Below are 55,387 nucleotides of genomic sequence, written 5' to 3'. Positions count from 1 at the left end.
AGGTAGAGGCCCCGCACCGCGATGGCCATCAGCCCACCGATCGCCCCGGTCCAGGCATGCGGATTGCCCATCGCCCAGAGGATGCCCATGCCCGCCGCCATGGCGATGGCCGCCAGCCAGGCATGTTCACGCCAATAGGTGCCCCGGTCGCCCTGGAACGAGGCGATCACGCGTTCACCGTCCTCCAACTCGGTGGTGGGGGTGAAATGCGTCCGGGTCGAGATCGGGTCCATCAGCCAAGCGCCCCGATCAGCAAGACCAGGCCTGCCAGCACCAGCGCCGTCAGCAGAAAGACGATGGCCCAACGCCGCGTCTTTTCCGGGCCGAGGTCCTCGGCTTGCGGGGTGGGCGCAGCCGAGGTCAGGTCGGCCTTGGGCAGGGATGCCTCGTGATCCGGCACGGCGATCTCCATCACGGCGATCTCGGTCAATTCGCTGCCAGGGTCCGGCTCTTCCTCCAGCGCGCGGCCCGGCAAGATCAGGACCGACCCGGACAAGGCATCGAGCCGCAGGGCCGTTTCCGCTCTAATCGCCTCGGCTGGGTCAAAGGCGCTCCGGATGTAATCGGACAGGCGCATGTCCCCGAGGTCTTCGATCGGGAACAGTTCAATCTCGCGATGATCGAGCACCTCGACGCCCAGCCAGTCGGTCAGCGGCGGCATCTCCGAGATCTCGCCGCGGGCCCGCGTCAGGTTCGTGTGGCGCGCCTTGCTGTCCACGTTCAGCGCGTAGATCCGGAGCTGCTCGCTCATACCATCACTCCCTCTTCTTTTCGCAGCGCGCGCAGGTTGCGCGCCAGAAGGTCCATCGCCGCCATGCGGACAGCGACGCCCATCTCGACTTGTTCCTGGATGACGGACCGGTTGATGTCGTCGGCCAGAAGGCCGTCGATTTCGACGCCGCGGTTCATCGGGCCCGGGTGCATCACGATGGCGTCGTCCTTGGCATAGGCCAGTTTCTCGGCGTCCAGTCCGAAGCGGTGGTAGTATTCCCGCTCCGACGGAATGAAAGCGCCGTCCATCCGCTCGCGCTGAAGACGCAGCATCATCACCACGTCGCAACCCTCCAGCCCCTCGCGCATGTCGTCATAGACCTCGACGCCCCACTCGCGCGCGGCCGAGGGCATCAGGGTCGCCGGGCCGACAAGGCGGATGCGGTTTTCCATCTTGCCGAGCAGGTGAATGTTCGAGCGCGCCACGCGCGAATGCGCAATGTCGCCGCAAATCGCGATGTTCAGCCGATGCAGGCGCCCCTTCTTGCGCCGGATGGTCAGCGCGTCGAGCAGGGCCTGTGTCGGGTGTTCGTGCCGTCCGTCGCCCGCGTTCAGGACCGCGCCGGTGACCTTCTGCGCCAACAGGCCGACCGCGCCGGAATGGGGGTGGCGCACCACCAGCAGGTCGGGATGCATCGCGTTCAGCGTCATGGCCGTGTCGATCAGGGTTTCCCCCTTTTTGATCGAACTGGCCTGCATCGCCATGTTCATTACGTCCGCGCCCAGACGCTTGCCCGCGATCTCGAAGCTGGCCTGCGTTCGCGTCGAGGCCTCGAAGAACATGTTGATCTGGGTCAGCCCTTCCAGCGCGCGGCCATGGGCACGGTCGGCCCGTTCGGCCTCGGCATAGCTGTCGGCCAGGTCAAGGATCGTCCGGATCTCGTCCGGGTGCAGGGGGGCGATCCCCAGAAGATGCTGCTGACGAAAACTCATGGGCCACCCCGTCTTGGCTAGGCCGCTTATATTCAGCCGTCCTGCCCGCGGGCAAGGACGGATACCCGTGCGCGGCCCGTGTTCAGATGCGGCGCACCCGCGCGGTGATCTCGGCGCCCTGCCTGTTGCGATGCCGCGTGCGGTACAGGATCCGCGCGACCCAGGTCATGAAGCCGGTGGCCCAGCTGCAATCGATCTCCAGCCGGTCTGTCCAGAGGCAACCGCCCCCCTTCAGCGGATCAACCGTCAGCGTGTGGTCCCATTTCCGGATCATCCAGCCTTCCTCGCGGCTTTGAACGCGGCGCTCTGCATGGTTCACCGTCTCGACATGGACCGTGTAATGCGGGTTGTGCATCACGCGCCAAACCAGCACGTCGATAACGTAGGTTTCGCCTTGAGCCATGTCGCCTTCGGGCATGTTGCGATAGATCGCGACGCCCCGGGTCGCTTCGGCCATTTCCGCAAAGCTCAAGGCGCGCGCAAACACCTGGTCGGCGTCGTGCGGATAACGGGCGGTCACGGTCAATTCACGCGGCATGGCGCAGTGGTGACAGGCCTTTCCACCGGCGTCCAGCCGCCTTAGCTTCGGCACATGGACGAGATGGGCTATCACGAGTCGCTGGCCCTGCTGGACTGGCAGGTTGAACTGGGCGCCGACGAGGCGATCCAGGATACGCCCGTCAACCGTTTCGAGATCCCGGCAGAGGCGCCGAAACCTGCCAAGCCGCAGCCCAGCCCCCTGCACAGTTCGCCCGCGCCGGCCCGTCCGATCGCGCCGGCCGAACCGGACCAGGCCGAGACGACGCGCATGGCGGTGGACCTGTCAAAGCAACTGGCCGCGCAGGCGCAGGACCTGACGGCGCTGCATGCCGCGCTTGCGGGGTTCGAGCTGTGCGAACTGAAACGCGGGGCGCGAAACCTTGTCTTCTGTGATGGTCGTCCGGAGGCCCGCGTCATGATCGTGGGCGAAGCGCCGGGGCGGGAGGAGGACCGGCAGGGCAAGCCTTTCGTCGGGCGCGCCGGGCAGCTTCTTGATCGCATGTTCGCGGCCATCGGCCTGTCCCGGCAAAGCGAGGAGGCGGCGACCGCGCTCTATATCACCAACATGCTGCCCTGGCGTCCGCCCCAGAACCGTGATCCTAAGCCCGACGAACTGGCCATGCTGCTGCCCTTCGTGCGGCGTCATATCGAACTGGCCGATCCCGAGATCGTCGTGCTGATGGGCAACTGGGCCTGCCAGGGCCTTTTGGGGCGGCGTGGCATCAAGCGGATGCGCGGACAGTGGGACGAGGTGCTTGGCCGTCCGGCCCTGCCGATGTTCCATCCCGCCTACCTGTTGCGGCAACCCTCTGAAAAGGCGTTGGCGTGGTCCGATCTTCTGTCTCTCCAGTCGCGTCTGAAAGGCACCTGATGTCCCGCATCGACGAAACCAAGGAATTCATCCCCCTGCGGATCGCCGTCCTGGCCGTGTCGGACACACGCACGCTGGCCGAGGACAAATCCGGCGATGTGCTGGTGCAGCGGCTGACCGATGCGGGCCACCTCCTGGCCGCGCGCATGATCCTCAAGGATGAGCGCGCGGCGATCGCCGACCAGTTGCGCGCCTGGTGCAACGACCCCGAGATCGACGTGATCCTGTCCACGGGCGGCACCGGCCTGACGGGGCGCGATGTCACGGTCGAGGCGCATCGCGATGTCTACGAAAAAGAGGTCGAGGCCTTCGCGACCGTCTTCACCATGGTCTCGATGCAGAAGATCGGCACGTCGGCCGTGCAGTCGCGCGCAACGGGGGGCGTGGCCAAGGGCACCTACCTTTTCGCGCTGCCGGGATCATCGGGCGCTTGCAAGGACGCTTGGGATGAAATCCTGCGGTTTCAGCTCGATTACCGGCACCGCCCCTGCAACTTCGTCGAGATTCTGCCCCGTCTCGACGAACACATGCGACGGAAATGACGCGCTGCATCGTGATAGGGTGGTGACTATGTCACTTGGACCGCATGCGGGGCAGGGCTATCTCCTGCTTCAACCAAAACGTGAAGGCTGTTCCAATGCGTTTCTTCCGCCGCGCTCTCGTGGGTCTGTTCCTGATGGCCGTGACAGTCGCGATCCTGGCCCTGGCCGGAAACTCCGTCTGGACGGCCATGCAGGATCGCATGGCGCAGGAAACCCGCACGCCGCCGGTTCGTGAACGCGTCTTTTCCGCCGAGGTGACGACCATCGCATTGGGCCGCGAAACGCCCGTGCTGACCGCCTTTGGCGAGGTTCGGTCGCGCCGGACCCTGGAACTGCGCGCGCCCGCCGAAGGCACCGTGATCGAACTGGCCGAGAATTTCGAGGATGGCGGCGCGGTCGAGGCCGGTCAGCTTTTGCTGCGGATCGACCCGGCCGAGGCGCAATCGGCGCGCGACACTGCCGCTGCCGATTTGCGAGATGCCGAAAACGAGTTGGCCGAGGCCACCCGCGCCCTCGACCTTGCGCGCGAAGATGTCGCCGCTGCGCAGCGGCAGGCCGAGTTGCGCGCCCGTGCTTTCGAACGTCAGCAGGATCTTCTGAGCCGCGGTGTCGGCTCTGCCGTTGCGGTTGAAGAGGCGGAACTGGCCGCCGCCACCGCCGATCAAGCTGTCCTGTCCCGTCGTCAGGCGCTTGCCACCGCCGAGGCGCGTGTCGCCAATGCCGAAACCGCCTTGGAGCGTCGTCGCATCGCTTTGGCCGATGCCGAACGCGTCCTGGCCCAGACCGAGTTGCGCGCAGAGTTTTCCGGGGTGCTGTCGGATGTGGCCGTCGTCGCGGGCCGCCTCGTCAGCCGCAACGAACAACTGGCCAGCCTGATCGACCCGGACGCGTTGGAAGTGTCCTTCCGTATTTCGACCGCGCAATACGCCAATCTCATCAGCGAGACCGGGGACCTGCCCAATGTGCCCGTGCGCGTGATCCTCGACGTGTTCGGCCTCGACCTGTCCGCCGAGGCGCGGCTGACGCGCGAATCCGGTGCGGTGGAAGAGGGGCAATCCGGCCGTCTTCTCTTTGCCCGGATCGAGGAGCCGCGCGGCCTGCGCGTGGGCGATTTCGTCCGTGTCGAGGTTGCCGAGCCGCCATTGGCCCAGGTGGCCCGCCTGCCCGCCACGGCGTACGGGTCGGATGGGCAGATCCTTGTGCTGGATGACGAGAATCGCCTCGAGGCGGTCGAGGTACGCCTGTTGCGCCGTCAGGGGGATGACGTGCTTGTCTCGCTGCCCCCAGCCTACGAAGGCCGGCAGGTCGTGGCCGCCCGCACGCCGGTTTTGGGCGAAGGCATCCGCATCAACCCCGTGGCGCCCGCCGGGGACGAGGCCGATGCCGCTGCCCCCGAGCCCGAGACCATCGCCCTCGACCCCGAACGCCGCGCGCGCCTGATCGCCTTTGTCGAAGCCAACAGCTTCATTCCCGCCGATGTGCGCGAGCGGATGCTGAACCAGTTGAACCAGGACGAGGTGCCCGCGCGCATGGTCGCACGCCTCGAAGAACGGATGGGAAGCTGACCGATGCGCCAACTTCCCCCCAGGGCCTCGGGCATTCTCAGTTATTTCACGCGCCATCGGACGGCGGCGAACCTTCTTCTTGTTCTCTTGCTGGTCGCAGGCCTTGCCGCCATCCCGCAGATGCGCGCGCAATTCTTTCCGGACATTGTCTCGGACGAAATCGACATCGTCGTGATCTGGGATGGTGCCGGTGCCGAGGACGTGGACGCGGGGATCGTCGCGGTTCTGGAACCCGTTCTGCTTGCCGTGCCCGGCGTCGTCGGATCGGAGTCGCGGTCGTCGGAAGGGCGTGCCTCGATGGCGTTGGAGTTCGAACCCGGCTGGGACATGTCCCGCGCCGCCGACGAGCTTCAGGCCGCCCTCGACGGGATCACCGATCTGCCGGACGATGCGGACGAGCCGGACCTGCGCCGTGGGCAGTGGTGGGACCGTGTGACCGATGTCGTCATCACCGGCCCCGTCGCGCCCGAGCAGTTGGGCCGCTTTGCCGATGAATTCGTGGTCCGCCTGTTCGACGTTGGCGTGACGGCCACGACCATCCGGGGCGTCGCCGCGCCCGAGACGGTGGTCGAGGTGCCGTCCTCCTCCCTCATCCAGTACGACATTTCGATGTCCGAGATTGCGACCGTGATCGCCGCCGCCGCCGACACCTCGCCCGCGGGCGATGTGGATGCGGCCAACGCGCGTATTCGCACCGGCACGGCCTCTCGCACGGCTGAGCAGATCGCCAACCTGACCTTGCGGATCAACGACGATGGGTCGTCTTTGACCATTGGGGATGTGACCCGGATCGAGGTGGGCGGTGTGAACCGCGAACGGGCCTATTTCGTCGGGGACAACCCGGCAATTTCAATTCGCGTGGACCGCTCCGAGGACGGCGATGCGATTGCCATCCAGCACCTTGTCGAAGAGGTCGCGGCAGAGCTTGAGGCGACGCTGCCCGCGGGCACCGAGATCGACCTGATCCGCACACGGGCCGAGGCGATCTCGGGTCGCCTCAACACGCTTCTCGACAATGCGGGCACCGGCCTTGCGCTGGTCGTGGGGCTTTTGTTCCTGTTTCTGAATACCCGGACCGCCCTGTGGGTGGCCGCCGGTATCCCGGTGGCCCTGACGGCGGCGATCGCCCTGATGTGGGTGGCGGGCCTGACGATCAACATGATCTCGCTTTTCGCGCTGATCATCACCCTGGGCATCGTCGTGGATGACGCCATCGTCGTGGGCGAGCACGCCGATTACCGCAGGCGAACGCTTGGCGAAGACCCGGTCACCGCGGCTGAAAACGCGGCGCGGCGCATGGCTGCGCCGGTCTTTTCCGCGACCGTGACCACCGTTCTGGCCTTTGCGGCGCTCACCGCCATTGGTGGCCGTTTCGGCGACATGATCGCGGATATTCCCTTCACGGTGATCGTTGTCCTGATCGCCAGTTTGGTCGAATGCTTCCTGATCCTGCCGAACCATATGTCCCACGCCCTCAAGGAACGGCAGGTCACCGGATTTTCGCGGTTCCGCGTGGGCATGGCAGCTTTGGCGCTGACCCTGACGAGCATGGTACTGACCGGATTCGTCCTGTTGGTCGGCACGATGGTGCTGGCCCGGTTCGGCGTGCTGGAGACCGCCGCATCCGGCCTGCCTGCCGGGATTGGCGCAGGGTTCTTCGGGCTTGCTGCCGCGCTTGGGTTCATCCTGCTGTGGGGGGGCTTCGCGCTCTTGCCCAAGGCCCGCAAGCAGCGCGCGATCATTGCCATGTCGCAAAATGGCATCGACAGCGTCAGCCGGATGATCAACACGGGGTTCGAGTGGCTGCGCGAAACGCTTTTCCGCCCGCTGATGCGTTTCGTCGTCTGGGCGCGTTACCCGATTCTGGCGGCGACCTTCCTCGTCCTTGCGACGCAGGTGGGGCACTTTCTGCGCGGTGACGTGACCTGGCGGTTCTTCAACGCGCCGGAACTGTCGTCCGTTTCCGGCAATTTCGCCATGCTCGATGGTGCGACGCGCGAAGACAGCATGGCCATGATGCGCGAGATGCAGCGCGCGACCGAGGCCGTGGCCGCCCGCTACGAAGAAGAATACGGGCGCAACCCGCTGCTTTACGTCCTGTCCGAGGTGGGCGGGAATACCGGCGGTGGCCTTTCGGGGGTCGAGAACAAGGATACCGATCTTCTCGGCTCCATCGCGATCGAGTTGATCGATGCCGATTTCCGCCCTTACTCCGCCTTCCAGTTTGTCGCCGACCTGCAGGACGAGGTGCGCCAACTGCCCCAGACCGAAACCGTCAGTTTCCGGGGTTGGCGCGGCGGTCCGGGGGGCGATGCCATCGACGTGCAGATCTTTGGGGCCGACACCGCCACGCTGAAACAGGCGGCCGAGGCGGTGCAGGCACGGCTGGTGATCTATCCCGAGGTCTCGGCACTGGAGGACTCGATGGCCTATGACCGCGAGGAACTGAGCCTCGAACTGACCCCGCAGGGTGAGGCGCTTGGCTTCGAGATCGGCGAATTGGGTCGCGTCATGCGCAATCGCCTCGGCGGGATCGAGGCGGCGACCTATCCCGATGGGCCGCGCACCGCCGCGATCCGCGTGGAATTGCCCGAGGGCGAGTTGACGGCCGATTTCCTCGACCGCGTCCTGTTGCGCGCTGCGTCGGGGCAATACGTGCCACTGGCCGATATCGTGACGGTTACCGCGCGGCAGGGCTTTTCGACCATCCAGCGGGAAAACGGCATCCGCCTGATCTCGGTCACCGGCGATCTGTCCGAGGATGACCCGGCGCGCGCCGAAGAAATCATGGACGAGTTGGAAAATGTCATCATTCCCGAGGTCGAGGAAAATTACGGCGTGTCCACGCAACTGTCCGGCCTGGCCGAGCAGGAACGTGATTTCCTTGGCGATGCTCTGACGGGCTTCATCCTGTGTCTCGTGGGGATTTACCTTGTCTTGGCCTGGATCTTTGCAAGCTGGACGCGACCGCTTGTCGTCATGGCGATCATTCCCTTCGGCCTTGTCGGGACGATCTATGGCCATCTGGACTGGGATGTGCCGCTGAGCATGTTCACCGTGGTGGGCCTGATTGGCATGACGGGGATCATCATCAACGACTCGATCGTGCTGGTGACGACGGTCGACGAATACGCTCAGGAGCGGGGCCTGATCCCGGCGATCATCGACGGTGCCTGCGACCGTTTGCGGCCCGTGATGCTGACCACCCTGACCACCGTTCTGGGCTTGGCGCCGCTGCTTTACGAAACGTCGCGGGACGCGCAGTTCCTCAAGCCCACGGTCATCACGCTGGTCTATGGCCTCAGCTTCGGGATGGTGATCGTGCTGCTGGTCGTGCCTGCCATCCTTGCCATGCAGCAGGACGTGGGCAAACAGGTCACCGCCCTGCGCCGGGCCTTGGGGGCGGGGTCGCGCCGACCTGTGCTGGCCCTGTCCACGGCGGCGCTGGCTGCGACGATGCTGGGCTGGTTTGCGGCGACGATGGGGGCGGCACTGGTCACAGGCAGCATGGCTGGACCGCTGGCCGGTCTGGCCGCCGAGGGGGCTTTGATGATGCCGTTGGCGGTCTTCCTTGGCGGTGTGGCGCTGCTTTGCCTTCTGGCGTGGATCGGCGCGGCGATTGCGCACAGGCTCGCCACGCGCAAACCGGTATCTGCCTGAAGGGGCTTAGCCGGTGCAGCCGCCCAGATCGACCGCCATGCGGCTGCCGATCACCGTGATCCTCAGGTCCGAGCGGTTCAGCGCGAAGGGTCCGTGATCGGGGGGCACGATGTCCGCCACGCCCGTGACGGTCCCGCCGTCGCGTTGCGTGGCGGCCTCGGACACCCAGATGGACCTGTCCGCGTGTTCCACGACGATCGTCTCGTCATTGCCGGTGGCTTGCAGCGGGGCGGTCACCGTCACGCGCAGCCCGTCCGAGATCGGCACCACATCACAGCGCACCGCGCCCGCGCCAGCCTCGCCAGCGGTGAGCGGACGGTCGGACAGGGCCGCGCCGATCATCGGGTCGCGCGCGGTGTCGGCATCGAACTGGCCCGCGATCTCCAAGGACACGGGCATGCACACGTCGAGGCAGACCCCGAAGTCCAGCCGCCCTTCGATCCGGTGCGGCCCGTCACCCGTGATCGCGAATTCGACTGGCAAGACGACGTCATCGCGATAGCCGATCGACCGGATGCCGTTGGAAAAAAACACCTCGGGGCGCGGCCAGTGAATCGCCATGCCGGTGATCCCGTTCGCCTCGGTCAGGCGCAATTCGGTCGGCACGCCGCCTTCGCCCGGTGCGCGCCAGTAGGTCTTCCATCCGGGCGCGAGGTCGATGCGAATGCCGGCCATGTGACGACCGCCGTCCATCCGCCACCCCTCCAGCAGCGTGACCTGCACCACGTCATCCGCGGATCGGCCAAGAAATTCGGCGCCGGCAGGCCGGGGCGCAAGCGTGGCACCGGCCAGAACGGCGACCAAGGCAAGAAGGGGGGCGACGCATCTTTTCATGACACCTGAGCTAGGGAGTTGCGCCTGGAATGGAAAGTCACGTTTTGGCGAAGGCCTCGGCGCTTGAATGGAATCTGCAACACCCCCATCCTCTGCTCATGGAACCTTTGAACACGCCCGCCCTCGTTCCCGAGGATCTGACCGGCAAGGTCCTGATCGCCATGCCCGGCATGGGTGACCCGCGGTTCGCGGGCAGCGTCGTCTTCATGTGCAGCCATTCCCCAGAGGGGGCGATGGGCCTGATCGTCAACAAGCGCATGGCCGAGGTGACCTTTGCCGAGATGCTCGAACAGCTCGAGATCGTTCCGCCGGGCGGGGCGCCCGATATGCCGGTCTGTTTCGGTGGCCCGGTCGAGATGCGGCGCGGGTTCGTCCTGCACACCTCCGATTATCATTCGGCCAAGAACGAAAGCCTGGTCGTGGATCACCGCTTCGCCATGACGGCGACGCTCGATATCCTCGAAGACATCGCGCATCGGCGCGGCCCGCTCAAGGCGCTCATGGCCTTGGGATATTCCGGCTGGGGGCCGGGCCAATTGGAAGCCGAGATCGGCGATAACGGCTGGTTGACGGCCGAGGCGACGCCCGAGCTGATATTCTCCACGGCAATCGACCGCAAATGGGAGGCCGCGTTGCAAAGCCTCGGGGTCCATCCGCTGATGCTGTCCTCCGAGGCCGGTCACGCCTGACCTGTCGTGCTAGTCCCGTGGCGCTGCCGCGCGGCGCAGACGGTCATTGATCGCACGCCCCAGCCCTTCGTCCGGCACATCGGCGACACGGATCGCCCCGGCCCCGCGCGCCGCAGCAAGCGCATCCGCCTCGTGCAGGATGTCGAAAAGCCGCGCCGCCGCTTCGACGAGGTCGCCCGTTTCCGACAGGTTCAGATCGGCCGTGCCGGGGCCGAAGCCGATGCCGACCTCTTCGGCCTCGGCGTTGCCCCCCAACCTGACCGGAACGCCCGGCGCGTAATGGCTCGACAACTGGCCCGGGGCCTCGACCTTGCCGGGCGTGACATCCTCGGTCACCGGTCCCGCGACGGCCTCCACGTTCTCGCGGGTCAAGCCGCCTTCGCGCAGCAGGCGCAGGCCGGTCTCGCCGGGGGCGAGGATGGTCGATTCCACCCCGACGGCGCAGGGTCCGGCATCCAGCACCGCGTCGACCCGGTGGCCCAGCCCCGCGATCACATGCTCGGCCCGGGTTGCGCTGATCCGCCCCGAGGGATTGGCCGAGGGCGCGGCCACCGGCCCGCCAAAGGCCTCAAGAACCGCACGCATCGCTGGATGCGCGGGCAGGCGCAGCGCCACTGTGGGCAATCCCGCCGTCACAAGGGGGGACAGGCCCGCCCCTTCCCGCAGCGGCAGGACCAGCGTCATCGGCCCCGGCCAGAACGCGGCCGCAAGGTCCCGCGCGGCGCCCGGCAACTCGGCGATCTCTTCGACGGCCGCCAAATCCGGCAGATGCACGATCAGCGGGTTGAAACTGGGCCGGCCCTTCGCCTCGTAGATCCGCGCCACCGCACGGTCGTTCCGTGCATCTGCGGCGAGGCCATAGACCGTCTCGGTCGGCAAGGCGACCAGCCCGCCCTCGCCCAAAAGGCGCGCGGCCTCGGCGATGCCAGGCTCGTCAGGCTCCAATCTTGTGGGGGTCTTGGCGCTCATCCGTGACGTAACGTATTGGTTGAAAGGGTGGTCTTGCGCCCCCTACCTCGAGCCAAGGGACGGGGGCAGATAGCGCGAAACAGACGCCTCTGCAAAGGCTGCCCGCGTCCGAATGACCGATGACTTCGTGAGGGAGGATCACGAACCATGCCTTATCGCGCCCCTGTGCCCGAAATCACATTCTGCCTCGATCACGTGGTCGGCTATTCCCGCGTGACCGAGACCGAGCGCTTTGCCGATGCCACGCCCGAGACCGTCTCGGCCCTGCTGACCGAGGCCGGCCGCATCTGCGAAGAGGTTCTTGCGCCCCTCAACCGCGCCGGCGATCTGCACCCCGCCAAGCTGGAAAACGGCGTCGTGCGCACGTCGCCCGGTTTTGCCGACGGCTACCGCGCCATTGCCGAGGCAGGGTTTGCCGCGATCACCGCTGACCCGGCCTATGGCGGCCTTGGCCTGCCGCAGACGGTGGCGACAGCGGTGAACGAGATGATGGGCTCGGCCTGCCTGTCGCTGGAACTGAACCCCCTCATGACCCAAGGCCAGATCGAGGCGCTGGAACATCACGCCAGCGACGAGATCAAGGCGCTCTACCTGCCCAAGCTGACCTCGGGCGAATGGTGCGGCACCATGAACCTGACCGAGCCGCAGGCCGGGTCCGACGTGGGGGCGCTCAAGACCAAGGCGGAGCCTAACGGCGACGGCACCTACGCGATCACCGGGCAGAAGATCTACATCTCCTGGGGTGACAACGATTTCACCGAGAATGTCTGCCACCTCGTCCTTGCACGCCTGCCCGATGGCAAGCCGGGCACAAAGGGCATCAGCCTGTTCCTTGTGCCCAAGCGCATCCCCGAGGCCGATGGCACCCCCGGCGTGGCCAATTCGCTGAAGGTGGTCGGCCTCGAACACAAGCTGGGCCTGCATGGCAGCCCGACCTGCGTCATGCAGTATGACGGCGCGACCGGCTGGCTGGTCGGTGAGCCGCATGGCGGGATCGCGGCCATGTTCACCATGATGAACAACGCGCGGCTTGGTGTGGGGGTCCACGGCCTCTCGATTGCCGAAGCCGCGACCCAGCACGCGCTGGCCTATGCTGCCGACCGCGTGCAGGGGCGTTCGCCCATCGAGAACGGCACCGGCACCATCCTCGACCACGCCGATGTGCGGCGGATGCTGACGGGGATGAAGGCCGAGACCTTCGCCGTGCGCGCCCTGGCGCTTGACCTTGCGGTTTCCATCGACCTTGCAAATGCCACCGGCGACACGGCCATGGCCGCCCGCGCCGCGTTCCTGACGCCGATCTGCAAGGCCTATGGCACCGACACGGGCATTTCCGTTGCCGATACCGGCATCCAGGTGCATGGCGGCATGGGCTTCATCGAGGAGACGGGCGCGGCGCAATTCTACCGCGACGGACGCGTGGCCGCGATCTACGAGGGGACCAACGGCATCCAGGCCATGGACCTGACGGGCCGCAAGATGATGGATGGCGGGGCTGCTGCCTTTGCCGTGATCGACGAAATCGAGGCCGAGGCGAAAGCCGCCGGCGCGCGCGGAGAGCTCCTCGCCGCCACCGCCGCTGAGCTCCTCGCCGCGACGGAGCGCATGGTTGCGCTCGACCTCAACGACAGGTTCGCGGGTGCCGTGGCCTATCAGCATGCCTTCGCCCTGACCCTGGGCGGCCTTTACCACCTGCGCGCGGCGCTGGCCGAGGGGGAGGGGCCCCGCACGCGGCTGGCCCAAAGCTTCATGGCGCGCCAGATGGCCGCCGTTCCGGGCCTTTTGGCCGAGGCAGGGCTGGGGGCCGCAGACCTTTATGCCCTGTCGGCAGAAGATCTCGTCGCGTGATCCGGTACCCGCAGGACACCCCGCCCGAACCGGGCGAGGCGATCGAACTGGCCGAGGGGGTTCTCTGGCTGCGCATTCCGCTGCCGATGGCCCTCGACCACGTCAACGTCTTCGCCTTCCGCGAGGACGGGGGCTGGGCCATCGTCGATACCGGGTTGAACACGCGGAAAACCCGCGACGGGTGGCAGGCGGCGCTGTCCGGCCCGCTCAGGGGCGCGCCGATCACCCGTGTCCTCGTGACCCATCACCACCCCGACCACGTGGGCCTTGCCGGCTGGTTCCAGGAGCAAGGGGCGGAGCTTTTGACCACGCGCACCGCGTGGCTGTTTGCCCGGATGCTGACGCTTGACGAACAGGACCGCGCGACGCCGGAACAGATCGCGTTCTGGCAAGGTGCCGGGATGGATGCACAGATCCTGGAACAGCGGCGCAATGAACGCCCCTTCAATTTCGCCGATGTGGTCTACCCGATGCCGCTCGGCTTCACTCAATTGCGCGAGGGGGACACCCTCGCCTTCGGCGGGCGTGACTGGATCATCCGCTTCGGTCAGGGCCATGCGCCCGATCACGCCACGCTCTGGTCTACCGATGGGACGCTGGTGATCGGCGGCGATCAGCTTTTGCCGTCCATCTCGCCCAATCTCGGCGTCTACGCGACAGAGCCCGAGGCCGACCCGGTGGGCGACTGGATGGCCGCGTGCCAGGCACTGGCCCCCCACGCGACCGACGATCAACTGGTGTTGCCGGGCCACAAGCTGCCCTTCACCGGCCTTCCCGACCGGATGCGGCAGTTGATCGACAATCACCACGGGGCGCTGTCCCGCCTGCGCGACCATCTGGCCGAGGCACCGCGCACGGCGGCCGAGTGTTTCCCGCCGCTTTTCAAACGCAAGATCGACGCGGGCACCTACGGCCTCGCGCTGGTCGAGGCTGTGGGCCATCTCAATCACCTTTATGCGCAGGGCGAGCTGCGCCGCGAGCGCCGCGCAGACGGGGCGTGGCTTTGGCACCTCACATCCTGATGCAAGGCACCCCACCACGGGCGCATCAGGGCTGACAGGCCTGCTCGAATCCGGTAATCCGAACCACAAGCGCAACAGGATCCCGCCCTTGGGAGGAGAAAGATATGGCTGACAACGACTACAAGCGCGGTGAGATGGACATCACCGAAAAGGAAAAGACTTTCGCCGGTTTCATGAAAATGTCGGTGAACATCGCTATCGTGGCGATACTCATCGTCCTGTTTCTGGCGATTTTCGCCCGCTGATCCGAGAGAAGACCATGCGCCGTTTATCCATTTTCATTCTTGCTTCGGCCTTGGTCGCATCTCTTGCCGGGTGCGAGGCGCCCGCGAACGAGGGTGCCTACGCATCCGAGGAATTCGTCAGCCAGTCGCGTTACGTGCCGCCGGGCAACCCGTCGGTCACGCTGCTGACGATGGTGTATAACGACACCGGTCGCAGTGGACACACCGCCTTGCTGATCGACGGCCCCAGCGAGCGCGTGCTCTTCGACCCGGCGGGGACGTGGTATCACCCCGTCGTGCCCGAGCGGAATGATGTCCTCTATGGAATGACGCCGCAGCTTTACGATTTCTACATGGACTATCACGCCCGCGAGACGGTCGATGTCTATGTGCAGGAAATCGACGTGTCGCCCGAGATAGCCGCATACCTGATCGACGCGGTCGAGGCTTACGGTCAGGTCGGCTCGGCCCGCTGCGCCTATGCGACCTCCGAGATCCTGTCTCAGACACCGGGGTTCGAATCGATCAGCCGCCGCTGGTATCCGACCCGCCTGATGGCCGATTTCGCGGAACTTCCGGGCGTGCGCGAGTCGATCGTCGTGGATGACGATTCCGACGACAACCTGGAGCTGTTGCAGGCACAGGCCGCGCAAGCCGCCCGGTTGGAACTGGCGCGCGAGATGGCGGAAGGCTCCGAGTAAGCGTCGCACCGCGCTTCATAGCTTGAAAAATGAAAAACCCCCGGGGCCTTGCCGCGGGGGTTATCCTTTGTCCTGACGGGACGAAACCCGTCACAGGCTCGCTTGTCGATCGCCTCAGAGGAGACCTTCGCGCTGGGCCTTTTTACGCGCCAGCTTGCGGGCACGGCGGATGGCCTCGGCCTTCTCGCGTGCTTTCTTCTCCGACGGCTTTTCGTAATGCTGCTTGAGCTTCATTTCACGAAAAACGCCCTCGCGCTGAAGTTTCTTCTTCAGGGCGCGGAGTGCCTGATCGACATTGTTGTCGCGAACACTGACCTGCATCGTGGTGTCACCACCTTTCTAAGTTGGAGTTGAATGTTGAAGCAGGAGGTGGCCCTATAGCAAAGCCCTCCTATCTTGTCTAGCAAACGTATGTCCCAGCGCAGAGGTTCCCGTCATGCCCGCCACGAATAGTGAAACCGTCGACCGAATTCTCGATGCCGCGCTGATGCACGTGCCATTCGACGGCTGGTCCGAGGCCAGTTTCCGCGCCGCCGTGTCCGATGCCGGTGTGGACAAGGCCGAGGCCGAGGCGCTGTTTCCGCGCGGCGCGGTGGATCTTGCCCTGGCCTTCCATCGGCGTGGCGACGCCGCGATGGTCAAGGCGCTGAAAGCGGCTGACCTGTCGGCCATGCGCTTTCGCGACCGCGTCGCCTATGCCATCCGTCTGCGCCTTGAACTGGTCGAGGCCGACAAGGAAACCGTGCGCCGGGGCATGACGCTCTTTGCCTTGCCGATGAACGCCGGCGACGGGGCCAAGGCGCTTTGGGAAACCGCCGATGCGATCTGGACTGCGCTTGGCGATTCCTCGGATGATCTGAACTGGTATACCAAGCGCGCCACGCTCTCGGGGGTTTACTCCGCGACGGTTCTCTACTGGCTGGGCGACCAATCGGTCGATCATTCCGCCACCTGGTCCTTCATCGACCGCCGCATCGACGAAGTCATGCAGATCGAGACGATGAAAAAGAAGGTGCGTGAGAACAAGCTGCTCAAGCCGTTCCTCGCCGGGCCCGAATGGCTTGCGTCGCAGATCAAGGCGCCCAGCCGCATGGCGCCCCGCGACATGCCCGGAAGCTGGACCGCCCCCGACGCGCGGGAAAGCTGACCCAACCCACCCGTCGTTGCATTCAGGCGCCCGGTCAGGTCTTGGCCGGGCGGTCTCATGTCATGGCGCGTCGGTTGACCTCGCCCGGCCGGGATTGCATGCGCGCCCGCCACCGTCCATCAAAGGGGGAACGGATAACGGCGAGGGGCCAGACATGACCGACATGATGCGTGCGATCGAAATCACCGAAGCCGGCGGACCCGAGGTGCTGAAGCCCTGCACGCGGCCCATCCCGGTGCCGCAGGCCGGCGAGATCCTGATCGAGGTGGACCATGCCGGTGTGAACCGCCCCGACGCTTTGCAACGCGCGGGCCAATATGCCCCGCCGCCGGGGGCGTCCGATTTGCCGGGGCTGGAGGCATCCGGCCGCATCGCCGCCGTCGGCCCCGACGTGACCCGCTGGAAGGTCGGCGATGCCGTCTGCGCCCTGCTGCCGGGGGGCGGCTATGCCGAATACGTCGTCACGCATCAGGATCACGCCCTGCCGGTGCCCGATGGCATGGGCATGGCCGAGGCGGCGGCGCTGTGCGAGACCTTTTTCACCGTCTGGTCCAACGTCTTCATGCGCGGCGGCCTCAAGGCGGGCGAACGGTTCCTTGTCCATGGTGGCTCCTCCGGCATCGGGACGACGGCGATCCAACTGGCCAGTCATTTCGGCGCACGCGTCTTCGCGACCGCTGGCTCGGACGAGAAATGCGCCGCCTGCACCAAGCTGGGGGCCGAACGCGCGATCAACTACCGCGACGAGGATTTCGTCGAGGTGTTGAAGGCTGAGGGCGGCGCGAACCTGATCCTCGACATGGTGGGTGGCGACTACCTGCCGCGCAACGTCAAGACACTGGCCGAGGATGGACGCCTTGTGCAGATCGCGTTCCTGCAAGGGCCGAAGGTCGCGCTGAATTTCGCCCTCGTCATGGTCAAGCGCCTGACGATCACCGGCTCGACCCTGCGCCCGCAATCGGACGCCGCCAAGGCCGAGATCGCCGCGCAACTGGCCGAACATGTCTGGCCGCTGCTGGACGCGGGCCGCATCGCGCCGGTGATGGACTCGACCTTTGCACTGGACGAGGCCGCCAAGGCCCATGCCCGCATGGAAAGCTCGGGCCATATCGGCAAGATCGTTCTGAAGGTGAAGTGAGCCGCCTTACGCGATGAAGGGCAGGGCGGTCAGGGTGATCGCCCGCGGCCCGCCGTCCAAAGCAATACTCAACCCATCGGTTCCATCGCCAAGATCGCTGCGCACCAGCCCGATACCGATATTCTTTGCCAGGCGCGGGGAATAGGCGATCTCGCTGATATGGCCGACGGGCTGCGCGTTTCGCATCAGGGGCAGGGGATGCTGGTTGCCGGTGACGCGATCGCCGCCGATGACCACACCTGTCAGGCGGCGCGTGATGCCCTCGGCCTTGATCCGCTCCAGCGCCGCGCGTCCGATGAAGTCGTGGCCTGCATCGAGGTTCACCATCGTGCCAAACCCCATCTCGAACGGGTTGGCGGGCAGGCTCTGCCACCGCATGTCAGCGCCGTAGGAGACCAGGCCGCTTTCCAGCCGTTCGATATCGTTCGGTGCCCCCGGCCCGATGCCCCAGGGCGCGCCGGCCTCTTTCACCATCTGCCAAAGCTGCGTGCCCTGCGCGCTGTCGCGCAGGTACAACTCGACCCCGCCCTGTTTCGACCAGCCAGAGCGCGCGACGACCAGCGGGATACCGTCGAGATCCGTCTCGCGGAACTGGAAATACCGCAGGGAGCGTACCCAATCCCCGAAAAGCGCCTCGGCCACATCCATCGCCTTGGGGCCCTGGATGGCCAGCGGTGCAACGTCAGGCTCGCTCACCTCCACGTTCAGCCCACGCTCGCGCGCGATGGCCTTGGCCCACAGCGCGACGTCGCTGTCGGCGATCGAGAGCCACACGCGATCCTCGGCCAAGGGCAGCAGCACCGGGTCGTTGATCAGCCAGCCGTCATGGTCGCAGAGCGGGACATAGCGCCCTTGCCCGATCTTCGTTTTCGACAGGTCGCGCGGGGTTAGCAGTTGCGCCAGCTTTCCCGCGTCCGGCCCCAGCAATTCCACCTGCCTTTGCGCTGCCACGTCCCACATCGCCACGCCGTTGATCAGCCGGTCATACTCGCCCGCCGGATCGCCGAAATGGCCGGGGATGAACATGTGGTTGTAGACCGAGAAGGACTGCACCCCGTCGGCAACGGTCGCCTCGAAATAGGGGGATTTGCGGATGTTCGGGCCGATATGGATGGAATAGCTCATGCGTCGTCCTGCGGGTCACTGGAGAACAGCCGATAGCCCATCAGCCAGCGGGTGCCCATGGTCACGAAACAGGCCGCCGCGAAAAGATAGGCAAGGGTCGGGAAGGCCGTGGGAAACAGGCAAAACGCGACAAGGACCGCGATGGTCTCGAACCCTTCGGTCAAGCCGCCGAGGTAGTAGATCCCCTTGGACGGATAATCCGCAGCGGTCAGCCCGCGCCGTTCCGCGATGACCGAAAAGGCGAGAAAGGAGGATCCCGTGCCCACGAAGCTGGCGATGAGGATCGCGGCAGGCAGCGCGTTTTGCGCCGGGTCCGCCAGGGCGAATCCCAGCGGGAACAGGGCGTAGAACACGAAATCGAGCGCAATATCGAGAAACGCGCCGCGATCCGTCGCCGTGCCGGCGCGCGCTATGGCCCCGTCCAACCCGTCCGCCAGCCGGTTCAGCAAAAGCCCCAGCAAGGCCAGCAAGAACAGGCCCGTGGCCGCCGCCGCGACGGCCAGCAGCCCGACCGCGAACCCGGCCAGCGTGATCTGGTCTGCCCGAACCCCTCGCGCGGCCAGCCAACGCGCGGGCGGGTCCATCAGCCGCCGTTGCAGCGGCAGGAGGCGGGCGTCGATCATCGCCTCAGCCTTGCGTTTCGATCTCGCGCACGAGGTCCACCACGGCGCCCAGATCGGAGCGTTCGGCGTAGCGCGGGTGATCCTCGGGGGCGCTGGCGTGCTCCAACTCCCATGTCAGGCCGTGGGGCACGAACACGCCCCAGGCCCCGACCTCCAACGCAGGCAGAACGTCGGATTTCATCGAATTGCCGATCATCATGGCGCGCTCTGCCCCGTCGCCATGGCGCGCGAAGATGGCGTGATAGGTGGTGGCGCGCTTGTCCGACACGATCTCGACCGCGTCGAACATTTCACCCAGCCCCGATTGCGCCAGCTTCCGCTCCTGGTCCAGCAGGTCGCCCTTGGTGATCAGCACGAGGCGGTGCGACTCGGACAGGGCGCGCACGGCGTCCTCGGCATGGGGCAGCAGGTGGATCGGGTGGCTCAGCATCTCCTGACCGGCGGCGAGAATTTCGGCGATCACGCTGGCGGGCACCCGTTTTTCGGTCACCTCGATGGCCGTTTCGACCATCGACAGCATGAACCCCTTGATGCCGAAGCCATAATGGCCGAGGTTGCGGCGCTCGGCCTCGAGCAGGCGTGCGTGCAGGTGTTCCGGCGCGACATACTCCGCCAGCAGGTCGGCAAAGCGCGCCTGCGTCATGCGAAAGAACTGCTCGTTCTGCCAAAGCGTGTCGTCGGCGTCGAACCCGATGGTGGTCAGCGGGGATGCCATGTTCGGCCCCTCTTTTCTGAATCGCTCACCGGCTTATATATTGCGGCCAAGCGACAGGCCATGAACCGACCGAGGCGTGAAGCATATGCAACCCTTGCAGATGATGACGGACAAGCCCGAGAACGACGGCGAGACCACAATCATCACCAAGACAAAGCCAAAGACGCAGCGCCCACCGATGTACAAGGTGCTGCTTTTGAACGATGATTACACGCCGATGGAATTCGTCGTGCACGTTCTCGAGCGGTTTTTCGGCATTGGTCACAGCCAGGCCGTCGAGATCATGCTGACCGTTCACAAGAAGGGGGTGGCGGTCGTCGGCGTCTTTTCTTACGAGATCGCGGAAACCAAGGTGGCGCAGGTGATGGATTTCGCCCGGCGCAACCAGCACCCGCTGCAATGCACGATGGAGAAAGAGGACTGACCCCGGTCCTTCCCGCCCCATGACAGACCCCCGTTGGACCCTCGCGATCGAGGCAGGCGATGTGATTCTGCCCGATGGCCCCGTTCTGGTCATGCGCGCCCGTGGCGATGCTGACTACACCGCCTTGGGCGACGTCGTGTGCGTCCAGGGATTCGCCCCCGACCACGACCGTCTCGCCGCGCGCGGCCTGCAGGTTGCGGTCGATCTGCCCGAGGATGGCCAGTTCGCCGCCGCGCTGGTGCAGATCGTCAAGGCCCGGGCCGCCACGCTGGGGGCCATTGCCGAGGCGCTGATCGCCCTGCCGCCCGGCGGTGTTCTGATGGTCGATGGTCAGAAGGACGAAGGCATCGAGGCAACCTTGAAACAGCTTCGTACGGTGTTCGAGATCGACGGCGTCCTGTCGAAATCGCATGGCAAGCTGGTCTGGCTGACCCGGCCCGAAACCCTGCCCGACGCCGTGATGGACTGGATCGCAGAACCCACCGGAACCGAACAAGGCTACCTTACGGTGCCGGGCGGATTCTCGGCGGACGGACCGGATCGCGGCTCGGAGATTTTGGTGGCGCTGGTGCCGCCGCTCAAGGGGCGCGTGGCCGATCTCGGTGCCGGATGGGGCTATCTCTCGGGCGAGGTGCTGGCCGAACAGGCGGGGATCGAACGCCTCGATCTGATCGAGGCCGACCATGCCATGCTCGAGGCGGCCGAGGTCAATGTCGACGACGACCGCGCGCGCTTTTTCTGGGCCGATGCCACGCGGTTCCAGCCCGATGAGCCCTATGACGCGATCCTGTGCAACCCGCCCTTCCATGTCGGGCGAAAGGCCGATCCGGGCCTTGGGCGTGCCTTCATTGCCGCGGCTGCACGGATGCTCAAGCCCTCGGGCCGATTCTTCATGGTGGCCAACCGTCACCTGCCTTATGAAGATACGCTGAAAGCCAGCTTCGGCACGGGCCGGATGCTGGGCGAGTTGGAAGGCTACAAGATCTACGAGGCCGCCAAGCCAAGGCGCGCGGGCCGCTAGCGGAGAGCACCCCATGACCCTTTCGATCCAAGGCAAGACCGCGGTCATCACCGGCGCGGCGAACGGTGTCGGGCTGGCCATTGCCCGGCATTTCATCGACCGCGGTGCGAACGTGATGTTTGCCGACCGTGACGAGGCGCGGCTGGCCGATGAATGCGGCGCGGTGGAAGATGACAAGGGGCAGGTGCGCTACTTCGCCGGTGACCTGCGCGAGAAACTGACCGTGGCGAACCTGCTCTCTGCGACCATCGACGCCTTCGACAGGATCGACATCCTGGTCAATGCCAGCCGGCAGGTTCTGACGACCGACCCGCTGGACCCGACCGACAGTTCGGTCGGCGCGCTTCTGGAACAGAACATGTTCACCGCGCTGCGCCTCAGCCAGGCAGTGGCCAAGCGCATGATCCAGCAGGCCGAAGACGATGGCGTCGAGGAAGGGCCGATCGGCTCCATCATCAACATCTCCTCCATCGCCGCGCGCCGCACCCATCCCGACCTGATGGGGTATTCGATTTCCTGCGCGGCGCTGGACCAGGCCACCCGCAGCCTCGCTGTCGCGCTGGCGCCGCACCGCATCCGGGTGAACGGTGTGGCGTTCGGCTCGCTCATGTCGGCCAGCCTGAAAGAAAGCCTGAACGAAACCGACGGTCTGCGCGAAGAGATCAAGCAATGCACGCCGATGGGCCGCATCGGCAGCGCGCGCGAAGTCGCGGCCGCCGTGCAGTTCCTTGCCTCGGACGGGGCGGGTTTCGTCACGGGCGAGGTGCTGACCGTGGATGGCGGTCGCACCCTGCTCGATAACGTCACGATTGCCGCGCACTAGGCGTCGTCGCCGCGCGCCGGACCCAAAAAGAAACCCCCGGCACGGCACCGTGTCGGGGGTTTTTCGTTCTTCGAGGGACGAGGCGATCAGCGCTGATCGTCGTCCTCGTCCTCGTCGTCGTCACTGCTGTTGGGCAGGTTGAAGAGGCTGTCGGCATCCACCATCGCGCTTTTGCGATCCGCCTCGTCCTCTTCATCGTCCGCCGTGTTGTCGCTGAGCGAGAAGGTTTCCAGCCCCGAGATCGCACTGGGGATCTTGGGCTCGTCGGGATCGGCGGCAAGGCTCTGCTCGGTCGAAACCAGGCGGCGGCGCTCGTCATCGGTCATGACCTCGCCGTCCTTGGCGCGCTTGGCGTTGGCCTTCTGCACGGCGGCATCCAGTTCGGACTGCTTGCACAGGCCAAGCGCGACCGGGTCGATCGGCTGGATGTTCTGGATGTTCCAGTGCGTCCGCTCGCGAATCGCCTGGATCGTCGGCTTGGTCGTGCCCACCAGCTTGGAGATCTGGCCATCGCTCAGTTCCGGGTGGAACTTGACCAGCCACAGGATCGAGGCCGGGCGGTCCTGCCGCTTGGACAGTGGCGTGTAGCGCGGGCCGCGGCGCTTTTCCTCGCCCACGGCGGCGGCGTTGAACTTCAGCTTCAGCTTGTAGGTCGGGTCGGCCTCGCCCTTGTCGATCTCTTCCTGGGTCAGCTGGTTGTTCACCAGCGGATCGAAGCCCTTCACGCCGGTGGCCACGTCACCATCCGCGATGCCCTGCACCTCCAACTCGTGCAGGCCGCAGAAATCGCCGATCTGCTTGAAGCTGAGGGTGGTGTTGTCGACGAGCCAGACGGCGGTGGCCTTGGCCATGATGGGTTTGTTCATCGGATCGTCTCCTTGAGACAGAATACACGAGGAACGGGCCGTTGAAGCGGCTGCGGAGGGGCCTCCGCAATTCCTCGATTTCAGGGAAATCGCAGCGTATATAGGCCCAGACCGGGCCAGAGAAAAGAGGGAATGCGCGTGCGTGGGGTTTTGTTGGCGGCGCTTCTTGCCGCGCTTCCGGTTGCCGCCGGGGCCGAAGGGGAACCGGCCGGAGAGTTCGATTACTACGTTCTGTCGCTCAGTTGGACCCCGTCCTGGTGCGCTATCGAGGGCGATGATCGCGGCAGCCCGCAATGCGACGCGGGGCAGGGCTACGGGTTCACGCTGCACGGGCTCTGGCCGCAATACGAGGCGGGGTGGCCCAGCTATTGCCCCACGGTCGAACCGATGCCCACCCGCCGCATGACCGGCGAGATGGTCGATATCATGGGGTCTTCGGGGCTGGCGTGGCACCAGTGGCGCAAGCATGGCGTCTGCACCGGGCTGGATGCCGAGGACTATTACCGCCTGTCGCGGCTGGCTTATGACAGCGTCACCCGGCCCGACCTGCTGCGCCGGCTGGATCGGGAAGTGCGCCTGCCCGCCCGCGTGATCGAAGAGGCGTTCCTGGAAGTGAACCCGGATCTCAGCGCCGACATGCTGACCGTGACCTGCCGCGCGGGCCGGGTGCAGGAGGTGCGCATCTGCCTGACGCGCGGGCTTGAGCCGCGCGTCTGCGGCGACGACGTGATCCGCGATTGCACGCTGGAGCAGGCGATCTTCAGCCCCATGCGCTGAAGTCCTGGCCGCAGGGAACGCCGCCGCCCTTTGCTCAGGCGCGGAACACGAAATAGACCATCGGGGCGACCGGGGCGGTTTCGTGCAGCGCGCCGAACGTCGCGTCCAGCGCCTCGAAGACCGGGGCGTACCGCTCCAACGCGCCTTTCTCGTGGCCAAGCAGCCCTTCCAGCGTGTTCTTCAGACGGCGCAGCGGCGTGACCTCGTCCTGTGGCTGGTCGATCGGGAAACACTCGGCAAAGCCCGCCTCGTATCCCACCCCGCAGAGCGTCGAGATGTCGAACACGCGATCCTCGCCGCGCCCGATCCCCTGTGCGCCTTGCAAGACCTGCCGCGTGCCGCCTTCAAGCCGCATCATCGCCAAGGGGCTGAGCCCCTTCTTCGCGGCCGGTTTCCGCCCGAGGAAGCCCCCGCTGGCGGGCGCCTCGTCATTCGGGCCGCCCGCCTCTTCGAAGCGGCGGATCAGGTCCATGGCGAAGGCCGCCCAGATCTTTCCCTGCAAGCAGGGTTCGAGGAAGATCGCCGCGCCGCCGGGTTTCAGCCAGCCGCGGATGCGGGTCAGCATCGCGTTGGGATCGCCCAATTGGCACAGCGTCGCGCGCCCCACGACCATGTCCAGCGACTCGGGCGCGAAATCGAGCGTTTCCGCGCCGGATTGCAGGATGATGGTCCCCGGCGCGGCGGCAATCGACACGAGGTGGTTCAGCGCGGCGGCGGAGGTTTCCGTCGTATAGAGTTTGCGCACCCGATCCGACGCCGACAGGCCCGCCGTCCAGGCGCCACCTGTCGCGCCGATCTCCAGCACGTCCGACAGGTGCCGGCGCCCCATAACCTGTTCGATGATCATCTGCAGGTCACGGAAATGGCTGCGCCGGGCCGCTTCGGTCGGGAAAAAGGCCCGCGCCACGTCGCCGGCCTGCGTGTCGGCCGGTGGCGCGCTGCCAAGGGCGAGGGCATGAACACCGCCTTCGGCGCGCACCTCGTGCCCGCACTGGCGGCAATTCATCAACCCGTCCCTGATCCAGAGCTGCCCGCCGCCACAAGCGGGGCATATCAGCGCGACGTAACCGGAAGGTGCGTCCATGTCAGAGTGTCTTTCTTGCCTTGAGCGCGGCGGAAATCGTGCCGTCGTCCAGATAATCCAGCTCGCCGCCTATGGGCACCCCTTGTGCCAGAGACGTGACGGAAACGCCCAGGCCCTCGATCTCGCCAGCGATGTAATGGGCGGTCGTCTGCCCATCGACGGTGGCGTTCAGCGCGAGGATCACCTCGGTCGCGCCTTCGCCCCGCACACGGTCGATCAGCTTGGGAATGCGCAGGTCGTCGGGGCCGATATCGTCCAGCGCGGAAAGCGTGCCGCCCAGCACATGATAGCGCCCCTGAAACGCCCCGCCCCGTTCCATCGCCCACAGGTCCGCCACATCCTCGACCACGCAAATCTGCCCGTTTGCACGGCGGTCATCGGAACAGATCGGGCAGAGGTCGGCCGTGCCGATATTGCCGCAGTTCAGGCATTCGCGGGCGGTGTCGGCCACCCGTGTCATGGCCTCGGCCAAGGGGCGCATCAACTGCCCGCGCCTCTTGATCAGGTGCAGCACCGCGCGCCGGGCGGAACGCGGGCCCAGGCCGGGCAGCCGCGCCATTACCTCGATCAGCGATTCGATGTCCTTGGGGGCGTCGGTCAAGCGCGCCTCAGAACGGCATCTTCATGTCCGCCGGCAGGCCGAGCCCCTCGGTCAGCTTGGACATTTCTTCCTGGCTCTTTTCCTGCGCCTTGGATTGCGCGTCCTTGATCGCGGCAAGGATCAGATCCTCGACCACTTCCTTGTCGTCCTCGTTGAAGATCGACGGGTCGATATCGAGCGCGGTCAACTCGCCCTTGCAGGTCGAGGTCGCCTTCACAAGGCCCGCGCCGGATTCACCGGTGACGGTCATGGTGGCGAGTTGCTCCTGCATCTCGGCCATCTTGCCCTGCACTTCCTGCGCCTGTTTCATCAGCTTGGCCATATCGCCCAGCTGGCCCAATCCCTTCAGCATGTCGGACACTCCATATTGCGGTTCGGTTTCAGATACGCCCTTGCCGGTGCCGCCTCAAGGCGTCACGCGGATCGGGCGCTGCGTTCATTCGTCCTCGAACGGGTCCCAGTCATCGGGGGTTTCATCCTCGTCCGGCAACTCGGGCAGGGCCTCGGTCGCGGCGGCCTGCGCGATCTCTGCATGGGTGCGGATCTGGGTGATCTTCGCGGTGGGGAATTTCGACAGAACGGCCTGCATCAGCGGGTGGTCGGTGACCTCGGCCTCCATGGCGCGCTGCGCGGCCTCGGCCTCTTCGGCGATGGTCGGCCCGCCGCCTTCGCTGGCGACCGAGATCCCCCAGCGTGCGCCCGTCGCGGTCTGCAACATCCGGCCCAGGCGCGGGATCAGGTCGCGCGGCGCGTTCTCGGTGGGTTGCAGCTCGATCCGCCCGGGCGCGTAGGAGACGAGGCGCAGACAGGTTTTCACTTCGATCAGCAATTTCAGATCGCGCGCCTGTTCCAGCAGGGCCACGACGCTTGCCCAGGTCGGGTAGAGCGACAGGTCCGGGCCGGGCGCCCGGTTCAGCGCCGCCTGCACACCGCCCCCCTGCGGCGCGGCGGAGCGGTACGCCCGAGGCGCGGCACCATTGGTCGGCCCGGCCCCCGGCATTCCGCCGCCACCACCGGGCGCGGGGGGCGGCGTATCCGACAGTTTCTTGACCAGATCGCCGGGCGTGGGCAGGTCGGCCACATGCGTCATGCGGATGATCGCCATCTCGGCGGCCATCATGGCGTTGGGCGCAAGGCGGACCTCGTCCAGCGCCTTCAGGAGCATCTGCCACATCCGCGTCAGCACCCGCATCGGCAGCTTGTCGGCCAGGCCACGGCCGCGGCTGCGTTCTTCGGGTGAGAGGGTCGGGTCCTCGGCGGCCTCGGACGTGATCTTGATGACGCTCAGCCAATGCGTGATTTCTGCAAGGTCCCGCAGCACGGCCAGCGGGTCGGCCCCGGCGGCATATTGCGCGCCTAACTCGTTCAGCGCGCCGGGCGCGTCGCCGCCCATGATCGCCTCGAACAGGTCCAGCACGCGGGCGCGGTCGGCCAGGCCAAGCATCGCGCGCACCTGGTCGGCGGTGGTTTCACCCGCACCATGGGCAATCGCCTGGTCCAGCAGGCTCATCGCGTCGCGCACCGAGCCTTCGGCGGCCCGCGTGATCAGTGCGAGCGCATCCTCGGCGATCTCGGCGTTTTCCTTGGCCGCGATGGATTTCAGATGCGCGATCATCACCTCGGGCTCGATCCGCCGCAGGTCGAACCGCTGGCAGCGGGACAGGACCGTGACCGGAACCTTGCGGATCTCGGTCGTCGCGAACAGGAATTTCACGTGGGCGGGCGGTTCCTCCAACGTCTTGAGCAGCGCGTTGAACGCGCTGGTCGAGAGCATGTGAACCTCGTCGATGATGAAGATCTTGTAGCGCGCGGTCGCGGCGCGGTAGCTGACCGTCTCGATGATCGCGTCGCGGATATTCTGCACGCCCGTGTGGCTGGCCGCGTCCATCTCCATCACGTCGACATGGCGGCCCTCGGCGATGGCCTTGCAGTTCTCGCACACACCGCACGGGTCGGTCGTTGGTCCGCCAATGCCGTCGGGCCCGATGCAGTTCAGCCCCTTGGCGATGATCCGCGCCGTCGTCGTCTTGCCGGTGCCCCGGATGCCCGTCAGCATGAAGGCCTGCGCGATGCGGTCGGCCTCGAACGCGTTTTTCAGCGTGCGCACCATCGCGTCCTGACCGATCAGATCTGCAAAGGTCGCGGGGCGGTATTTCCGCGCGAGAACCTGGTAACCGGTGTCGGCTGTGTCGCTCATGCTGGCCCTTGGGGTTGGTGTCGTCCGAACCTAAGGCGTCCGCCCGTCCGCGTCCATGGGGAACGCCATCCGGGGCAGGTGGACGACCACGGCATCGCCTGAGCGCGCCCCGGCTGATACGATCATGCACGGGAGGTCACATGCGATGGACCGTGACCGCATCATCATTGCCGCCCTGTTGGCGGTGTGGCTTGTCTGCGCAGGCCTGTCGGTGTCGGCCCTGATGGCTGAGGCGACGGGTGACGGCTTTGTGCGGGGTTTGAACCGGGTAACCGGTTTTCTCGGCTGGCAACTGGCCGCAGCGCTCGTGGCGCTGCCGCTCTGGCTGACATCGCGCCGCTTGCCGAAAGGCACCGCGCTGCGCTGGATCGCGCGGGTTCCCGGCTGGTGGGCGGCGCTCTTGTTGACATTGATCGTGACGTGGATCGCCGCCGGGGTGATCTCATCCTACGTGGGATCGCCGCCGGATGATCAGGCACCGGGTCCGGTGACTGCACCGATGGATTAAAGGGGGGCAGGTGGCACGCGCGGGGTCGTTTTCCTGAAACGACCCTGTCGGGCGATGCGCACCGCTTGCGCGATGCGCTGAGGTGAGAGGCTGGACAGCGACCCAAGCGGGGCTCGTTGTGGCTGCTTCCTTCCGGACCTGACCAGGTTGGCGAGGCGCTTGCCCGCGCCAACCTCTCAAAGCGTCAGATAGGGAAAACGACGCAGAGTCGCAAGGGGCCGCTGGCCCGCCGCTGTCACCCTGCCGGTCGCTCGGCCCAACCCGCGAAGATCTTCTCGAGGAAAACCACGATGTAATAGAGGAAGATCCCCAAAGCGGCGAGCGCGAAGAGCACCGCGAACATCAGCGGGTAATCCGCGCTGATCCGCCCCGAGTCGAACAAATCCCCCAGCCCGCGCCCATGCGGGCTGACGATCTCCATCAGGTTCGTCCCGATGAAGGCGAGGGTTACGGCGACCTTCAGGGCGCCGAAGAATTCGGGCAGGGTTTTTGGAAGCGCGATTTTCCAGAAAACCGTGAGGTTCGAGGCGCCAAGGCTGCGCAGGATGTCGCGGTATTCCGGTTCGAGGGTGCTGAGGCCGATGGAGACCGAGACGGCGATGGGAAAGAAGCTGATCATGAAGGCGATCAGGATCGTGTTGAAGTCGTGCTGGCCGACGAAGATCAGTGCGACGATGGGCACCACGGTCGCCTTGGGGATCGCGTTGAAACCCACGAGGATCGGGTAGAGCCCTTCGCGCGCGACGCGGGAAAAGCCCATGACCATGCCGATCAGCGTGCCCACGACGACGGCAAGGCCAAGGCCCACCACGGTGCGCCACAGCGTCTCCCAGCTCTTGATCAGGAACAGTTCCCAGTAGCGGGTGAAGGCCGGGATCAGGTCCGAGGGGCTGGCCATCCGGTAATTCGGCAACTCGTTGTACCAGACCGCCCATTCCCACAGGCCGAGCACGAGGATGATGGTGATGACGGGCGCCAGGATCTTGCGGGCTGTATCGTTCATGCGCTGGCCTCCGCGGTCATCTCGGGACCATCAGCGGCATCGGCGCGGCCCTGGGCCACCTGGATCTGGTGGCGCAGGATCGCCAGCATGTCGACGGCCTTGGGCGTGTAGAGATCTTCGAGCGTGCGCTTGCCCTCGATATCCACGTCCAGCACGTATTGCGCGTGCGCCGGGCGCCCGGACAGGACGATCACCTGGTCGGCCAGGAACACGCTTTCGCGCAGGTCATGCGTGATCAGAAGGCAGGTGAAGGGCTCTTCCTCGCGAAGGTCGTGCATGGTGCACCACAGGTCCTCGCGGGTGAAGGCGTCGAGCGCGCCGAAGGGTTCGTCGAGGATCAGCACGTCGGGCTTATGGATGATCGAGCGGCAGAGGCTGGCGCGCTGGCGCATCCCGCCCGACAGCTCGGAAGGCCGCTTGTCGGCAAAGCCGGTCAGGCCCACCAGGTCCAGCAGGTGATGCGCGCGCTCGGTCGCCTCGGCCTTGGACATGGGGCTTTTGACGATTTCCAGGGGCAGCATGATGTTTTGCAGGATGGTGCGCCACTCCAGCAGCACCGGGTTCTGGAACGCCATGCCGACGGTCGGGCGCGGCGAGGTGACCAGCTTGTTGTGCAGCCAGACCTGCCCCTCGTTCGGGCGCATCAGGCCCGACACCAGCCGCGTCAGCGTGGATTTTCCGCAGCCCGAAGGGCCGACCACGGCGCAGAAGCTGTTTTCGGGGATCTTGACGGTCAGGTTGTCGAGAACGGGTAGCGGGCCTGCCTTGGTGCGGTAGGCATGGGTCACCTCGCGCAGTTCGATCATGTAGGAGGAGGCGGGGGTGGGCGTCATCGGCAGGGCTTTCGGGTGGTTAACGGCGCATCAACGCTTGTCGGGTTCGTGCAAGGGCAGGGTTGGCAGGGGCTGCGAAAACCGCGGGTCACACCCCGTACACACCCTGTACACACCCCGTGCATACGCGGGTCCGCCGGGCCGGGCGCGCGATGGCCCCGGCCCGGCGGGTCGTGTTCAGGTCAGCCGCGCTCAGGGCGCGACCATCAGAACGTTGCCCTCGGGCAGGTAGGCGTCGGTGAAATAGAGCGACGCGTCCGGCTCGTTCTGGAACTCGTAGGTCAGGGCGAGTTGCTCGATCGCCGTGGCAAGGCGGTCGGGGTCCACGTTGCCCATGCCGTTCTCGATGACGTAGTCGGTCAGGACGTTGCCCTCGATGGCCAGTTCCAGGCGCTGCTGTTCGAGCTCCGCGTCACCCGCCGGGTTGCGTTCCAGAACGGCGGCGATGCCCGCGGCAGGATCGGCGATGGCATCGGCCCAGCCGCGCGCGACGGCGGTGATGAAGCCGGTGACCATTTCCGGGTTCTCGGCGGCGAAATCGGTGTTCACGATCAGCGCGTTGCCGTAGAGGGCCACGCCGTGATCGGAATACATGATCGTCGTCAGGTCGTCGGCGGGCACGCCAAGGCGCAGGGCCGAGAGATAGGACGAGAAGTTGAAGCCGGTCACGGCATCCACATTGCCCTCGGCCAGCATCGGCTCGCGCGTCGGGAAGCCGACGGGTTCGACGGTGATGGTCGACACGTCGATATCGTTCACGGCGGCAAGGATCGGGAACTGCGCCCAGGCGCCATCGGGCGGCGGAGCGCCGAGGACGGAGCCTTCGAGATCCTCGATGCCCGAGATGCCCTGGCTGACGCGACCCACGATGGAAAACGGCGGGCTGTCATAGGTCATGAAGATCGCGGTGACGGGCGCGCCCGGGTTCTGATCGAGGAACGAGATCAGCGAATTGATGTCGGCGAAGCCGAAGGGGAAGGAGCCAGAGGCGACCTTCGGAATGGCGTCGAGCGAGCCCTGGCCCGCGGTAATTTCGACATCCATGCCTTCTTCGGCGAAGTAGCCGTTGTCGATGGCGAGGAAATAGGGCGCGGAGGGTCCTTCGAAGCGCCAGTCGAGCGCGAAGGCGATGTCGGTGTCCTGCGCGAGGGCAGGGGTCGCGGCGATCAGGGTCGCGGCGAGGGCGGGAATGGCACGGTGCAGCAAGCTGTCCTCCTTCGATGGCCGGAACGGCCCGGCGTTAAATCGTCCTCACTCACGCGACTGCGCCGCGCGGCGTCAACGAAACCGGCATGTGAGGGGAAAGGCTACGAGGATGCTGCCGCCCATTGCAAATATTTTGGGCGGAGTGGCGAAATTTTATGCATGCATGATGTGGCCGGCTACAGGTCGAGTCGGAAGCCGAAGAATCCGCTGGATTGCAGGCCAAGCGGGGTCAGGCCAAGCGCCTGCGCCCGCTCGGCATGGGCGGCGGCGTCCGGCCCGGTCTCGAACAGCACGGGCGTGTTGCCCAGGGGGGTGAAGCCGAAGTGATCCGTCGGGCGCGGGGTGATCGGGTGCTTGGCCGTCGCAATAGCCTCGATCACCGCGTCGCGCACCGTGGCGGGCGAGGTGACGACCGTCTCGGCCTCGGCGCAGGCCGGGAAATGGCCGCCCCCCGCTGCCCGGTAGGAATTGGTGACGATAAGGAACGTGTCCTCTGGCACAACGGGGCGACCGTCGGCATGGCACAGGTCGCGCACCCGGCCGGGCGTGTTGAAGATCTCGTCCCCCTCGGCATTGGTGCGGGGTGGTTGGCTGAGGTCGAAGCGGTAGCCAAGCCCCTCGATCCGGTCAAAATTGTACCCGGCGAAGGCGTGGTCGATCATCGGTTGCGGCGTGGCATCCGGGCCAAGGGGCGTGATCTGGCGGAAGAGCGAGGCGGTGCGTTCCAGCCATGCGACGATGCCCGCGCCGGTCATGCGCAGGATGCACAGCTGGTTGGGGTAGATGTAGAGGTCGGCCGCGTTGCGCAGGCGCAGCGGGCCTGCGGGGATGTCGGTGTAATTGCCGGGGCCGCCCCGCCCGCCGGATTTGAACGGCGCAACGGCGGAGAGGAGCGGCAGGCCGGAGAGGTCGGGCCGGTCGGCCAGAAGCTCTTGCGCGGCGTGGCGTTGGGCGTCGGCCACGATCTGGGTCGCGGCGCAGGGCGCGAGAAAGCTGAAGAAGGTCTCCAGCGGCACGGCGGTCTGGCCAAGGGGACGGTCGGTGTAGTGCCGGACGGCGCGATGATCGGTCCACAGGATCGGGCGCAGGCCGGGGTGGCGGCGCAAAACGCCGCGCAGGCCGATGCCGGGGCGCTCGGAGATCGGGAAGGTGCGGGCGGTACTGCCGGTGATGGCCCAGACGCCGTTCTGGCGGGCCAGGGTCAGGTCGATGCGGCCCAGGTGCGAGCCGAACGCGCCGGGTTGGACGATGCGCGCGCCGGTGGTCTCGGCCTCGGGGAACACGCGGTGGCTGTGGCCTGCGATCACGGCATCGACGCCGGGCAGGGCGGCGACGACCGTGGCGGCGTTTTCCATGCCGGGTTCGGGGTGCTCCGCGCCAAGGCCGGAATGGGCCAGCACGATGACAAGGTCCGCGCCCTCCCGGTGCAGGGCCGCGACCTCGACCGCGACGGTGTCGGCGATGTCGGTGACCTCGATCGTGTCCCCAAGCCGCGCCCGCCCCCATTTCGCGATTTGCGGGGGGGCGACGCCGACCAGGCCGATGCGCAGGTCATGCGTGTTTCCGGCGGTGTCGGCGACGTCCCGCGTCAGGATCACGCGGCTGGGCCAGCGGCTCGCGCCCTGACGGCGACGGACATTGGCGAGGATGACCGGAAACTCCGCGGTGCCAAGGGCGGTTTCCAGGGCCTCGAGCCCGAAATCGAAATCGTGGTTGCCCAGGGTCGCGGCGTCGTATCCCAGCGCGTTCATCGCGGCGAACATGGGATGCGCGCGCCCCGTGGGGCGGAGGTCATCCAGCCACGCATCGCCCAGGGGCGCGCCTTGGAGCGTATCGCCATTGTCCAGAAGCAGGGTATTCGCGGCCCCCGCGCGCTCGGCCACGATCCGCTCGGCCACGCGCATAAGGCCCACGGCCGGATCGGGCTGGTCGCGATAGTAATTGAACGGCAAAAGATGCGCGTGCAGATCGCTGGTCGCGAGCACGCGCAGGTGCACCGGCACCGCGTCGTCGGTCGCTTCGCCTGATGTGTTCGAGCGAAGGGTCATGTTGTCCCCGTTCTTCCCCTCTGCCAGTATGCGGAGGCTGCGCCTGTGGAAAACAGGTCCGCCAGACGCGAAGTGACGGAAAAGGCTTCGAATTTCAATGATGTGACTCTGTCGCCACGCCCAACGTCAGGTGCTGGTGGGCGGGGCGGGGACAGGCCATGAAACGGGCGGAAACGGTTCTTTTTGCAAGCTCGGGCCTGGACCGGGCAGCCGAGATGCGGCGCGACGAGGCGGTGCTGAAAAAGGCGCTGAAGGACGGGGCCGGCGTGCTGCCGCTCTGGCGCGGCAAACCCATGCTGGAGGGGGATTTCGAGACGGGCGCGGTTTCGCCGGCGTTTCGCCCCATGGGCCATCCGACGCTGGCCAAGGCCAGGGAGGCCCCGGTGTTCCTTGGGCGGGACGAGACAGCCGGCCCGCTTTTCGCCGTCGATATCTCGGGCTGGGTGCCGGCGGACGTGGATGAAGACCAGATCGGCGGTTTCGTCGACAACACCGTCCAGCGCCACCCGTCCGAGGAAAAGACCGGCGCGGGCTTTGCGGAATTGCGCCGCATGATGACCGGCCTTTCGCCGCGCGATGCGGAACTGGTCGCCACCGCGCGGGGCCTGTTGGAATGGCATCGCACCCACCCGTTCTGTTCGCGCTGCGGGGCGGCCTCGGAGATGGCCGAGGCCGGATGGCACAGGGCGTGCCCAAGCTGCGGCGCGCGGCATTTCCCGCGCACCGATCCGGTCGTCATCATGCTGATCACCGATGGCGAGCGCGTGCTGGTTGGCCGCTCTCCCGGTTGGCCCGAGCGGATGTATTCGCTGCTGGCCGGTTTCATTGAGCCGGGCGAAACCGTCGAGGGCGCGATCCGGCGCGAAGTGATGGAAGAGGCCGGGATCGAGGTGGGGCGGGTGTCGTACCTGTCGAGCCAGCCTTGGCCCTTCCCGGCGTCGCTGATGATGGGATGCCGGGGCGAGGCGCTGAGCCGCGAGATCACGGTCGACCCGGAGGAATTGGAAGACGCGCGCTGGGTGTCCCGTTCGGAGATGCTGGAGGTCTTCGCGGGGCGCCACCCGGAAATCGCCCCCGCCCGCAAGGGCGCGATCGCGCATTTCCTGCTGGAGCACTGGCTGTCGGATCGGCTGGATTGAGCGATGCGGGGGGCACGCAGCGATGGGTCGACCCACTTGACCTTGTTGCGTGGTGGGCAGAACAGTCGAAAACAAGACGCGAGACAGTGCCCGGCAGGGTGTTTCGGGATGGATGAAGGAGTGACCAGATGAAGTTCAAGGTATCCGAAGACGTGGACGCACCGATGCAGGTGGTTTGGTCTCGCTTCGTGGATTTTTCCCAGTTCGAGAGTGAAGCGAAGGGGCGCGGGGCCGATCTCGTCCGGATCGGCGATTGGTCCGAGCCTGCGAACGGCGCGAAGTGGCGCGGCGAGGTCCCGGTGCGCGGCAAAACCCGCGTGATTGCCGCCGAGATCACGAGCTTCGACCCCGAGGACACCTGTATCGTCACCAGCCAGATCGGGGGCATGGATTGCGTCTATGACCTGACCTTCGTTGCGCTTTCGCCCGCGGTGACACGCGTCACCTCGGTCATGGAACTGTCCGCCAACACGCTGTCGGCCCGCCTTTTGTTGCAGACGATGAAGCTGGCGCGGGGCAAGGTGATGCAGAAATTGCAGGCGATCCTTGCGCGGCAGGGCAACGCGGCCGAGGCGACCTGGCGCAAGATGCAGCGCGGCCAGCAGGCCTGAGATCAGGCGCCGGGCGTGTTGGCCTTGCGCTGGCGCGCCCTCTCCAGGCCCAGTTGCCGTTCGCGCAGGATGATGGCGACCCCGGCGGTGACGATCAGCGCGGCCCCGGCCAGCATGGTCACGGTCGGCACCTCTCCGAACACGGTGTAGCCCACGGCCAGCGCAAGCAGCATGGAGCTGTATTCGAACGGCGCGATCAGCGAGGCGTCGGCGTGGCGGTAGGAGGAGGTCAGAAGGATCTGGCCCAAGCCGCCGAACAGCCCCGCGCCGACCAGCATCGCCGCCACGCCCGGCGTCGGCCATGCCCAGCCCCAGGGCAGGGTCAGAAGCGACAGGCAGGCCGAGGTGACCGAGAACCAGAAGACGATGGCGGCCGTCCCCTCGGTCTGCACCAGCTTGCGGACGAAGACCTGCGCCAGCGCGGCGAAGACCGCCCCCATCAGCACCACGACCGCGCCAAGCGTCTGCGACGGGTCGACCGAGGCCGCATCGACCGACAGGCGCGGCGACAGGACGATCAGCACCCCGCTCATCCCCAGCGCGACCATCGACAGGCGGAACAGGCGCACCTTCTCGCCCAGGAACATCGCCGCGAAGACCACGACGAGAATCGGCGCGGCATAGCCGATCGCCGTCACCTCGGGCAGGGGCAGAAGGCCAAGACCGGCGAAGCCCAGGCCCATGGCGCTTGTGCCAACCAGCCCACGCCAGAAATGGCCCATCGGGTTCTTGGTATAGAGGCCACGGGGCAATTCGCGTCTGCTGGCCAGCCAGACCAGGATCACCGGGATCGCAAATACCGAGCGGAAGAACACCGCCTGGCCCGGCGGCACCGTGTCCGAGGCCGCCTTGATGAGGCTCGCCATGGTCACGAAGACACAGACCGAGGCGATCTTGAGGGCAATTCCGCGTAAGGGGTTCATCGGGGCAAATCCGTTTGCGCCCCCCATCTGTGCGCCTGAACCGGGCGCTGTGCAAGGGCGCATCCGGCGGACACCCCAAGGCGGGAAGCGCGCGCCCTGCGCGTCCGGCCCTCGCCTGCCCGATCATGTGATGCATGACGGGTGGTGTCGCATGGGGGCGTGAAGATTTCCTTAACGTTATAAGATTTTTTCAGCGCGGCCCGGCGTCTCGCGCGATCAGTCGCGCATCGGGTCCGCGGGGTAGGTGCCGAGGATTTCGAGCATGGAGGTGAAATACTCCAGCTCTTCCAGGGCAAGCTGCACGTTGCGGTCGTCGGGGTGCCCCTCGATATCGGCGTAGAACTGCGTCGCCGTGAAGGAGCCGTCGACCATGTAGCTTTCCAGCTTGGTCATGTTCACGCCGTTCGTGGCAAAGCCGCCCATTGCCTTGTAGAGCGCGGCGGGGATGTTGCGGACGCGGAAGACGAAGGTCGTCATCATGTGATCGGCCCGGCGTGTCATGTCGGGTTCACGCGCCATGATCAGGAAGCGCGTGGTGTTGGTGTCGTGATCCTCGATATGGCGGGCCAGCACGTCGAGGCCATAGATCTCGCCCGCCAGTTCCGAGGCCAGCGCCGCCTTGGACTTGTCGCCCCAATCGGCGACGTCGCGCGCCGCGCGGGCATTGTCGGGGCTGACCCGGCCCTTGATGCCGTGATCGCGCAGGAAGCGCGCACATTGCGGCAGCAGGACAAGGTGGCTCCACGCCTCCTTGATGTCCGAAACCTCGGCGCCCGGCACGGCCAGCAGGTTGATATGCACGCGGACGAAGGCCTCGTCCACGATATGCAGGCCGGATTCGGGCAACAGGCGATGGATGTCGGCGACGCGGCCATAGGTCGTGTTCTCGACCGGCAACATGGCCTGGTCGGCGTGGCCCTCGCGCACGGCGTTGATCACGTCTTCGAAACTGGCGCAGGGCAGGGCTTCGAGACCGGGGCGCGCGGCATGACAGGCCTGGTGAGAGTAGGCTCCGGGCTCTCCCTGGAAGGCGATGCGATTGGTCATGGCGTACAAACCCGGTCTTTTTCGTGCAAAGGGCGTTTCGTCGCGCTCCCTACACCTTGCCTCGGACCAAGGAAACACCATACATACGCCCGAAACCGCGACCTGAATGGGAAGATCCATGTTCAACACGATGACTCTGACCAAGGCCTTTGGCGCGCTCTGCGGCGCCCTGTTGTTCTTTTTGCTGGGCGGCTGGGCTGCTGAAAGCCTGTATCACGTGGGCGGCGACGACGAGGTCCAAGGCTACGTGCTGATCGCCGAGGACGCTGAGTCCGAGGCAGAAGAGGAAGAGGTCATCGAAGTGGCCTTCGCCGACGTGTATCCGACTGCCGATGCGTCCTCGGGCGAGCGCATTTTCCGCCAGTGCACGGCGTGCCACAGACTTGATCCCGGTGTGCATGGGGTCGGACCCTCTTTGTATGGGGTCGTCGGACGCCAGATGGCTTCGGCTGACGGTTTCAGCTATTCGGACGCGCTCCTGGCGCTTGAGGGTGAATGGACGCCCGAGGAAATCTCGGCGTATATCGAAAACCCGCGCGCCTATGCGCCCGGCAACGCGATGGCGTTCAACGGTCTTCGCGACGTAGAGGACCGTGCGAACCTGATCGCTTACCTCGCCACCGCCGGTGAGTGATCGGCGCGATCCAACGCTACGGACAAGAAACCTGCAGAGCCGTCCCTTTGGGGCGGCTTTGTTATTTGTCGCGATCACCCGAGATCACGCATTCTCGTCTTGAACCCCGTCGGGGGTGGTCACTAACCTTGACCGACCCACATCAAGGGGGCAGCAGCCGATGACAACGGAGATGCAGATGCAACGACGCCGACCCGCCGATGCCGCCGTGACGACGCCTGAACAGGGCTCTGCCGTTTTGCGCAAGGGCGCGGCGCTGCCCCTGGCCGGTGCCGCGCTGATCTGGGCGCTGGCCGCATGGCCCGGCATCGCGCAGGACGACGGCGTGACCGAGACCTACGGCGTGTCGACCTTCGGCGAGTTGCGCTATGGCCCCGATGCCGCGCATCTGGATTACGTGAACCCCGACGCGCCGCAGGGCGGGGAGATGTCCTTTGCCTGGTCGTCCGGCTCGTTCGATTCGCTGCATCCCTATACCCGGATCGGCCGCCCGGCGGTTCTGTCCTCGGTCTTCTTCGAATCGATGCTGGAGGGGACGGCGGACGAGATCGGATCGTCCTATTGCCTGCTTTGCGAAAGCATGGCCTTCCCCGAGGATCGGTCCTACGTGATCTTCACAATCCGCGAAGAAGCGCGGTTTTCGGATGGCACGCCGGTGACGGCGGATGATGCGCTGTTTTCCTACGAGATCCTGCGTGACGAGGGGCTGCCCAGTTTCCGCGCGGCTTTGCCCCTGACCATCGCCTCGGCCGAGGTGCTGGACGAGCGGCGCATCCGGTTCGACTTCAACCCCGACGCGCCGGTGCGCGGGCGGATCGAGGCGGCGGGCGGCCTGCCCGTCTTCAGCCGTGCCAGCCACGAGGCCAGCGGGCTGGATTTCGAAGACAGCCGGCTGGAGCCGCTGGTGGGGTCCGGCCCCTACGTGCTGGGCGAGGTCGATCCGGGGCAGCGCGTGGTCTACGCGCGCAACCGCGACTATTGGGGCGAGGGCCTGTGGATCAACCAGGGCCGCCACAACTACGAGTCGATCCGCATCGAGTATTACGGTGACGCGATCGCCGCCTTCGAAGGCTTCACCGCCGGCAACTACACCTTCCGGCAGGAAAGCAGCAGCCAGGCCTGGGCCAACAATTACGACTTCCCCAAGCTCGATCAGGGCATCGTCCTGCGCGAGGAATTGCCGGATGGCACCATCGCCAGCGGCCAGTCCTTCATGATCAACCTGCGCCGCCCGCAGTTTCAGGACGTGCGTGTGCGCGAAGCCATCGCGCTGATGTTCAACTTCGAATGGACGAACCAGACGCTGTTCTACGGCCTCTATTCCCATATCGACAGTTTCTGGGAGAACACGCATCTGGAGGCGTCCGGCCTGCCATCCGTCGAGGAACTGGCCGTGCTGGAGCCGCTGCGTGACCTTCTGCCCGAACGCGTCTTCGCCGAGGAGGCCTTTGCCACGCCGCCCTCGAACCCGGATCGCACGCTGGACCGCCGTCAGGCGCGCCGGGCCACGGCTCTTCTGGAAGAGGCAGGCTGGGTGCCGGGCGATGACGGCTTGCTGCGCAACGCGGCGGGCGAGACGCTGGACGTGGAATTCCTGAACTCGGGTTCGCTGTTTGACCGGATCATCAACCCCTATGTCGAGAACCTGCGCGCCATCGGTGTGAACGCGCGACTGAACCGGGTCGACAATGCCCAGCTCAGCCAGCGGCAGCGCGACGGCGATTTCGATATCGTCACCGACCATTTTTCGATGGATTACGAGCCGGGGTCCGGCCTGCGGCAGTATTTCGGCAGCATCGGTGCGGATGAAAGCCTGTTCAACGTGCCGGGGCTGGCCGACGACGGTGTCGATGCGCTGGTCGAGGTGGTCGTGAATGCCGAGACGCAGGACGAGATGGAAGTCGCCGTGCGCGCGCTGGACCGTGTGCTGCGCGCCCACGTGATCCGCGTGCCGCAATGGTACAACAACCAGCACTGGGTCGCCTATTACGACATGTACCGCTACCCCGAGGAACTGCCGCCCTATTCGCTGGGCTTCCTCGACTTCTGGTGGATCGACCCCGAGGCCGAGGCGGACCTGCGCGAGCAGGGCGCGTTCTAAGACCCCATGGGCGCCTATATCCTCAGACGACTGCTGCTGATGATCCCGACACTGCTCGGGATCATGGTGGTGAACTTTGCGCTGACGCAATTCGTGCCGGGCGGCCCGATCGAGCAGGTCCTGGCCCAACTTGAAGGCGAGGGCGATGTCTTTGCCGGCATCTCGGGCGGTGGCTCGGAGGCGGGCGGCATCGAGGTCGAGGGCGATTACCAGGGCGCGCGGGGCCTGCCGCCGCAATTCCTCGATGATCTGCGGGTGCAGTTCAACTTTGCCCGCGTTGTCTGCGAGGAGGGCTTTACCGGGGAACCGGACGTGGCCGCGCCCGAATGCGTGGCCGAGGATATCGCGTGGCCCGAACGCTTCGTCCTGATGATGTGGGATTACATGCGCTTCGACTTCGGCGAGAGCTATTTCCGGTCGATCAGCGTGGTGGATCTGGTGATCGAGAAACTGCCCGTTTCGATCACGCTGGGCCTGTGGTCGACCGTCATCGCCTATCTCGTGTCGATCCCGCTGGGCATCCGCAAGGCGGTGCGCGACGGCACCAAGTTCGACACCTGGACCAGCGGGTTGATCATCGTGGCTTACGCGATCCCGGGCTTCCTGTTCGCCATCCTGCTTTTGGTGCTGCTGGCCGGGGGGAGCTATTTTCAGATCTTCCCGCTGCGCGGACTGACGTCGGATAATTTCGAGGACCTGAGCCTGATCGGCAAGGTGGGCGACTATTTCTGGCACATCACGCTGCCGGTGCTGGCCTCGACCATCTCGGCCTTCGCGACGCTGACGCTTCTGACGAAGAATTCCTTCCTCGAAGAGATCAAGAAGCAATACGTCATGACCGCCAAGGCCAAGGGCCTGCGCGAGGGGCGGGTGCTTTATGGTCATGTCTTCCGCAATGCCATGCTGATCGTGATCGCGGGCTTCCCGGCGGTGTTCGTGGGCGTTTTCTTTGGCGGCAGCCTGATCATCGAGACGATCTTCAGCCTCGACGGGTTGGGGCGGCTGGCCTTCGAGGCGGCCGTCAGCCGCGATTACCCGGTGATTTTCGGCACCCTCTTCGTGTTCGGCCTGATCGGGCTGGTCGTGAATATCCTGTCGGACCTGATGTATGTCTGGATCGACCCCCGTATCGACTTCGAGACGCGGGAGACCTGAGCGATGGCGATGCCCGACGATATCCCGCCGCCAGATCCCGCGCGCCCCCGCCTCGATCCCGAGCCGGGGCTGAGGCCGACGCCGCCGCTGCTGACGCCGCGCCCGCGCCGGGGGTGGCTGTCGCCGCTGAACCGGCGTCGCTGGCAGAACTTCAAGGCGAACCGCCGGGCCTATTGGTCGCTGATGATCTTTATCGTGCTGTATGGCCTGTCGCTGTTCGCCGAGTTGATCGCCAACGACAAACCCCTTCTGGTGCAGTATCGCGGCGGCTATTACACGCCGATCTTCAACTTCTACCCCGAGACGGAGTTCGGCGGCGATTTCCGGACCGAGGCCGTCTACCGCGATGTCGAGGTGCAATGCCTGATCGTGTCGGGCGGGCTTGAGGATTGCTGGGACGACCCCGAAGGCGTCATCGCGGAAGTGCAGGAGACGGGTGCATTCTCCGGCGAGCCGGTGGAGCGGGGATGGCTGCTTTGGCCGCTGATCCCCTACAGTTACAACACGGTGAACGATCTGGGCCGCGCCGCGCCCTCGCCGCCCGATGCCAACCACTGGCTCGGCACCGATGACACGGCGCGCGACGTGCTGGCCCGCGTGATCTATGGCTTCCGCCTGTCGGTCAGTTTCGCGCTGGTCGTGACCTTTCTGACCTCGGTCATCGGGATCGCGGCCGGCGCGGTGCAGGGCTTTTTCGGCGGGGTGGTGGACCTTCTATTCCAGCGGATCATCGAGATCTGGAACTCCACCCCGAGCCTTTACATCATCATCATCATATCGGCGATTTTCACGATGAATTTCTGGCTGCTCGTGTTCCTGATGGTGCTGTTCGGCTGGACAGGCCTTGTGGGCGTGGTGCGCGCCGAATTCCTGCGCGCGCGGAATTTCGAATATGTTCGCGCGGCGCGCGCCCTGGGCGTGGGCAGTGGCACGATCATGTTCCGCCACGTCCTGCCCAACGCGATGGTGGCGACGCTGACCTTCCTGCCCTTCATCGTCACGGGCACGATCGGCGGCTTGGCGAGCCTTGATTTCCTTGGCTTCGGGCTGCCGTCCTCGGCGCCGTCGCTGGGCGAGATGACGCTTCAGGCCAAGAACAACCTGAACGCGCCGTGGCTGGGCTTCACCGCGTTCTTCACCTTCGCGATCATGCTGTCGCTCTTGGTCTTCATCTTCGAAGGCGTGCGCGACGCGTTCGACCCGAGGAAGACCTTTTCATGAGCGTGCTGGACGTCCGAAACCTGAACGTGACCTTCCGGCAGGGGGAGACCGAGACGCGCGCCGTGCGGGGCGTGTCCTTCAGCATCGACCGGGGCGAGACGGTGGCGCTGGTGGGCGAAAGCGGATCGGGCAAGTCGGTGACGGCGCTGTCCACGGTCGACCTGCTGCCCGACTCGGCCGAGATCACCGGATCGGCGAAATACAACGGTGAGGAAATGGTCGGCGCGCCCGAGGACCGGCTGCGCGACATAAGGGGCGACGATATCAGCTTCATCTTCCAGGAGCCGATGACCTCGCTGAACCCGCTGCACACGCTGGAAAAGCAGATCGCCGAGAGCCTTGCCCTGCACCAGGGCCTGAGCGGAGAGGCCGCGCGCGCGCGGATCATCGAGTTGCTGACCAAGGTGGGCATCCGCGACCCGGAAACCCGGCTGGGCGCCTATCCGCACCAGCTGTCAGGCGGGCAGCGGCAGCGCGTGATGATCGCCATGGCGCTGGCCAATGGCCCCGACCTTCTGGTGGCGGATGAGCCGACCACGGCGCTCGACGTGACGATCCAGGCGCAGATCCTGGAACTGCTGGCCGAGTTGAAACGCGACATGGGGATGAGCCTTTTGTTCATCACCCATGACCTTGGCATCGTGCGGCGGATCGCGGACCGGGTCTGCGTCATGCAGGGCGGCGAAATCGTCGAGCAGGGGCGGACAGAGGAAATCTTCGCCAACCCGCAGCATCCCTATACGCAGAAGCTGCTGGCCGCCGAGCCGACGGGCACGCCCGACCCTGTGCCCGAACACGCCGAGAAGATTGTCGAGACGAAGGACCTGCGCGTCTGGTTCCCGATCCAGCGCGGGTTTCTGCGCCGGACGGTCGGCCATGTGAAGGCGGTGAACGCGGCGACCATCAGCGTGCGCGCGGGCGAGACGCTGGGTATCGTGGGCGAAAGCGGGTCGGGCAAGACGACGCTGGCCTTGGCGATCCTGCGGCTGATCTCGTCCGATGGGCCGGTGGTGTTCATGGGGCGCAATATCCAGGGCCAGAAGTCGCGGGATTTGCGGCCCATCCGGCACAACATGCAGGTGGTGTTCCAGGACCCTTACGGGAGCCTCAGCCCACGCATGACGATTGCGCAGATCGTGGCCGAGGGGCTGACGGTGCATGGTGTCTCCAAGGCCGAACAGGACCGCCGGGTGGCCGAGATCCTGACCGAGGTGGGGCTCGACCCGTCGATGATGGATCGCTACCCGCACGAGTTTTCGGGCGGGCAGCGGCAGCGGATCGCGATTGCCCGCGCGATGATCCTGCGGCCCAGGCTGGTGGTTCTGGACGAGCCGACCAGCGCGCTCGACATGACGGTGCAGACGCAGATCGTGGACCTGCTGCGGCGGTTGCAGAAGGATCACGACCTTGCCTACCTCTTCATCAGCCATGACCTGAAGGTCGTGCGCGCGCTGAGCCACAAGGTCATCGTGATGAAGCAGGGGGACGTGGTCGAGGCGGGCGATGCCGAGGCGCTGTTCTCGAACCCGCAGACAGCCTACACGCGCGACCTGATGCGCGCGGCGTTCGGAGACCTGCCGGAAAGCGCGGCCTGACGCCCCTGACCGAGACTCCTGTGCCGCAAAGAAAAACGCCGGACCATTGGCCCGGCGTCTTTCATCTGGAGATTCGTCTCGCCTCAGATGGCCGAGGAGTGCCCCTCGGCACGCATTTCGTATTCGTCGAAGATGCGCGCGATCATGCGGGACAGGGGGCGTCCCTCGGGCGGGATCTCGAACCCGTCCTCGGTGATGCGCACCATCTTGCCGAAGGCATCCGCGGCTTCGCGGTAGAGCTTCTCGGCCTTGGCGGCGACCGGGCCGAACTCCGCTTCGAGCTCTGCGGTGTCGATCCGGAAATCGCACATCAGCATCTCGATCATGCGCGCGCGCAGCGTATCCTCGCCCTTGAAGATGTGCCCGCGGCCGGTGCCAAGTTCGCCCGCGCGCACGGCCTTCTGGTAGGCGGCGGTCGAGGCGGCGTTCTGCGCGTAGCCTTGCGGGAAGCGCGAGATGGCTGAGGCGCCCAGCGACAGCAGGGTGTCGCAGGTATCGTCGGTATAGCCCTGGAAATTGCGGCGCAGGTGGCCGGATTTCGCGGCCTTGCCCATGGAATCGGTCGGCTTGGCGAAATGGTCGATGCCGATCTCGTCATAGCCGTCCCACATGAACAGGCGGCGGGCGGTATCGAAGAGTTGCAGCCGTTCCTCGGGCGAGGGCAGGGCCTCGGTCGGGATCATTGCCTGCCGCTTGGCCATCCACGGGACGTGGGCATAGCCGTAAAGCGCCACCCGGTCGGGCGACAGCGACAGGAGCATCTGAACGCTTTCCGAGATCCGCTCGGGCGTCTGGTGCGGCAGACCATAGAGGATATCGGTGTTCAGCGAATGGATGCCATGTTCGCGCAGGCCTTCGACGGCTTCACGCGTGACATCGTAGCCCTGGATGCGGCCGATGATCTTCTGGATCTCGGGGTCGAAATCCTGAACGCCGATCGAGGCGCGGTTCATCCCGGCGGCGGCCAGCGCGGCCATGCGCGGCTTGTCGATCTCGTTCGGGTCGATTTCGACCGAGAACTCGGCGCCCTCTGCCAGCGGGATCTGCGACAGAAGCGTTTCGGCCAGATCGGTCATCATGTCCGCCGACAGAAGTGTCGGTGTTCCGCCGCCCCAATGCAGCCGCGCGATGCTGACGCCCCTGGGCAGGATCGAGGCAACCGTCGCGATTTCCTGCTTGAGGGTGTTCACATAAGCGATGACGGGATCGTCGTTGCGCACCCCCTGCGTGCGGCAGGCGCAGAACCAGCACAGCCTGCGGCAGAAGGGGACATGCAGATAGACGGAGATCTCGCTGCCGGTGGGAATGCTCTCCACCCAGCTGCGGAAGACGTCGCTGCTGACATCGTTCGAGAACTTGGTCGCCGGCGGATAACTTGTGTAGCGCGGCACCTTGGCATCGAACAGACCGAGGCGTCGAAGTTGCGTAAGATGTTCCATTAGGCTACGCGTAAGGACGGAACGCGCCCATCGCCTTGACGCAGATCAAGCGGGCTTACTCACTCGTCCGAGAGGACCCCGCCATGTCAAAGCCTCAGATCTCTTTTCCGCAAGAGCAATGCGCCGAATGCCCGATCCGGCACCGGGCCGTGTGCGCGCGGTGCGAGAGCGATGAACTCGAAAAGCTTGAGTCCATCAAATATTACAGAAGTTACGAAGCCGGGCAGACGATCGTCTGGGCCGGCGACAAGATGGATTTCGTGGCCTCGGTCGTGCATGGCGTCGCATCGCTGACGCAGACGATGGAGGATGGCCGCCGCCAGATGGTTGGGCTTCTGTTGCCGTCGGACTTCCTCGGGCGCCCGAATCGCGAGGCCGCGCATTACGACGTGACCGCGACGACGGACGTGCAATTGTGCTGTTTCCGGCGGGTGCCCTTCCTCGAAATGTTGGACACAACGCCGCATGTCAGCCAGCGCCTGCTGGAAATGACGCTGGACGAACTGGACGCGGCGCGGGAATGGATGCTGCTGCTGGGCCGCAAGACCGCGCGCGAGAAGATCGCGAGCTTCCTGACCATCATTGCGCGGCGCGAGCCGAGTTTTCAGAATACCGTCGGTGTGGGGCAGGTCGCCTTCGACCTGCCGCTGACCCGCGAGGCGATGGCCGACTACCTTGGCCTGACGCTGGAAACCGTCAGCCGCCAGATGTCGGGCCTGAAGCGGGACGGCGTGATCCGCCTCGAAGGCAAGCGTCACATCGTGATCCCCGATTTCGAGGTTCTGATGGACGAGACCGGCGACGACTCGGACGGTGGCGTTCTGGACTGACGACGGTTCTTCGATCCGCGACGAAAAACGCCCCGCCGATCGGCGGGGCGTTTTCGTTTCGGGATGGTGCGGCGCTGGTGTCAGTGCGCCATCAGCACCGGCACCTCGCAATGCTCGAGCATGTTGCGGGTGGCGCCGCCGAGGATCGCCTCGCGGAAGCGGGAATGGCCGTAAGCCCCCATCACCAGCAGGTCGGCGTTCTGGTCCGCGACATGGCGCTTCAGCACCTCGGACACGCGGGGCAGGGTCTGCGGCAGCAGGGACACCTCGCAGGTGGCGCCGTGGCGGCTGAGCATCTTGGACAGTTCGTCGCCCGGGTCGGCGGTTTCCGATCCGTGACGGTCGGGCGCGATGATGCAGATGTTCACTAGGTCGGCCGCTACGAGCATCGGCATCGCGCGGCGAATCGCGGTCATCGCCTCGTTCGATTCGTTCCACGCCACGACGACTTTCTTCGGGTTGAGCGTGGCAGGCTTTCCGTCTGCGATGACGATCACCGGGGCCTGCCCTTGGAACATGGCCGATTCAACCAGGGCGGGAGCATCCGACGGCAGGTCGGGGCCGTAGGGTTTGGGCAGCATCACGAGATCGGCAAAGCGGGCGCGCCTGGCGACGACAGGCGTGACCGAGGCCGATTGCGCCACCAGCGCCTCGACGCCCCAGGAAATGTCCGAGCGGCCAAGGCGGTCGCGCGCGGCCTCTTCGATGCGCTTGGCCTCGGCCTGGGCCTGGGCCAGCGTTTCGTCATGCATGAGCGCCGTAGCGCCAGCAAAATAATAGCCTGTCTGGGTCCGGTCGATCCCGAGGCACAGAACGTCCAGATGCGCCTTGGCGTCGGCGGCAAATGGAATCACGGCGTCCAGAACCGCGTTCACCTCGGCATCGTCGGTCAATACGGTGAGAATGCTCTTGTAGGCCATCAGACCCTCCTCGTTTTCTGCTGAGCAAGGGATACGATTGCATACGCTGCGCCACATTGACCTGCATCAACCGTCGCGCGCCTGGTCTATCATTGACATGGATCAATGCCCCCACTCGCCCTATCCGCGATTTGGGGAACAGATGGAACAGCTCCGGACGGCCTTGCCGAATCGCTACAGGTGAATCCGAACCGGGGCATCACGAAGGGACGATCAATGCTTGATTATGTGAAGCTGCTGATCCTTGGCCTCGTCGCGGTTTGTGCCGCGATCGCGGCCAGCTACGCCAGGGACATGCTCTATATGATCCATGCCATCCTGGTCATGGTCACCGCCGGTGGCCTTTTCTTGTGGCAGTTGCGCCGCACGGGCGAACCCAGGTTCGTCAACCAGAACGAATACATGGACGGTCCGGTCAAGGCCGCGGCCATCATGACGGCGTTCTGGGCCGTGGTGGGCTTTCTGGTGGGGGTGTTCATCGCCTTCCAGCTGGCCTTTCCGCAGCTCAATTTCGACTGGGCGCAACCCTACCTGAACTTCGGTCGCCTGCGGCCGCTTCACACCTCGGCGGTGATCTTCGCCTTCGGTGGCACGGGCCTGCTGGCCGCGTCCTTCTACGTGGTGCAGCGGACCTCCGCCGCGCGCATGTGGGGCGGCGGGCTAGCCTGGTTCGTGTTCTGGGGCTACCAGTTCTTCATCGTGCTCGCGGCCACCAGCTACATCCTGGGCGGGTCGCAGTCGCGTGAATACGCCGAGCCGGAATGGTATATCGACCTGTGGCTGGTCGTTGTCTGGGTGGCGTACCTGCTGCTCTTCGTCGGCACGCTGATGAAGCGTCGCGAGCCGCATATCTACGTCGCCAACTGGTTCTTCCTGTCCTTCATCGTCACCGTGGCGATGCTGCATGTCGTGAACAACCTGGCCGTGCCGGTGTCGATCTTCGGGTCGCGGTCGGTCTCGCTCTTCTCGGGCGTGCAGGATGCCATGACGCAGTGGTGGTACGGCCATAACGCCGTGGGCTTCTTCCTGACCGCCGGCTTCCTGGGCATGATGTATTACTTCATTCCCAAGCAGGCCGAACGCCCGGTCTATTCCTACAAGCTGTCGATCATCCACTTCTGGGCGCTGATCTTCCTGTATATCTGGGCCGGTCCGCACCACCTGCACTACACCGCGCTGCCCGACTGGGCCTCGACCCTGGGCATGGTGTTCTCGATCGTTCTGTGGATGCCCAGCTGGGGCGGCATGATCAACGGCCTGATGACGCTGTCGGGGGCCTGGGACAAGCTGCGCACGGACCCGGTCCTGCGGATGATGGTCACCTCGGTCGCCTTCTACGGCATGTCGACCTTCGAAGGTCCGATGATGTCGATCCGCGCGGTGAACTCGCTGTCGCACTACACCGACTGGACGATCGGTCACGTGCACTCGGGCGCGCTGGGCTGGAACGGCATGATCACCTTCGGGATGCTCTACTACCTGTTCCCGAAACTGTGGAACCGTCAGGCCCTCTACAGCCTGCGCATGGTCAGCTGGCATTACTGGCTCGCCACCATCGGCATCGTGCTCTACGCGGCCTCGATGTGGGTGACGGGGATCATGGAAGGCCTGATGTGGCGCGAAGTCGACGCGCAGGGCTTCCTCGTGAACTCCTTCGCCGACACCGTGGACGCCAAGTTCCCGATGTACGTCGTGCGTGGCCTGGGCGGTGTGCTGTACCTCACCGGTGCAATCATCATGGCCTACAACCTGTGGATGACCGTTCGGAAAGGTGTCGCCAAGCAAGACACCACCGTTGCGGCACCGGCTGAATAAGGAGGGACCAGACAATGGCTGCATTCGACGGTCACAAGAAGATTGAAACCAACGCGACCCTCCTTCTGGCGCTCAGCTTCCTGGTCGTCACGATCGGGGGGATCGTGGAAATCGCACCGCTGTTCTATCTTGAGAACACGATCGAGGACGTGGAGGGCATGCGCCCCTACTCGCCCCTCGAACTGGCGGGCCGCGAGATCTACATCCGCGAGGGCTGCTACGTGTGTCACAGCCAGATGATCCGTCCCATGCGGGACGAGGTCGAGCGCTATGGCCACTACTCCCTGGCGGCAGAGAGCCAGTACGACCATCCGTTCCAGTGGGGCTCGAAGCGGACGGGGCCCGACCTCGCCCGCGTCGGCGGCCGCTACTCGGACGCATGGCACGTGGATCACCTGATGGATCCGCAATCGGTCGTGCCGGAATCGGTGATGCCGCCCTACGCGTTCCTCGCCGAAACGCCGCTTGAGCCGACCTATATCGCGGACCTGATGGAAACCCATCGCTTCGTCGGTGTGCCCTACACCGACGAGATGATCGAGATGGCCGAACTGGACTTCATCGAACAGGCGACCGATTTCGGCGACTCGGGTGTGGTCGAGCGGTATCCCGGTGCGCAACAGCGCGATTTCGACGGAAACCCCGTCGTCACCGAGATGGACGCGATGGTGGCCTATCTCCAGATGCTTGGCACGCTGGTCGATTTCTCGACCTTCGAAGCCGACGCAAGCCGCTGAGGAGGGACCCGTAGATGGAAGATACCTATACCATCATGCGGGTCTTCGCGGGGTCCTGGGGCATGCTCTTCATGCTCCTGGCCTTCCTCGCGGTGATCTTGTTCACGCTGCGACCCGGCAGCCGCAAGGTTCATCGCGACACCGCGAATATCCCTTTCCGCCACGACGACCGGCCGGCGGGTGATACGACCCCGGCAGCCACCGCCCATTACGAGGAGGCGCGGCAATGACCGAAGACAAGAACAGACATCCCGAAGAGCAGATCCTGCAAGAGGGCGATCCCGATACCACGGGCCACACCTGGGACGGCATCAAGGAGTTCAACAATCCCCTGCCGCGCTGGTGGCTGTGGACCTTCTATGGCTGCATCGTCTGGGGGATCGGCTACACCGTTCTGTACCCGGCCTGGCCGTTGGTCGAAGGCGCCACTCCGGGCATCCTGGGCTTCTCGACCCGGACCGAGGTCGCCGAAGAGATCGATCGTTTCGACGCGATGAATGCCGACATCCGTCAGCGCATTACCGAAGTCGATTTGACCGAGATCAACGCGACCGCGAATCCCGACCTCTATAACTACGCTATCCAGGGAGGGGCGGCCACGTTCGCGACCTGGTGTTCGCAGTGTCATGGCTCTGGTGCTGCCGGTGTTCAGGCTTCGGGTTATCCGAACCTCCTGGACGACGACTGGCTCTGGGGCGGTACGATCGAGGAGATTCACTACACGATCAGTCATGGTATCCGGAACGAGGATGACCCAGACGCACGGTATTCCGAGATGACGGCCTTCGAGGGTCTGCTCTCGGACGAGGAGATCGCCCAGGTGGTGCAGTATGTTCGCAACATCTCCGGGCAGGAACATGACGCCGAGCTGGCCGCTGCCGGTGAGGAAGTCTTCCTCTATAACTGTGCCGCCTGTCATACCGACGAAGGCACGGGCGACCAGTTCTTGGGCGCGCCCAACCTGACGGATGCCATCTGGCTTTACGGTGGTTCTGAAGAGGCCATCGAACATACAGTGCGCTACGCACGCTTCGGCGTCATGCCCACCTGGTCGGAAGATGCGACCGAGGCGGGGCGCTTGAGCGAAGCCGAGGTCCGCTCGGTAGCCGTGTATGTCCACTCTCTCGGTGGTGGCCAATAAGGCCATCACCCACAAGTTCCGGTGGCCCCTCCCGGTCGCCGGATCGGCACCGGTCCCGGTCCTGTTCGCGCGTTTCCTACGGGACCGGTGCCTCCCTTTTCCCCGACACTACGGCAGTCTGCACGGTCGTTCTGTGCAAATTGCCGGCGCGAAGTCGGGTCAAGGATAGCCCAGAGATTAGCGCGTCTCCAATCAATTCCTAGGATTTTTCGGATTCCCGCGCGTCAGAGTGGGGATCGCGTGCGTTTCGGCTGTCCAATAACGGCCGGGCGAGAGCTCGGCGCGGCTCGATCGCCCATTCAAGCGACCGCCGTATGCGGAGTGTGCATCCCCCCCCTGCGGCACCCGCATGCCGGGTGCTCATTTCGTCGCACTGGGCGCATGGGTCGCAGAACATCCGTTGGCCTTGCCAACCTTTTCGCTTGTATGCTGCCGTATGCTTGATCCACGTCAAGGAGACCGCGCCACTACCGGAAGTAGAACCGGCCAAGCGCAGGACCGAACGACCATACCCCAAGGATTTCGAAGATGAGTGCCACAGAAGAGCCGCAAAAGCTCTATGCCGCCCGTGAGCCAGTATTTCCCAAGCGAGTGAAGGGCCGCTTTCGGAACCTGAAATGGATCATCATGATCGTGACGCTGGGGATCTATTACCTGACGCCATGGATTCGCTGGGACCGCGGCCCCAGCCTGCCGGACCAGGCGGTTCTGATCGACCTTGCCAACCGGCGCTTCTTCTTCTTCTGGATCGAAATATGGCCGCATGAATTCTACTTCGTCGCGGGCCTTCTGATCATGGCGGGCCTTGGCCTGTTCCTGTTCACCTCGGCGCTGGGGCGCGTCTGGTGCGGCTATACCTGCCCGCAGACCGTCTGGACGGACCTGTTCTTCACCGTCGAACGGTGGATCGAGGGCGACCGCAACGCGCGCCTGCGGCTGTGGAAGCAGGACTGGAACTTCAAGAAATTCCGTCTGCGGATCACCAAGTATATCGCGTGGCTTCTGATCGCGGTGGCGACCGGCGGGGCGTGGGTCTTCTATTTTGCAGACGCGCCGACCCTTCTGCGAGACATCGTGACGTTGCAGGCGCCATCCGTCGCCTATGCCACCATCGGCATCCTGACGGTCACGACCTTCGTGTTCGGTGGCTTTATGCGCGAACAGGTCTGCATCTACATGTGCCCCTGGCCGCGCATCCAGGCCGCGATGATGGACGAACAGACGATCACCGTCGCCTATCGTGACTGGCGCGGCGAGCCGCGCGGCAAACACCGCAAGGGGCAGGAAAACACCGAGTTGGGCGATTGCATCGACTGCATGGCCTGCGTGAACGTCTGCCCCGTTGGGATCGACATCCGCGACGGCCAGCAGCTGGAATGCATCACCTGTGCGCTTTGCATCGACGCTTGCGACGACATCATGGACAAGATCGGCAAGCCGCGCGGCCTGATCGACTACATGGCCCTGACGGACGAGGCCAACGAACGCGCCGGCAAGGAAAAGATTTCCGTCTGGAAGCACATCTTCCGCCTGCGCACGATCATCTACACCGTGCTGTGGTCGACCATCGGGATCGGCCTGACCGTCCTGCTGTTCATCCGGACGGATATCGACATGACCGTCGCGCCTGTGCGAAACCCGCAATATGTGACATTGTCGGATGGATCGATCCGGAACACCTATGACGTGCGGATCCGCAACATGACCCATGAGACGTCGGATTTCAGCGTCACCCTGGGCGAAGGGGCGCCGTTCGAGATCGAGGTGGAAGGGTCTGACAACGGGATTGTCGAGGTGCCGATCGACTCGACGCAACTGCTGCGGGTCTATGTCACCGCGCCGGCGGGCAGCGATGTGGCCTCGACCGAACGCACGGATTTCCGTTTGTGGATCGAGGATCTGTCGACGAACACGCGGACGTTTGAAGACACCACGTTCTTCGGGAGGGATACGCAATGACCGACCAAGTCGAGGCGCAGGGCGGCTCCACCAAGGGGCAGCTGACCGGGCGCAAGGTGCTGGCCATCTTCGTCGTCGGTTTCGGCCTGATCATCGGCGTGAACCTGTTCATGGCCTGGAACGCGATCTCGACCTTCCCGGGGATGGAGGTCAGTTCCAGCTATGCCGACAGCCAGACCTTCGACGATCGCCGGTTCGCGCAGCAAGAGCTGGGTTGGAATGCCTCGGTCGAGGTGGAGGGCGACCTCCTGACCCTGACGCTTGTCGATGAAACCGGGCGTCCGGTTTACCCCGCCGAGCTTGACGCGCTGCTGACCCGGCCCACAAACCAGCTTGAAGACCAGCAACTGGCCTTCGAGCGTGGGCCGAACGGCGTGTTGCAGGCCCCGGTCGAGGTGTCCGAGGGACGCTGGCGTCTGCGGCTGACCGGAACGGCCCGTAACGGGGCCGAGTACCGGCACAACATCACCTTCTCGCTGCGCGACTGAAGAAAGGGGAGGCGATGACCGCCACCTTCGATCATGCCGAGGAACGGGGTCGGCCGGGCGCTTGCCCGGCCTGCAACGTCGCGCCCGCCGCCGAGCATCTGGCCGATCTGCCCGAGGATGCGACGCTGATGCTGTCGCTGCCCGGCATCCATTGCGCGGGCTGTATCTCGGGGGTGGAAAAGGCGCTGCGCGCGACACCGGGGGTCAAGGACGCTCGCGTGAACCTGACCCTGCGCCGCGCGGCGGTGGAGGCGGAGGCCGGCGTGACGGCGGATGACCTGACGCAGGTGCTGGAGGCGGCTGGCTACGAGGCGCATGAGCTCGACCCCGGCGTGCTGGCCACGACCGCCGCCGACCGGGCCGGGCGCGACCTGCTGATGCGCCTGGCCGTCGCGTTCTTCGCGATGATGAACGTGATGCTTCTGTCCGTGGCCGTCTGGGCCGGGGCCGAAGGCGTCACGCGCGACATGATGCACTGGATTTCCGCCGGGATCGCGATTCCCGCCGTGATCTTCTCCGGGCGTCCGTTCTACGTGTCGGCCTGGTCCGCGCTGCGGGGCGGGCGGCTGAACATGGACGTGCCGATCACGCTGGCGATCCTGCTGGCGGTGGGCACATCGCTGTACGAGACGACGCAATCGGGCGAACACGCCTATTTCGACGCGGCGATCGCGCTGTGCACCTTCCTTTTGGCGGGGCGCTACCTCGATCACCGCACGCGGGCTTCGGCCCGGTCGGCGGCGCAGGAACTGGCCGCGCTGGAAGTGCCGCGCGCGTTGCGGGTTCTGGCCGACGGGTCCGAGGAAACCGTTGCCGCCTCCGACCTTGCGGTGGGCGATATCGTCCGGGTGAAGCCGGGCGGCCGCATTCCTGTCGACGGCATCGTGACCGAGGGCCAATCGGAGCTCGACCGCTCGTTGATGACCGGGGAAAGCCTGCCGGTCTATGCCGGACCGGGTTGCGAGGTCAGCGCGGGCGAGGTCAACCTGACCGGCCCCCTGATGGTCGAGGTGCGCGCGGCGGGTCGGGACACGTCGCTGCACCGGATCGCGGACCTTGTCGCCGTGGCCGAGTCGGGGCGGTCGAATTACAACTCGCTCGCCGATCAGGCTGCGAAGCTTTACGCGCCGGGGGTGCATATCCTGTCGGCGGTGGCCGCCTTGGGCTGGTTCATCGGTACGCAGGATTTGCGGGTCTCGCTGAACATCGCGGCGGCGGTTCTCATCATTACGTGCCCCTGTGCCCTTGGTCTTGCGGTGCCGGCGGTGACGACGGCGGCCTCGGGCCGGCTTTTCCGCAAGGGGCTGCTGATCAAAAACGGCACCGCGCTTGAGCGGCTGGCCGAGGCCGATACGGTCGTCTTCGACAAGACCGGCACGCTGACAACCGGCGCGCCGGAGCCTGTGGGCCTCGACGATCTGCGCGAGGCGGACATGCGCGTGGCGCTTGGTCTGGCCGAGGCGTCGTCGCACCCGCTGGCCGAGGCCCTTTCGACCGCGCTGCGCCAGCGCGGCCTGCGCCCCGCGAACCTGACCGATGTGACCGAGAAGCCGGGTTACGGGGTCGAGGCCATCTGGAAGGGGCAGACCGTGCGCCTTGGGCGCGCCGCGTGGCTGGGGGCCGAGGCGCCCGATGTTACGGCGACCTTCCTGAAAATCGGGGACGATGCGCCCGTGACGCTGCCCTTTACCGACACCCTGCGCGAGGGGGCCGAGGAAACGGTTGCCGCGCTGAAGGCCGGAGCCAAGCGCGTGATCCTGATTTCGGGCGATACGCGCGGCGCGGTGGAACGCTTTGCCCAGCGGATCGGCATCGACGAGGTGATCGCCGAGGCCCTGCCCGAAGAGAAAGCCGCGATGGTGGCCGACCTCGCCGCGGACGGCGCCAAGGTGCTTATGGTGGGCGACGGGCTGAACGACACGGCGGCCTTGGCCGCAGCCCATGTCTCGATCTCGCCCGCCTCGGCGCTGGATGCCGCGCGCACGGCCTCGGACATGGTGCTGATGGGGCGCAGCCTTGCGCCCATCGGGGACGCGGTGACGACCTCCGTCTCGGCCTCCAAGCGGATTCGCGAGAATTTCACCATCGCGACGGTCTACAACGTGCTGGCGGTTCCGCTGGCCGTGGCCGGGCTTGCCACCCCGTTGATCGCGGCGTTGGCGATGTCGTCCTCCTCGATCACGGTCTCGCTCAACGCGCTGCGGTTGAGGTAACGCGGAATGGATATTCTCGGCCTTCTGATCCCGGTCAGCCTGTTTCTCGGGCTGCTGGGGCTCGGCTTCTTCTTCTGGATGCTGAAGCGCGGCCAGTTCGACGACCCCGAG

General features: G+C 65.5%; 55 protein-coding genes and 1 other RNA gene (2 of these 56 running past the window's edge). 32 read left to right on the top strand and 24 right to left on the bottom strand.

Going from position 1 to position 55,387, the window contains the following annotated elements; translation table 11 throughout:
- From ABD923_RS14510 to ABD923_RS14495, 4 genes are all read right to left on the bottom strand, one after another.
- On the bottom strand, nt 1–233 hold the 5' portion of the coding sequence (locus tag ABD923_RS14510; protein ID WP_259549392.1) for a hypothetical protein. The gene continues 223 nt to the left of window position 1, outside the view; the window shows 233 of its 456 coding nt (coding positions 1–233); its start codon is at nt 231–233; its stop codon lies beyond the left edge, outside the window.
- Entirely contained in the window at nt 233–751 is a 519-nt protein-coding gene (locus ABD923_RS14505) for a nitroreductase family protein (RefSeq protein ID WP_259549394.1), read from the bottom strand. Before ABD923_RS14505 ends, ABD923_RS14510 begins: the two co-directional genes overlap by 1 nt.
- On the bottom strand, nt 748–1,704 hold the full coding sequence (locus tag ABD923_RS14500; RefSeq protein ID WP_259549395.1) for an aspartate carbamoyltransferase catalytic subunit: 957 nt from the start codon (nt 1,702–1,704) through the stop codon (nt 748–750). The genes ABD923_RS14505 and ABD923_RS14500 overlap by 4 nt, the downstream gene beginning before the upstream one ends.
- Before the next feature lie 82 nt (nt 1,705–1,786).
- Entirely contained in the window at nt 1,787–2,242 is a 456-nt protein-coding gene (locus ABD923_RS14495) for a hypothetical protein (protein ID WP_259549396.1), read from the bottom strand.
- Between the two features lie 54 nt (nt 2,243–2,296).
- Between ABD923_RS14495 and ABD923_RS14490 the strand changes: the two genes are divergently transcribed.
- From ABD923_RS14490 to ABD923_RS14475, 4 genes are all read left to right on the top strand, one after another.
- Nucleotides 2,297–3,115: a uracil-DNA glycosylase gene (locus ABD923_RS14490; RefSeq protein ID WP_259549397.1), complete on the top strand. Its 819-nt coding sequence runs from the start codon at nt 2,297–2,299 to the stop codon at nt 3,113–3,115.
- On the top strand, nt 3,115–3,657 hold the full coding sequence (gene moaB / locus ABD923_RS14485; RefSeq protein ID WP_259549398.1) for a molybdenum cofactor biosynthesis protein B: 543 nt from the start codon (nt 3,115–3,117) through the stop codon (nt 3,655–3,657). The genes ABD923_RS14490 and moaB overlap by 1 nt, the downstream gene beginning before the upstream one ends.
- A gap of 95 nt (nt 3,658–3,752) precedes the next feature.
- Nucleotides 3,753–5,222 carry an efflux RND transporter periplasmic adaptor subunit gene (locus ABD923_RS14480; protein ID WP_259549399.1) on the top strand — a complete coding sequence of 490 codons (1,470 nt, stop codon included), beginning with the start codon at nt 3,753–3,755 and terminating at the stop codon, nt 5,220–5,222.
- Nucleotides 5,223–5,225: 3 nt separating this feature from the next.
- Nucleotides 5,226–8,882 carry an efflux RND transporter permease subunit gene (locus tag ABD923_RS14475; RefSeq protein WP_259549401.1) on the top strand — a complete coding sequence of 1,219 codons (3,657 nt, stop codon included), beginning with the start codon at nt 5,226–5,228 and terminating at the stop codon, nt 8,880–8,882.
- 6 nt (nt 8,883–8,888) lie between these two features.
- On the opposite strand, the gene ABD923_RS14470 is transcribed toward ABD923_RS14475, so the two are convergent.
- Nucleotides 8,889–9,716, bottom strand: coding sequence for a protein-disulfide reductase DsbD domain-containing protein (locus tag ABD923_RS14470; RefSeq protein ID WP_259549408.1), 828 nt, complete (start codon nt 9,714–9,716; stop codon nt 8,889–8,891).
- A gap of 98 nt (nt 9,717–9,814) precedes the next feature.
- On the opposite strand from ABD923_RS14470, the gene ABD923_RS14465 reads away from it, so the two are divergent.
- Complete coding sequence (locus ABD923_RS14465) at nt 9,815–10,405, top strand: YqgE/AlgH family protein (RefSeq protein WP_259549409.1); 591 nt, start codon at nt 9,815–9,817, stop codon at nt 10,403–10,405.
- A 9-nt stretch (nt 10,406–10,414) separates the two neighbouring features.
- Here the strand turns inward: ABD923_RS14465 and ABD923_RS14460 are convergent, their stop codons facing one another.
- Nucleotides 10,415–11,374, bottom strand: a complete 960-nt coding sequence (locus tag ABD923_RS14460) for an L-threonylcarbamoyladenylate synthase (protein WP_259549413.1) — start codon at nt 11,372–11,374, stop codon at nt 10,415–10,417.
- 147 nt (nt 11,375–11,521) lie between these two features.
- On the opposite strand from ABD923_RS14460, the gene ABD923_RS14455 reads away from it, so the two are divergent.
- From ABD923_RS14455 to ABD923_RS14440, 4 genes are all read left to right on the top strand, one after another.
- Nucleotides 11,522–13,222 (top strand): acyl-CoA dehydrogenase family protein, encoded by a 1,701-nt coding sequence (locus ABD923_RS14455; protein WP_259549414.1) that lies wholly within the window; start codon nt 11,522–11,524, stop codon nt 13,220–13,222.
- Nucleotides 13,219–14,244 (top strand): MBL fold metallo-hydrolase, encoded by a 1,026-nt coding sequence (locus ABD923_RS14450; RefSeq protein ID WP_259549416.1) that lies wholly within the window; start codon nt 13,219–13,221, stop codon nt 14,242–14,244. Before ABD923_RS14455 ends, ABD923_RS14450 begins: the two co-directional genes overlap by 4 nt.
- A 104-nt stretch (nt 14,245–14,348) precedes the next feature.
- The gene (locus tag ABD923_RS14445) at nt 14,349–14,489 is read left to right on the top strand and encodes an aa3-type cytochrome c oxidase subunit IV (RefSeq protein ID WP_259549418.1); all 141 of its coding nucleotides are present in this window, start codon (nt 14,349–14,351) and stop codon (nt 14,487–14,489) included.
- A 14-nt stretch (nt 14,490–14,503) separates the two neighbouring features.
- Nucleotides 14,504–15,169, top strand: a complete 666-nt coding sequence (locus tag ABD923_RS14440) for a hypothetical protein (protein WP_259549420.1) — start codon at nt 14,504–14,506, stop codon at nt 15,167–15,169.
- A 114-nt stretch (nt 15,170–15,283) separates the two neighbouring features.
- On the opposite strand, the gene rpsU is transcribed toward ABD923_RS14440, so the two are convergent.
- A complete protein-coding gene (gene rpsU / locus ABD923_RS14435; RefSeq protein WP_025310998.1) occupies nt 15,284–15,490 on the bottom strand; it encodes a 30S ribosomal protein S21 in 207 nt (68 codons plus the stop codon).
- 115 nt (nt 15,491–15,605) lie between these two features.
- On the opposite strand from rpsU, the gene ABD923_RS14430 reads away from it, so the two are divergent.
- Nucleotides 15,606–16,316, top strand: a complete 711-nt coding sequence (locus tag ABD923_RS14430) for a COQ9 family protein (RefSeq protein WP_259549441.1) — start codon at nt 15,606–15,608, stop codon at nt 16,314–16,316.
- 154 nt (nt 16,317–16,470) lie between these two features.
- Nucleotides 16,471–17,454, top strand: coding sequence for an NAD(P)H-quinone oxidoreductase (locus ABD923_RS14425; RefSeq protein ID WP_259549443.1), 984 nt, complete (start codon nt 16,471–16,473; stop codon nt 17,452–17,454).
- A 6-nt stretch (nt 17,455–17,460) separates the two neighbouring features.
- Here ABD923_RS14425 and ABD923_RS14420 read toward each other — a convergent pair whose 3' ends face one another.
- Genes ABD923_RS14420 through ABD923_RS14410 form a run of 3 tightly spaced genes read right to left on the bottom strand, consistent with a single transcriptional unit; the run spans nt 17,461 to nt 19,917 of the window.
- Entirely contained in the window at nt 17,461–18,579 is a 1,119-nt protein-coding gene (locus ABD923_RS14420; protein WP_259549445.1) for a glycine cleavage T C-terminal barrel domain-containing protein, read from the bottom strand.
- The gene (locus tag ABD923_RS14415) at nt 18,576–19,202 is read right to left on the bottom strand and encodes a CDP-alcohol phosphatidyltransferase family protein (protein ID WP_259549447.1); all 627 of its coding nucleotides are present in this window, start codon (nt 19,200–19,202) and stop codon (nt 18,576–18,578) included. The genes ABD923_RS14420 and ABD923_RS14415 overlap by 4 nt, the downstream gene beginning before the upstream one ends.
- 4 nt (nt 19,203–19,206) lie before the next feature.
- The gene (locus ABD923_RS14410; RefSeq protein WP_259549451.1) at nt 19,207–19,917 is read right to left on the bottom strand and encodes an HAD family hydrolase; all 711 of its coding nucleotides are present in this window, start codon (nt 19,915–19,917) and stop codon (nt 19,207–19,209) included.
- Nucleotides 19,918–20,002: 85 nt separating this feature from the next.
- On the opposite strand from ABD923_RS14410, the gene clpS reads away from it, so the two are divergent.
- From clpS to ABD923_RS14395, 3 genes are read left to right on the top strand one after another with little or no spacing between them, the layout of a single operon-like run.
- Entirely contained in the window at nt 20,003–20,341 is a 339-nt protein-coding gene (gene clpS / locus ABD923_RS14405; RefSeq protein ID WP_259549844.1) for an ATP-dependent Clp protease adapter ClpS, read from the top strand.
- A gap of 19 nt (nt 20,342–20,360) precedes the next feature.
- Complete coding sequence (locus ABD923_RS14400) at nt 20,361–21,362, top strand: class I SAM-dependent methyltransferase (protein WP_259549452.1); 1,002 nt, start codon at nt 20,361–20,363, stop codon at nt 21,360–21,362.
- 13 nt (nt 21,363–21,375) lie between these two features.
- Entirely contained in the window at nt 21,376–22,185 is an 810-nt protein-coding gene (locus ABD923_RS14395) for an SDR family NAD(P)-dependent oxidoreductase (protein ID WP_259549454.1), read from the top strand.
- A gap of 86 nt (nt 22,186–22,271) precedes the next feature.
- On the opposite strand, the gene ABD923_RS14390 is transcribed toward ABD923_RS14395, so the two are convergent.
- Nucleotides 22,272–23,051 (bottom strand): DUF1013 domain-containing protein, encoded by a 780-nt coding sequence (locus ABD923_RS14390; RefSeq protein ID WP_259549455.1) that lies wholly within the window; start codon nt 23,049–23,051, stop codon nt 22,272–22,274.
- A 138-nt stretch (nt 23,052–23,189) separates the two neighbouring features.
- Between ABD923_RS14390 and ABD923_RS14385 the strand changes: the two genes are divergently transcribed.
- The gene (locus ABD923_RS14385) at nt 23,190–23,828 is read left to right on the top strand and encodes a ribonuclease T2 family protein (protein ID WP_222191505.1); all 639 of its coding nucleotides are present in this window, start codon (nt 23,190–23,192) and stop codon (nt 23,826–23,828) included.
- Nucleotides 23,829–23,862: 34 nt separating this feature from the next.
- On the opposite strand, the gene ABD923_RS14380 is transcribed toward ABD923_RS14385, so the two are convergent.
- The 4 genes from ABD923_RS14380 to ABD923_RS14365 form a co-directional block, all read right to left on the bottom strand.
- On the bottom strand, nt 23,863–24,912 hold the full coding sequence (locus ABD923_RS14380) for a class I SAM-dependent methyltransferase (protein ID WP_259549458.1): 1,050 nt from the start codon (nt 24,910–24,912) through the stop codon (nt 23,863–23,865).
- A 1-nt stretch (nt 24,913) separates the two neighbouring features.
- On the bottom strand, nt 24,914–25,513 hold the full coding sequence (recR, locus tag ABD923_RS14375; RefSeq protein WP_259549460.1) for a recombination mediator RecR: 600 nt from the start codon (nt 25,511–25,513) through the stop codon (nt 24,914–24,916).
- A 7-nt stretch (nt 25,514–25,520) separates the two neighbouring features.
- On the bottom strand, nt 25,521–25,865 hold the full coding sequence (locus ABD923_RS14370; protein ID WP_222191507.1) for a YbaB/EbfC family nucleoid-associated protein: 345 nt from the start codon (nt 25,863–25,865) through the stop codon (nt 25,521–25,523).
- 84 nt (nt 25,866–25,949) lie between these two features.
- Complete coding sequence (locus ABD923_RS14365) at nt 25,950–27,710, bottom strand: DNA polymerase III subunit gamma/tau (protein WP_259549462.1); 1,761 nt, start codon at nt 27,708–27,710, stop codon at nt 25,950–25,952.
- Between the two features lie 145 nt (nt 27,711–27,855).
- Here ABD923_RS14365 and ABD923_RS14360 point away from each other — a divergent pair, with 145 nt between their 5' ends.
- Nucleotides 27,856–28,218: a hypothetical protein gene (locus tag ABD923_RS14360; RefSeq protein ID WP_259549464.1), complete on the top strand. Its 363-nt coding sequence runs from the start codon at nt 27,856–27,858 to the stop codon at nt 28,216–28,218.
- Nucleotides 28,219–28,299: 81 nt separating this feature from the next.
- On the opposite strand, the gene ffs is transcribed toward ABD923_RS14360, so the two are convergent.
- From ffs to ABD923_RS14335, 5 genes are all read right to left on the bottom strand, one after another.
- An RNA gene (ffs, locus tag ABD923_RS14355) (signal recognition particle sRNA small type) lies at nt 28,300–28,396 on the bottom strand.
- A gap of 57 nt (nt 28,397–28,453) precedes the next feature.
- Nucleotides 28,454–29,221 (bottom strand): ABC transporter permease, encoded by a 768-nt coding sequence (locus ABD923_RS14350; protein WP_259549466.1) that lies wholly within the window; start codon nt 29,219–29,221, stop codon nt 28,454–28,456.
- A complete protein-coding gene (locus ABD923_RS14345; RefSeq protein WP_259549475.1) occupies nt 29,218–30,054 on the bottom strand; it encodes an ABC transporter ATP-binding protein in 837 nt (278 codons plus the stop codon). The genes ABD923_RS14350 and ABD923_RS14345 overlap by 4 nt, the downstream gene beginning before the upstream one ends.
- Before the next feature lie 192 nt (nt 30,055–30,246).
- Nucleotides 30,247–31,257 carry an ABC transporter substrate-binding protein gene (locus ABD923_RS14340; protein WP_405048305.1) on the bottom strand — a complete coding sequence of 337 codons (1,011 nt, stop codon included), beginning with the start codon at nt 31,255–31,257 and terminating at the stop codon, nt 30,247–30,249.
- Between the two features lie 179 nt (nt 31,258–31,436).
- Nucleotides 31,437–33,308, bottom strand: coding sequence for a bifunctional 2',3'-cyclic-nucleotide 2'-phosphodiesterase/3'-nucleotidase (locus tag ABD923_RS14335; protein WP_259549479.1), 1,872 nt, complete (start codon nt 33,306–33,308; stop codon nt 31,437–31,439).
- Nucleotides 33,309–33,466: 158 nt separating this feature from the next.
- Between ABD923_RS14335 and nudC the strand changes: the two genes are divergently transcribed.
- On the top strand, nt 33,467–34,447 hold the full coding sequence (nudC, locus tag ABD923_RS14330) for an NAD(+) diphosphatase (RefSeq protein ID WP_259549481.1): 981 nt from the start codon (nt 33,467–33,469) through the stop codon (nt 34,445–34,447).
- A 128-nt stretch (nt 34,448–34,575) separates the two neighbouring features.
- Nucleotides 34,576–35,058 carry an SRPBCC family protein gene (locus ABD923_RS14325; protein ID WP_259549483.1) on the top strand — a complete coding sequence of 161 codons (483 nt, stop codon included), beginning with the start codon at nt 34,576–34,578 and terminating at the stop codon, nt 35,056–35,058.
- Nucleotides 35,059–35,060: 2 nt separating this feature from the next.
- Here ABD923_RS14325 and ABD923_RS14320 read toward each other — a convergent pair whose 3' ends face one another.
- Nucleotides 35,061–35,981 (bottom strand): DMT family transporter, encoded by a 921-nt coding sequence (locus ABD923_RS14320; RefSeq protein WP_259549485.1) that lies wholly within the window; start codon nt 35,979–35,981, stop codon nt 35,061–35,063.
- A gap of 216 nt (nt 35,982–36,197) precedes the next feature.
- Complete coding sequence (locus ABD923_RS14315) at nt 36,198–37,028, bottom strand: prephenate dehydratase (protein WP_259549494.1); 831 nt, start codon at nt 37,026–37,028, stop codon at nt 36,198–36,200.
- Between the two features lie 118 nt (nt 37,029–37,146).
- Here ABD923_RS14315 and ABD923_RS14310 point away from each other — a divergent pair, with 118 nt between their 5' ends.
- From ABD923_RS14310 to ABD923_RS14290, 5 genes are all read left to right on the top strand, one after another.
- Complete coding sequence (locus ABD923_RS14310; RefSeq protein WP_259549496.1) at nt 37,147–37,662, top strand: c-type cytochrome; 516 nt, start codon at nt 37,147–37,149, stop codon at nt 37,660–37,662.
- 178 nt (nt 37,663–37,840) lie between these two features.
- Nucleotides 37,841–39,763, top strand: coding sequence for an extracellular solute-binding protein (locus ABD923_RS14305; RefSeq protein ID WP_259549501.1), 1,923 nt, complete (start codon nt 37,841–37,843; stop codon nt 39,761–39,763).
- A gap of 6 nt (nt 39,764–39,769) precedes the next feature.
- Nucleotides 39,770–40,918 carry a microcin C ABC transporter permease YejB gene (locus ABD923_RS14300; RefSeq protein ID WP_259549503.1) on the top strand — a complete coding sequence of 383 codons (1,149 nt, stop codon included), beginning with the start codon at nt 39,770–39,772 and terminating at the stop codon, nt 40,916–40,918.
- 3 nt (nt 40,919–40,921) lie between these two features.
- Nucleotides 40,922–42,139, top strand: a complete 1,218-nt coding sequence (locus ABD923_RS14295; protein ID WP_259549504.1) for an ABC transporter permease — start codon at nt 40,922–40,924, stop codon at nt 42,137–42,139.
- Nucleotides 42,136–43,734 (top strand): ABC transporter ATP-binding protein, encoded by a 1,599-nt coding sequence (locus ABD923_RS14290; protein WP_259549506.1) that lies wholly within the window; start codon nt 42,136–42,138, stop codon nt 43,732–43,734. The genes ABD923_RS14295 and ABD923_RS14290 overlap by 4 nt, the downstream gene beginning before the upstream one ends.
- 83 nt (nt 43,735–43,817) lie before the next feature.
- Here the strand turns inward: ABD923_RS14290 and hemN are convergent, their stop codons facing one another.
- Complete coding sequence (gene hemN / locus ABD923_RS14285) at nt 43,818–45,173, bottom strand: oxygen-independent coproporphyrinogen III oxidase (RefSeq protein WP_259549508.1); 1,356 nt, start codon at nt 45,171–45,173, stop codon at nt 43,818–43,820.
- A gap of 83 nt (nt 45,174–45,256) precedes the next feature.
- On the opposite strand from hemN, the gene fnrL reads away from it, so the two are divergent.
- On the top strand, nt 45,257–46,003 hold the full coding sequence (gene fnrL / locus ABD923_RS14280; protein WP_259549510.1) for a transcriptional regulator FnrL: 747 nt from the start codon (nt 45,257–45,259) through the stop codon (nt 46,001–46,003).
- An 80-nt stretch (nt 46,004–46,083) separates the two neighbouring features.
- Here the strand turns inward: fnrL and ABD923_RS14275 are convergent, their stop codons facing one another.
- A complete protein-coding gene (locus ABD923_RS14275; RefSeq protein ID WP_259549511.1) occupies nt 46,084–46,923 on the bottom strand; it encodes a universal stress protein in 840 nt (279 codons plus the stop codon).
- A 216-nt stretch (nt 46,924–47,139) separates the two neighbouring features.
- Here ABD923_RS14275 and ccoN point away from each other — a divergent pair, with 216 nt between their 5' ends.
- The 8 genes from ccoN to ccoS all read left to right on the top strand — a co-directional run.
- Nucleotides 47,140–48,738, top strand: a complete 1,599-nt coding sequence (ccoN, locus tag ABD923_RS14270) for a cytochrome-c oxidase, cbb3-type subunit I (protein WP_259549512.1) — start codon at nt 47,140–47,142, stop codon at nt 48,736–48,738.
- 14 nt (nt 48,739–48,752) lie between these two features.
- On the top strand, nt 48,753–49,475 hold the full coding sequence (ccoO, locus tag ABD923_RS14265; RefSeq protein WP_259549518.1) for a cytochrome-c oxidase, cbb3-type subunit II: 723 nt from the start codon (nt 48,753–48,755) through the stop codon (nt 49,473–49,475).
- Between the two features lie 14 nt (nt 49,476–49,489).
- Complete coding sequence (locus ABD923_RS14260) at nt 49,490–49,705, top strand: cbb3-type cytochrome c oxidase subunit 3 (RefSeq protein WP_259549519.1); 216 nt, start codon at nt 49,490–49,492, stop codon at nt 49,703–49,705.
- Nucleotides 49,702–50,616 carry a cytochrome-c oxidase, cbb3-type subunit III gene (ccoP, locus tag ABD923_RS14255; protein ID WP_259549525.1) on the top strand — a complete coding sequence of 305 codons (915 nt, stop codon included), beginning with the start codon at nt 49,702–49,704 and terminating at the stop codon, nt 50,614–50,616. Before ABD923_RS14260 ends, ccoP begins: the two co-directional genes overlap by 4 nt.
- 528 nt (nt 50,617–51,144) lie before the next feature.
- Nucleotides 51,145–52,575 (top strand): cytochrome c oxidase accessory protein CcoG, encoded by a 1,431-nt coding sequence (ccoG, locus tag ABD923_RS14250; RefSeq protein ID WP_259549533.1) that lies wholly within the window; start codon nt 51,145–51,147, stop codon nt 52,573–52,575.
- On the top strand, nt 52,572–53,063 hold the full coding sequence (locus ABD923_RS14245) for a FixH family protein (RefSeq protein WP_259549535.1): 492 nt from the start codon (nt 52,572–52,574) through the stop codon (nt 53,061–53,063). The genes ccoG and ABD923_RS14245 overlap by 4 nt, the downstream gene beginning before the upstream one ends.
- A gap of 14 nt (nt 53,064–53,077) precedes the next feature.
- The gene (locus ABD923_RS14240; RefSeq protein ID WP_259549537.1) at nt 53,078–55,276 is read left to right on the top strand and encodes a heavy metal translocating P-type ATPase; all 2,199 of its coding nucleotides are present in this window, start codon (nt 53,078–53,080) and stop codon (nt 55,274–55,276) included.
- Nucleotides 55,277–55,282: 6 nt separating this feature from the next.
- Nucleotides 55,283–55,387: the 5' portion of a cbb3-type cytochrome oxidase assembly protein CcoS gene (ccoS, locus tag ABD923_RS14235; protein ID WP_222191531.1), read on the top strand. The gene runs 54 nt beyond the window's last position; 105 of the gene's 159 nt are visible here — the first part of the coding sequence; the start codon lies at nt 55,283–55,285; the stop codon falls past the right edge of the window.

The sequence above is a fragment of the [Roseibacterium] beibuensis genome (assembly GCF_039542305.1).
Classification (GTDB): domain Bacteria; phylum Pseudomonadota; class Alphaproteobacteria; order Rhodobacterales; family Rhodobacteraceae; genus Roseibacterium; species Roseibacterium beibuensis.
This window is presented reverse-complemented; position numbering and strand designations above follow the sequence as displayed.

Coding starts and splice junctions, on each gene's coding strand:
- ABD923_RS14400 (WP_259549452.1), top strand. CDS start 20,361: ATGACAGACCCCCGTTGGACCCTCGCGATCGAGGCAGGCGATGTGATT.
- ABD923_RS14455 (WP_259549414.1), top strand. CDS start 11,522: ATGCCTTATCGCGCCCCTGTGCCCGAAATCACATTCTGCCTCGATCAC.
- ccoN (WP_259549512.1), top strand. CDS start 47,140: ATGCTTGATTATGTGAAGCTGCTGATCCTTGGCCTCGTCGCGGTTTGT.
- ABD923_RS14495 (WP_259549396.1), bottom strand. CDS start 2,242: ATGCCGCGTGAATTGACCGTGACCGCCCGTTATCCGCACGACGCCGAC.
- ABD923_RS14395 (WP_259549454.1), top strand. CDS start 21,376: ATGACCCTTTCGATCCAAGGCAAGACCGCGGTCATCACCGGCGCGGCG.
- moaB (WP_259549398.1), top strand. CDS start 3,115: ATGTCCCGCATCGACGAAACCAAGGAATTCATCCCCCTGCGGATCGCC.
- ABD923_RS14260 (WP_259549519.1), top strand. CDS start 49,490: ATGGAAGATACCTATACCATCATGCGGGTCTTCGCGGGGTCCTGGGGC.
- ABD923_RS14430 (WP_259549441.1), top strand. CDS start 15,606: ATGCCCGCCACGAATAGTGAAACCGTCGACCGAATTCTCGATGCCGCG.
- ABD923_RS14315 (WP_259549494.1), bottom strand. CDS start 37,028: ATGACCAATCGCATCGCCTTCCAGGGAGAGCCCGGAGCCTACTCTCAC.
- ABD923_RS14500 (WP_259549395.1), bottom strand. CDS start 1,704: ATGAGTTTTCGTCAGCAGCATCTTCTGGGGATCGCCCCCCTGCACCCG.
- ccoO (WP_259549518.1), top strand. CDS start 48,753: ATGGCTGCATTCGACGGTCACAAGAAGATTGAAACCAACGCGACCCTC.
- ABD923_RS14325 (WP_259549483.1), top strand. CDS start 34,576: ATGAAGTTCAAGGTATCCGAAGACGTGGACGCACCGATGCAGGTGGTT.
- ABD923_RS14480 (WP_259549399.1), top strand. CDS start 3,753: ATGCGTTTCTTCCGCCGCGCTCTCGTGGGTCTGTTCCTGATGGCCGTG.
- clpS (WP_259549844.1), top strand. CDS start 20,003: ATGCAACCCTTGCAGATGATGACGGACAAGCCCGAGAACGACGGCGAG.
- ABD923_RS14475 (WP_259549401.1), top strand. CDS start 5,226: ATGCGCCAACTTCCCCCCAGGGCCTCGGGCATTCTCAGTTATTTCACG.
- ABD923_RS14380 (WP_259549458.1), bottom strand. CDS start 24,912: ATGGACGCACCTTCCGGTTACGTCGCGCTGATATGCCCCGCTTGTGGC.
- fnrL (WP_259549510.1), top strand. CDS start 45,257: ATGTCAAAGCCTCAGATCTCTTTTCCGCAAGAGCAATGCGCCGAATGC.
- nudC (WP_259549481.1), top strand. CDS start 33,467: ATGAAACGGGCGGAAACGGTTCTTTTTGCAAGCTCGGGCCTGGACCGG.
- ABD923_RS14240 (WP_259549537.1), top strand. CDS start 53,078: ATGACCGCCACCTTCGATCATGCCGAGGAACGGGGTCGGCCGGGCGCT.
- ABD923_RS14290 (WP_259549506.1), top strand. CDS start 42,136: ATGAGCGTGCTGGACGTCCGAAACCTGAACGTGACCTTCCGGCAGGGG.
- ABD923_RS14420 (WP_259549445.1), bottom strand. CDS start 18,579: ATGAGCTATTCCATCCATATCGGCCCGAACATCCGCAAATCCCCCTAT.
- ABD923_RS14440 (WP_259549420.1), top strand. CDS start 14,504: ATGCGCCGTTTATCCATTTTCATTCTTGCTTCGGCCTTGGTCGCATCT.
- ABD923_RS14245 (WP_259549535.1), top strand. CDS start 52,572: ATGACCGACCAAGTCGAGGCGCAGGGCGGCTCCACCAAGGGGCAGCTG.
- ABD923_RS14350 (WP_259549466.1), bottom strand. CDS start 29,221: ATGAACGATACAGCCCGCAAGATCCTGGCGCCCGTCATCACCATCATC.
- ABD923_RS14415 (WP_259549447.1), bottom strand. CDS start 19,202: ATGATCGACGCCCGCCTCCTGCCGCTGCAACGGCGGCTGATGGACCCG.
- ABD923_RS14460 (WP_259549413.1), bottom strand. CDS start 11,374: ATGAGCGCCAAGACCCCCACAAGATTGGAGCCTGACGAGCCTGGCATC.
- ABD923_RS14365 (WP_259549462.1), bottom strand. CDS start 27,710: ATGAGCGACACAGCCGACACCGGTTACCAGGTTCTCGCGCGGAAATAC.
- ABD923_RS14465 (WP_259549409.1), top strand. CDS start 9,815: ATGGAACCTTTGAACACGCCCGCCCTCGTTCCCGAGGATCTGACCGGC.
- ABD923_RS14345 (WP_259549475.1), bottom strand. CDS start 30,054: ATGACGCCCACCCCCGCCTCCTCCTACATGATCGAACTGCGCGAGGTG.
- rpsU (WP_025310998.1), bottom strand. CDS start 15,490: ATGCAGGTCAGTGTTCGCGACAACAATGTCGATCAGGCACTCCGCGCC.
- ABD923_RS14490 (WP_259549397.1), top strand. CDS start 2,297: ATGGACGAGATGGGCTATCACGAGTCGCTGGCCCTGCTGGACTGGCAG.
- ABD923_RS14445 (WP_259549418.1), top strand. CDS start 14,349: ATGGCTGACAACGACTACAAGCGCGGTGAGATGGACATCACCGAAAAG.
- ABD923_RS14505 (WP_259549394.1), bottom strand. CDS start 751: ATGAGCGAGCAGCTCCGGATCTACGCGCTGAACGTGGACAGCAAGGCG.
- ABD923_RS14275 (WP_259549511.1), bottom strand. CDS start 46,923: ATGGCCTACAAGAGCATTCTCACCGTATTGACCGACGATGCCGAGGTG.
- ccoG (WP_259549533.1), top strand. CDS start 51,145: ATGAGTGCCACAGAAGAGCCGCAAAAGCTCTATGCCGCCCGTGAGCCA.
- ABD923_RS14470 (WP_259549408.1), bottom strand. CDS start 9,716: ATGAAAAGATGCGTCGCCCCCCTTCTTGCCTTGGTCGCCGTTCTGGCC.
- ABD923_RS14320 (WP_259549485.1), bottom strand. CDS start 35,981: ATGAACCCCTTACGCGGAATTGCCCTCAAGATCGCCTCGGTCTGTGTC.
- hemN (WP_259549508.1), bottom strand. CDS start 45,173: ATGGAACATCTTACGCAACTTCGACGCCTCGGTCTGTTCGATGCCAAG.
- ABD923_RS14370 (WP_222191507.1), bottom strand. CDS start 25,865: ATGCTGAAGGGATTGGGCCAGCTGGGCGATATGGCCAAGCTGATGAAA.
- ABD923_RS14305 (WP_259549501.1), top strand. CDS start 37,841: ATGCAACGACGCCGACCCGCCGATGCCGCCGTGACGACGCCTGAACAG.
- ABD923_RS14425 (WP_259549443.1), top strand. CDS start 16,471: ATGACCGACATGATGCGTGCGATCGAAATCACCGAAGCCGGCGGACCC.
- ccoP (WP_259549525.1), top strand. CDS start 49,702: ATGACCGAAGACAAGAACAGACATCCCGAAGAGCAGATCCTGCAAGAG.
- ABD923_RS14390 (WP_259549455.1), bottom strand. CDS start 23,051: ATGAACAAACCCATCATGGCCAAGGCCACCGCCGTCTGGCTCGTCGAC.
- ABD923_RS14410 (WP_259549451.1), bottom strand. CDS start 19,917: ATGGCATCCCCGCTGACCACCATCGGGTTCGACGCCGACGACACGCTT.
- ABD923_RS14295 (WP_259549504.1), top strand. CDS start 40,922: ATGGCGATGCCCGACGATATCCCGCCGCCAGATCCCGCGCGCCCCCGC.
- ABD923_RS14300 (WP_259549503.1), top strand. CDS start 39,770: ATGGGCGCCTATATCCTCAGACGACTGCTGCTGATGATCCCGACACTG.
- ABD923_RS14360 (WP_259549464.1), top strand. CDS start 27,856: ATGGACCGTGACCGCATCATCATTGCCGCCCTGTTGGCGGTGTGGCTT.
- ABD923_RS14335 (WP_259549479.1), bottom strand. CDS start 33,308: ATGACCCTTCGCTCGAACACATCAGGCGAAGCGACCGACGACGCGGTG.
- ABD923_RS14310 (WP_259549496.1), top strand. CDS start 37,147: ATGTTCAACACGATGACTCTGACCAAGGCCTTTGGCGCGCTCTGCGGC.